The following is a 57,671-nucleotide window of genomic DNA, read 5'->3' on the forward strand; positions in this document are numbered from 1 at the left end:
GCAAAAATTTTACCAATTTCTGCTGTACTCATAGCGCCAGCCATACTTACCATCATTTTTGCACCGTTTGCCAATTGTTGTTCGTATGCTTTTGCAGCATCAACAAGAGAAGCAGAGTTAAAGTGTAAATAATGTTTTTCAATAAACTGACTGATTGGTCCTTTCATTTTGTTTTTGTTTTTTTTTTTTTTTTTTTGAATTAAAAGTTTAACCTTTTAGATGGTACTGCAAATTAATAATTTTTATATATATTAACATTTAAAAAGCAGGTTTTTTTTTATATTTTTTTAGTATATCCTAAAATCTTTAAAACATCGTCAGAAGTTTGCTGTTCTGAGAAAACTTCAGTTGCTAAAATGCCGTTTTCGTCACGATCTATTAAAATATGTTTAGGCTGTGGAATCAAACAGTGATGTAAACCGCCATAACCGCCAATAGTTTCCTGATACGCACCAGTATTAAAGAAACCAATATACAACGGTTTTTCTTTGTTGTACTTAGGCAAATAAATAGCATTCATATTTTGTTCTGAATTGTAATAATCATCACTGTCACAAGTCAAACCTCCTAATAAAACCCGCTCATATGTTTCATTCCAGCGGTTAATTGCAAGCATAATAAAACGTTTATTTATAGCCCATGTATCCGGCAATGTCGTAATGAAAGAGGAATCGATCATATTCCATTTTTCTCTGTCATTTTGCTGTTTTTGGTACAAAATCTGATAGATTGCGCCACCACTTTCACCAACAGTAAATGATCCAAATTCAGTAAAAATATTTGGGACATCAACTTCGGCTTCGTCACATGCTATTTTGATCTGATTGATAATTTCATCAATCATATATTGATAATCGTATTCAAATGCAAGTGAATTTTTAATAGGGAAACCACCGCCAATGTTCAATCCATCAAGAGTAGGGCATTCCTTTTTAAGTGCAATATATACTTTGATACATTTTACTAACTCATTCCAGTAATATGCCGTGTCATTAATTCCTGTATTAATGAAAAAATGAAGCATTTTAAGCTCTAATTTGTCATTTTCCTGAATTTGTTTCTTATAAAAAGCAACTATATTTTTATATCCAATACCTAATCTTGACGTATAAAACTCAAATTTAGGCTCTTCCTCGGCTGCGATACGAATTCCAATTTTAAATTTTCCTTTAATATCTGCCTGAAGCAAATCTAATTCTTCATAATTATCAATAATAGGAATAGTGTTTTTATGTCCGTTATTGATTAATCTTGCTATGTTAGATATATATTCGTCTCTTTTAAAACCATTACAAATGACGTATGTACTTTTGTTGATTTTACCATTTTCAAGCAAATTCTCTACAATATTCACATCAAAAGCTGACGATGTTTCTATATGAATGTTATTTTTGAAAGCCTCATTCATAATATATTCAAAATGAGAGCTTTTCGTACAATAACAATAGTAGTATTTAGCTTCGTATTTGTTTTTTTCCATCGATTTTCTAAACCAGGCTTTTGCCTTATTGATATTTTCAGAAATCTGTGGTAAATAAGTGAATTTTAATGGCGTACCGTATTGTTCAACTAATTTCATCAAATCAATATTGTGAAATTGTAAGTTGTCTTTGTTTAATTTAAATTCCTCCTGAGGAAAGTAATAGGTTTGATTAATTAGATCAGAATATTTTGTATTCATTTAGTCGATTTTAAGATTGTAATTTTTAATTTAGAAAACTGTGCCTAAATCTTAAATTCAAACCCTAATATTCGCAAATACAATTTGCAGTTTTTCATGTTCTGCTTTTGAGTATAAAAACACATCACAAGAAAACGGACTTTTACTATTATAAAAACGATCCAACATCCTTAATAAGGAACTATTGAGTCGGTTTCTATAAGAACTGAATTGTCTTTGTTTTTTGTTTGTTTTCATTGTGGCAAATGTAAAAAATAATATATACCTAAAGCAAAGCTTTTTATTAAAAAAAGTTTAAGATTTATAATCTTGAAACGCATCTAGAATCAATTTATTTTCAACGGATTGGTTAATTTTTATTTTTCCGATTCCTTCAATTAACGCAAATTGGATCAAACCATACTCATTTTTTTTGTCATGAATAAGCAATTCTAAGATTGGATCGATGTCATTTTCTTCCACTTTTACATCATCATAAATGCTCTTTATTGCTGTTTTAATTTCAGCATATTCTTCTGCTGTAATTAAGTTTTTATGCAACGAGATATAGCTTTCTAGAATCATACCTATAGCAATGGCTTCACCATGTAATAATGTTTTTTTAGTTTCGCTTTCTAAAAAGTAGCTCTCGATAGCATGTCCTAAAGTATGTCCAAAATTCAATGCTTTACGAATATTCTTTTCAGTTGGGTCCTGAATAACAATTTCGTTCTTAATTTCAACCGAACGATAAATTAATTCATCAAAGTCGGCAAAATCAATAGCATTTAAATCTAAAAATTGTCTCCAATAAGCTGCATCATATATTAGACCATGTTTTAGCATTTCGGCAAGACCGGAACGCATTTCGCTTTGAGGTAAAGTTTCAAGATAATCGGTATCAATTAATACCATTTGAGGAACGTTGATGACACCAATCTGGTTTTTAAGATTTCCTAAGTCAACACCGGTTTTTCCTCCTACAGATGCATCAACCATAGATAATAGTGTGGTTGGAATATTGATAAAGTCCACTCCACGCTTAAAAGTTGAAGCTACAAAACCGCCTAAATCAGTTACAACACCACCACCTAAATTAATTACAAGTGATTTTCTGTCGGCCCCAAGTTCAGTTAATACTTTCCAGATTTCAATACAAGTTTCAATATTTTTATTGATTTCGCCTGATTCAAATTCGATAATTTCTATTGTTAAATCAGTTTCAAGTAAAGGCAAAAACTTTGGTAAGCAATACTCATTTGTTTCATTATCAACTATAATAAACAAATTAGAGTATTTATTTTCTTTCAAATGATTATTTAAGGCTTCGTATGCATTTTGATTAAAATGTACGTGATAATTATTGGCTTGAATAGATTGCATATTTCTGTAGTTAATTGAAACCGCAAAATAAGGCATTTTTAACTAAATAATATTGGAATTTTACTCATAATTTGTTCAAAAAAATAAAAACTAATAGAGATAAGTTACAAAAAAATATTTCACTATTTATTTACAATTGAGGATTATTTGCTGTTCTGCGTCAGCAAATTTTTTAGTTTTTGAAATATTGAAATACTTACAGGCATTTTTACTCTCATTAATTTTCAGGTAACTTATGGCTAAGTAATACTCTGTTTTTCCGTTTTCCAGTCCTGATTGTTTTAATGCCTCTAAAAAGTTTTTTATTGCTTCAGGATAATTACCTAAGTTATAATAGTAAAAACCCAGGTTTTGCAAGGTATAAACATTACTTGGTTCTAAATTTAAAGCTTTTTGATACGATTTTAATGCTTTTCCCATATCAAGTGATGATTCGAAATTTTGTCCTTCAATAATATAATTAATGATTAAATGCTCGTTTTTGCGTTTTAATAAAGTGCTGTCATTTGGCAATGATTTTAATCCCAGATTTATAAAATCTAATAAATTATTACGGTTATAACCTGCATTTTGCAATTGATCAGCTGCAATAACCCAAGCTTCAGGAATTTTTCGAAAGGTTGAAAATAATTTATGCTCTTTAAGTATTTCAATTGTATCTTGTTTCATGGCCGCAATACTTGTTGAGGATTTATAAAAAGCGGTATTTCTTGGACGTAAATAAAATGCTTCTTTTATGTAAACAGAAGAACTGTCAAGGTTTCCTTTTTCTTTGGAAATTAAATACTTGTAAAAATTTATTCTGCCTAAGTAAGGGTTAATTTTGTTTGCTTTTGAAAAGCAATTCATCGCTTTTTCATATTTTTTTTCACGTACATAGTAAATACCGGCATACTCGTAAAATGCTTCTGAAGTACTAAGTACATTAGGATATTTTGGTATTCTTCGAACAACTTCATCACCTGTTAAAAAGCCTTTTTCATTAGAATTAATGTCATCAGTATTAATTAAATATTCTAAATTTGAAGCTTTGGTAATTAATAAAGCAGAATAGCTGATTAGGAGCGAAACGATAATAAAAATCAGGAATACTATTTTGTTTTTTGATGTAAGTAATTGATTTTCATAGTTCTCTTTTTCTAAATTGTTTGTTATAGTTAATACAATTATTAAACTAAAAAATAGTTGCATTGTAGGTCTGTACATTGGAAAATTAAACAGCGAATCCATTCCGTAAATAACAACCAATAATATCGTTAATATCGCAATTGTTCTTGTCTGTTCTTCTGTCGATTTTAGAACTTTCTTCATATTAGTAATAAATACAAATACAAAAAGAGAAAGATAAATTAGACTATTTGCTATTCCTGTTTCTACTAGAATTTCCAAAAAGTCATTATGGGCATGAAGAGATAAATTAGTATCATTTGCGGTAGTCTTTTCATAAGGAATTGATTCAATCTGATAATTACCTAAACCAATTCCTAAAATTGGTTTTGTTTTACTTATTTTTAAAATATTGTTCCAGTATCCTAATCTGGCTTTCGCCGAAGAATCATCAGTATTTATTTCTTTAACCCTGTTTTCTAAAGAAACATACCGTGATTTATCATTCGATTTTTTAAATATTTGGCTTGAAAATAAGATTGCAAATATAACGGGTACAAGTAGTAAAGCACTTTTTTGCAAACTAGCTTTATTAAAACGTTTATTGAACAATAAATAAGTAATATATATAGAAAAAATCAGGAATAAATTTATTAATGATGTTCTTGCTCCTGTTAAAAATATCACCGTTGTCACAGAAAATAGAGCCACTAACAAAAACAACTTTTTATAATTGGCAAAATGCGATATTCCAAGTAATAAAAACGAAACTTTAATGCTTAAACTAGCTGCCAGAATATTTATATTTCCGGTATTTCCATTCATATTCCTCAAAAGGTCAAGAACAGAAATGCCTTTTGGTATAACTAAAAAATTAATAAGCTCTTTAAAAGATTGAAAAAAGGCACTAACACAAACTATAAAAATAATTTTGTAGAGTAAATGGAGTTTATTTTGAAGTAAAATACAAAGATTAATACATAAACAAAAAATTATAATTAGCTCTGTAAATTTAGTAAGAACAAGAGAAGTGTTTTTGGCTATAACAATTGATAACCCACATAAAAATAAAAATAGTATGTAGTTTTTTAAAATATAACTTCTTTTTAAAACTGAAATTATTTTTGGTGAAATGCGATCAGTATTAAAATATAAATAAATAAATATTAAAAGATTTATAATTGAAATATATAAGAATTGGATATTAATAATTTCCATTGTTTTATAATACGGCAGGAAATCAATTATTAGAAGTAATACAATTATTAAAAGGACCAGAAAGTCTGGTATTTTTTTTTCTGTTTTGTATAGAGTTGTCATATTGATTTTAATAAGATGCATATTTAATATTTTGCAAAAGTAGTGATTAAAATAGGTTAAATCTTACTTTTAGATAATTTAGATTAAATCTTTTCGTTATCAGAACCTAAAAATAGGCGGAGTTTTAGTAAATAATATTCAAAACTCTATCTATATTTGCACAAAAAACTGACCTTAATGGAAAAAATATTCGATAACACCCAAGTTGCATTTTCGTTAAAAAGCGACACAGAACTTGATAGAGCTTATTTTCTTTTTAAAATGATTGACAGCCAACCTTTAGTAAGGATAGGAACTGCTGTTACTAATTTTGCTATAAAAGCTAAACTTCCGGTAGAAGGATTAATTCGTGCAACTGTTTTTGACCATTTTTGTGGTGGTGTAAACGAAAATGACTGTATTACGGTAGTTGACAAAATGTTTACCAAAGGCGTTTCATCTGTGTTAGATTATTCGGTTGAAGGAAAAGAAGAGGAAGAGCAGTTTGATGCGGCCTTAGAAATGACCTTAAAAACTGTAGAATTTGCAAAAGAAAGATTAGCGATTCCGTTTGCTGTATTTAAACCAACAGGTTTTGGTCGTTTAGATTTATATACTAAAGTAGGCGAAAAACAAGCGTTAACTCCAGAAGAGCAGACAGAATGGGATAGGGTAGTAGCTCGTTTTGATCATGTTTGCAGTATAGCTCATCAAAAAGATGTTGCTTTATTAATTGATGGTGAAGAAAGCTGGATGCAAGACGCTGCTGATGATTTAGTTACCGAAATGATGCGCAAATACAATAAAGAGAAAGCGATCGTTTTTAATACTTTGCAAATGTACCGTTGGGATCGTTTGGATTATTTGAAAAATCTTCATGAAATTGCTAAAAATGAAGGCTTTTTTATAGGAATGAAATTGGTTCGTGGCGCTTACATGGAAAAAGAAAACAAAAGAGCCGAAGAGAAAGGTTACGTTTCGCCAATTTGTGTTTCTAAAGAAGCTACCGATATTAATTATGATGCTGCCGTACATTATATGTTAGAGCATTTAGAAATTATGTCCATTTTTGCAGGAACTCACAACGAATTGAGTTCTTATAAATTGATGGAAATGATGCAGGAAAGCGGAATTGCGAAAAACAATAACAAAATTTGGTTTGGACAATTATACGGAATGAGTGATAATATTAGCTACAATTTGGCCGAAAACGGTTATAATGTTGCTAAATATTTGCCATTTGGTCCCGTAAAAGATGTTATGCCGTACTTGATTCGTCGCGCTGAAGAAAATACATCTGTAGCCGGACAAACAAGCCGCGAATTATCTATGATAAAAGCAGAACGTAAGAGAAGAAAAGGGAAATAAATTTGTAGAGGCGCACAGCTGTGCATCTTATTTTTAAATTTATAAAAAGCTTCGATTTTTATTGGAGCTTTTTTATGCAGTATTTAAACCCGACAGGTTTTTGAAGCCTGTCGGGTTTAGTATGTTTAATAGAATTCTCGCAAAGTTTGTCCATTTCGACGAAGGAGAAATCATACTCGTAATTCGACAAAGATTGACGCCTTTAGGTACGGATTTTCGTGTGCGATTTCTCCTTGCGTCGAAATGACAAAAAAGGCTGAATGATTAAAATCTTTCAGCCTTTTTTATTGGAATTTAAAATTTATAAAATTGGAATTTTCTTCTTTAAGAATTACTGAACTGAAGATTACTAAGGTTTTTATAAATTCCGTTTTCAAGATTTATTAGTTCCTGATGTGTTCCTTCTTCGGTGATTTTTCCGTTATCGAGAACTAAAATTTTATCAGCATTTCTAATCGTCGAAAGTCGGTGAGCAATGATAATACTTGTTCTTCCTTCCATCAATACTTCTAGCGCTTCCTGAACCAGTTTTTCACTTTCGCTGTCTAATGATGATGTTGCTTCATCTAAAATCAAAATACTTGGATTTTTAAGCAATGCTCTTGCAATTGCAATACGCTGACGCTGACCACCTGATAATTTTACGCCACGTTCACCAACCAGAGTTTCGAATTTTTCAGGGAAACCTTCAACAAAATTCAATGCATTGGCTTGTTTTGCTGCCAGCATAATCTCTTCGTCGGTTGCGTCTGGTTTTCCGTATGCTATGTTTTCTTTGATGGTTCCTCCAAATAAAATTACGTCTTGTGGCACAATACTCATGTTTCCACGAAGATTCTCAAGGTCATAATCGTAGATATTTTTTCCGTCAACCAGGATTTCTCCTGAAGTGATATCATAGAAGCGTAATAGTAAAGAAGAAATAGTTGATTTTCCGGCTCCACTTGGTCCAACGATTGCAATTTTTTGACCAAATTCAGCAGTAAAATTTACATCTTTTAAAACTTCAACTTCCTTACGGGAAGGATAACTAAAAGCTACATTATTGAAACTAACATTTCCTTTTATTTTTTCTAAAATTGGTGCTTTCGGACCAGCTTTGATATCTTCCGGAACTTCTTCTAATAATTCGAAAACACGTTCTGTAGCTCCAACAGCTTTCTGGATTTGTGCATACATTTCGGCAATTCCGCCAAACGAAGCACCAATAAAAGTGGTATAAAGTACAAATGAAATTAAATCTCCAACTCCTTGAACTTCACCTTTAATAGTTAAAGTTATTCCGTACCAAACAACGGCAACCACACAACCAAAAAGGCATAAAATAATAAAGGAGGCAAAATATCCTCGATATTGACCGCCTTTAATAGCGATTTTTACAATTTCTTTAATCTTATTTTTATAACGCTGAATTTCGTACCATTCGTTAGCAAAAGCTTTTACATTGCTTATTCCTTGTAAAGTTTCTTCGACAATTACCTGACTTTCGGCTACTTTATCCTGAGTTTTTTTCCCGTATTTACGAATAAACCTTCCAAATACTACGGCTGCAACGGCTACGATGGGTACAATTGCCAGCATCATCAAGGTTAGTTTTGGACTAATATTTCCTAAAATAACAAACCCTCCAATGATTAAAATAAACTGACGTAAAAACTCTGCTATTGTTGTTGTAAAAGTATCCTGCAATTGCGAGATATCAGCGCTTATCCGGCTATTTAATTCTCCAACGCGCTTTTGTGAATAAAAAGACATTGGCAGTTTAACAAGGTTTTCGTATAATGCAAAACGAATATTTGATAATGAGTTTTCAGTAAAATTTACAAAAAGCGAAATTCTGAAAAAAGAGAAAACTGCCTGTAGCACAAGTATTGCTAAAAGTCCAAGAGCAATTTCGTTAGCTCTTGCGAGATTTTTATTGGTAACACAATCCACCAGCATTCCCATTAATTTAGGAAAGGCAAGGGCAGTAGCGCTTGTTAACAATAAAAAAACAAGTCCGAGGAAAAATTTCCATTTGTGATTTTTTCCATATTTAAAAATTCTGAGTGCTTTTTGAAGTGAATTAGAGTCTAATTTAGCTTTAGGTAAATCATTTTCTTGAAATCGTGCCATTTGAATATACAATTAAGGTATACAAATGTATGATTATAGTAAATGAATACAAAGTAATATTCAAAATTAGCTATTTGATGCTGCTTTATAAATTGATTCAGAAAAAAACTAAATATTATCTTTATATTAAATAACTGTAAAAGAGTTTATTAAAATAATTGATGAAAATTTATTTCATTTTATTTCTAAAAACGCTTGCAAATACAAAATCTAGCTGTATATTTGCTCTCGCAATCACACAATGATAGCAACCTAGTAAAATAGGGCGATTAGCTCAGCTGGTTCAGAGCACCTCGTTTACACCGAGGGGGTCGGGGGTTCGAACCCCTCATCGCCCACAGAATTTAAAAACTCCAAAGTCATTTGATTTTGGAGTTTTTTTTGTAAACTCATTTCAAACCTTTTGTTAGAAGATTTCAAGATTTGGAATCAATGCAAAACGTGTGGAGCTATAAATAGGAATGAATTTTAGCGCAAAGGCCGCTAAGATTAAATTTTACTTTACGCATAGAAAACACAAAGTTCGCAAAGCTGAATCGATACAAAGTTTTGCGAACTTTGCCTTTTATTAAAAGTTAAGAGAAAAAAACTTAGCGTTCTGCGGTAATTTTTTTACTCTCTCCACAGTTTTTTGTATTGACCTAGATCCTAAGTGCAATTTAATTACAATTTTATCACTTAAAGGATATATTAAATAATTTTCTTAACTCCTGGAATCAATAAAACTAGTAAACCAAGTAAAAAACTGCCAAACACTATTAAAGGAGTCATAACCAAAAGTTTTATTACGGGTTCAATATCCCAATTTCTCACGCTTAATGTGAAACTTACTATAACCAACGGATGAAAAATGTATACGGCAAAACTACTGCGAGATGCTTTAGTGAGTAATTCTGAGGTATAATTCCAATTTTTTTTACCTTTAATTAAAAGCGTTGTTAGAATAGAAATACCAATCCATTGTTCCCAAAAGGCGTATAATAATGCTTGCCAGTGAAAACCGCCGGAAAACCAAGAAGAAGGTGTTTTGAGTTTAAATTTTACAATAAAAAATACCGGAAAAAACAATAGACATAACCAAACAGATCTTTTGAGCTGTCTACCTGTTTTTTCTGAAAGTTGATCAAACCAATTGTTTTTTGAAGCCAATAATCCAATAATGAATAGTGCAATATATTGTGGAAAATGCCCAAGCTGAAATCCAACTGGTTCAAGAATCCATCCAACCGGAAATATTATTCTAACCACGAAGCTAATAATTCCTAATCCTGCTGCAAATAATAGTATGGCACGCGAGTTAGGTACTGCCACAGGTTTGTCGAAATTAATTTTGAATATTTTTTTTACCGCTGCATAAAGTAATGTAAAAAGCAATAGTGCAGCTACAAACCAAGTCACTCCTAAGTCAATCCAATTGTCATATCCGTTTAGATATTCGAAGTAAGTGATATGATGTTCTTTTGCAAAATAATAAACTAAATAGGAAATAAATGGGGTAAGAATGAAACAATAGAATAATAGAGGAATTCCCAATCGAATTATTCGGTCTTTAATAAACTTGGAAGCTCCTTTTTTAGAATAGGAAGAATCAGTAAAGTAAGCTGCCAACAAGAAGAAATATCCCATGAAGAAAGATTGATTAATACTGATGAACATCGTCAAGAGAATCCGTGCCGATATAAGGCTGGTTTGTTCATTGTAATACCAGCCTTCAGAAGAACTGTAAGCAATAAAAGTGTGATGGAGTACAACCAAAATTGTCAATAGAACTTTTATATTATCTATGTATAATAATTTGTTTGAGGAATCGGAATTCTGATTTACGCTAAGATCTGTAGATGGCATAATAAATTGTTTTAGAATCATTTATGACAAACGTACAACAACAAAAAGCAGTTGGAGCAAGGCTTGTTACTAACAACTAACTTTTGTGATAAGCAACAAGCTTATGCAATGTGTTTATTGCGAAGCTCTTGATAACAGCTATTAAAATTATCAATTTGTTTTCTGGAAACAGGAATTTTTATGTTTGTTTCCTTAAATGATAATTCATAACCTTGGGAGTTTCCAGACACTTGTTCGATCTTAAACATATTTACTAAATAGGTTCTATGACACCTAAATAAGTGCGGATAATCTGTTATCTGAGTTTCAAATTGAGTTAAAGAAATTCTTTTTACTTCTGTAGTCATTTGAAGGTCGTTCGATTTTGTTAACTCGATGTAATTGCCATCTGCTTTTGCAAAGAGTAATTGATCCATATCCAGAAAAAAATCATCTTGTTTTACCTGTGTGCTAATAAAAAGATTAGATATTAAGACTTTTTTTTCCGATTTAACCGCCAGAGGAATAAATTGAAGAACAAATGAAGAGCCTTTTTTGGATTCAAAATAGAAACTGGATAATTGTAGAAAAAAATAAAAGAAGATGCCAGCCACAAAACAATTTCTAATTTCTTCAAAAAGATAATGCCATGACCAGTTATTCGAATTGGTATAAAGCAAATCACGCATTAAAAAGCTTGTTGCACCAATAAAAACCAGTAGAACTCCAATATGAATATACTCTTTAAGCAAAGTCCATTGAGTATGATTTTTCACTTTTCTAAAATAATTCAGTGTTGTAAAATAAATAAATAGAATCAGCGCCGGAGCAAAGGCATGTAAAAAACAAATAAAGAAATAATGCATTTTGAGTTCCGGATCATAAACACCAAATGGTTTGAATACTAAAAGGAATGTTACAAGAACAAGAAAAACAAGACTTGAACTTTTTATTAGATTTTGAGATTTATATCGTCCGGGATATTCAATTTCATTCCTCAAATGTTCTGTATTGATATAGAATCGCATATTAAGAATTTATTTTGGGAATAAAAATACAAAAAAATGCAGGCTTATGGTTTTCGAATTATTTGGATTTGATAATTTCAATTTAGTTTATTTTGAATTCTTTAAAAATTTTACGCTTGCCGCCAACTTAATAATTCCAATCATTAAATGGCATCACTGCAACCTTTAAGGAGTTTAATATAAGTTCGCAGCAATTGCAGAACGACACTCGACAAAGGCAAATTTATACCCCAACTATCTTTTTTCGGTGTGCAATACCCCAATCTGTAAGATTGCTGATTATGGTTTGTAACGTATCACCGTGTTCCGTAAGTTCATATTGAACCGTTATAGGTTGTGTATCTAAAACGGTTCGTTTTATCAACTGGTTTATTTCTAATTCCTTTAATTCTTTGCTCAACATTCTGTTAGAAATTCCTTCAATATCTTTCAAAATATCAGAAAATCGCCTTTTACCATAACAGCAAATAGACGATATAATAGAAATCTTCCATTTCCCATTCAGCACGTCCATTGAATCCTGAACGGCTCTCATTCTTTTCTTTTGTTCCTGTTGAAACTCTTCTATTTTACATCCCATAGTTACTTAGTTATCTCTGTGTTACTGTTATTTTTAGGTACAAAGTTACTAAAAGTAACTTGGGTGATCTAACTTTGTCGCTCAATCATTAAAAAAAAGTAATAATGAGTAAATTAAAAAGCAAAGTAGCCGTGATTACAGGCGGTAATAGCGGTATTGGATTTGGTATTGCTGAAGCATTTAAAAACGAAGGCGCGGTAGGAGCTATTGTGGGTCGAAATCAGGAAACATTAGATAGTGCTGTGGCGCAACTTGGAGGTAATTTTATAGCCATAAATGCCGATGTAACGAACCTTGCTGACCTGGAAAGAGTGTTTAGAGAAACATCTGAAAAATTTGGCAAAATAGACGTGATTGTAGCCAATGCAGGTGGTGCAGTCACAGGAGCGTCATTTGGAACTGTGGCAGATATTGGCGAAGCCGACTTTGATAAGACTATAGATTTAAACCTGAAAAGTGTTTACTTTACTGTTCACAAAGGGCTGCCTTATATGAATGATGGTGGCTCGATTGTTCTTATCGGATCAAATGCAGCGCATCGCGCCTATACATCATTTTCACTTTATGGAGCTACGAAGGCGGCTGTTATTCATTTTGCAAAAGGATTTTCAAACGATCTTTTAGACAGAAGGATCAGAGTAAATGTAATTACGCCAGGTACAACAGATACACCTGTATTTAGCAAGTTTGTTCCTGCTGAACAACTTGAAGCTGTAAAAAATTACTGGGCGGGTATAATGCCGATTGGCAGAATTGGGCAGCCATCTGACATTGGTAAAACAGCAGTATTTCTGGCTTCTGATGATTCATCGTTTATGCTTGGTGCTGAACTCCTTGTTGATGGCGGTTTAACCTATTTGTCGCCAACTAAATAACTTAGGATTAAAAGCCACACAAATTTTAAAACTCCAAAGTCATATGATTTTGGAGTTTTTTTGTTCGAAAAACAATCTGTTTTTCTTGTAAATTTGTGAAGCCTTATATAAGTTCGCTTAAGCATTTATACTTTTTCAAGGCTAAAAAAAATTAAAAACTTTATTAACAAATGGAAATATTAATAATAACTGGTCCTCCATATTCAGGAAAAGGTACGCAATGCGATGTTTTAAAAGAAGAACTTAAATTTCAGCATATTTCAACTGGAGACAAATGTCGTTTAGAAAAAAAGAATGAAACGGAAATTGGAAAAATAATGTCTGAATATGAAGAAAAAGGAGATTTAGTGCCCGACTCAATAATGAAAGACCTTTTCAGTAAAATTTTGGATGAAAATAGATCAAGTAATGGAATAATTTTAGATGGATATCCAAGAACTAAAACACAAGTAAATGATTTGATGGAACTTATTGAATCAAAAAAAATGGAAATAGGAAAGGTCATTAATATTGATGTTCCAAAGACAGAACTTTTAAAAAGAGCGAAAAAAAGAGCCGAAACTTCTAATCGAAAAGATGATAAAGATGCTAAAATCCATCTTAAAAGGATTGAAGTCTTTGAAAACTCAACCAGACCGGCAATTGAATACATGAAGACTAAAATTAAAGTTTTGACTTTTGACGGATTAGGAACAATTGATGATATTGCAAAAAGAATTAAAGATAGTTTATACAGTTCTAATTGAAACAAATAGCAGTAAATCAGCAACTTAAGTATTTTTACATTAAATACTAAATATTAAACTTCAAAACTTGCCAAGAAATTCTCTATTATGAGAACCACAGATTTTAAAACTTCTTAAGAAATTAAGGAGTTTTTTTTATGCCTTTTTTTCTCAACACTTTCGTATAATATTAAAATGAATAAGATTTAAAAGTATAAGCTTTCTCTAAATACTCAATCCTAATTTTACCGCCAAAAAGAAAAACTTAAATTTATTTGTATATTGTTGTCATGTATACTATATTTACGACAACAATTTAAAATTTATAAAAATGAGAGAATTAACATTTGCATCACTACAAGTAAAAAATCTGGAAGCATCAAAAGATTTCTATGAAAAACAATTAGGATTTGAGATTGGGAACGAAAATCCGCAAGCCTGTATTTTTAAATATAATAAAGGACAAGCAAGTTTTGCTATTCGAACACCTCTTGAACCACTTGAAGGTAAAGAATTAGGTACTGGCGTGGCTCTTTGGTTTGCCGTTGACGAAAATGTAGATGAATTGAAAGAGAAATTCATATCAAATGGAATAACCACAGCTGGACCAATTATTGAAACACCTTTTGGAAGAGCATTTCATGTGAAAGACCTTGACGGTTATAAACTTACATTTTTAGAATCAAAATAAAAGTAAATTATTTACTAATTTAGAAACAGATTCCTAGAGAAAAACAATTTCGTTATTCAAACACTAAAGATTCCTATGGCTATCTTTGAAATTAATAAACCCAATTTTGATTTAATATTGACAAAAATGCTTCAACATCATTATGCCTAAAGAAATTAATTTTCATTTTAAAAGTCCAAAAGATAGTCCGGGTTATTTACTTGGACAACTTACAATGCTCTGGCAACGCAGACTTAAAAAGGTTTTAGATCCGTTAGATTTAACACAGACGCAATTTGTATTGTTAGCAGCTTTAGGCTGGCTTTCAAAAAAAAGCAATTCGGTAACGCAAGTTGATATTGCCAACCAAAGTAATGCCGACAGAATGATGGTATCAAAAGTATTGCGAACGCTGGAAGATAAAGGTTTCATAACCCGACAAGAACATGAAACTGATACAAGGGCAAAAACTATTCGGCTAACGCATACAGGAGAAGCCGTTTTGCAAAAAGCAATCATGGAAGTTGAAAATGCCGACCTTGATTTCTTTTCTACTTTAGACGAAAATCTTTCGTCGTTCAATTCTAATATGGCAAAACTAATTGATATAAATAAGGCTAAATAAAAGAACTTTATTACGAAGATATTCTGCAATTTTAAATGTTTTATTTGAAAACTATTTAAAAAGAAAAGTAATCTTTAAGAAAGTAAAAACTCCATTTTTAATGGAGTTTTTACTTTCTTTTCGTTTGTACAATCCCATATATAAATGACAGAATTTACAATTTAATGAACAATATAACTTCACAAACTCTATAATAAATTTTTACTATATTTGACGTACATATTAGTTTATTTATTGAATTTAAAACATTTAAAATCAACTTATTAGATAATATATAAAAAATATTTTTACTATAAATAGTTACTTTAAAAGAGTAATTTCATATTATTTAGAAATAAAATATCAAACCCAAATTTAAAAAATGAAAAAAAATATAATAACTCTTTTATTTGTATTTACTGTTATAAATATCTTTGGGCAAACTGCAATCGATTCAAAACCAAATGATTTGGTTGTTCATAAAGTCCTGAATCCACTTAAAAAAGTTCCTTTAGATGTAGCATCGATCCTGATGTATGATTATGATGGTTCGCTTATATCATTTGATTTAGAAGCTGAACATATTAATTGGACTGTAAAAGCAACAGATGCTTATACTGAAATGTGTGCAAATCAAATAACGCTGCAAGATGGAGTTATATATATTCCGTTTATTAACGGGGAAATTTTTGCAGTGGATAACCAAACAGGGGAAATTTTTTGGAAATCAAGATTAGGGAATGTTACAGATCAAATAGTATTAAAAAATCAAATTCCGGTAATAAATAACGGGAAATTGTATATAACTACTCAAAGTCCTGTTAACAATATTTATGCTCTTAATATAAAAGATGGTAGTTTAGCATGGAAATATCAGCTGGAATCCTCAAATAATGATAATCCGGTTTTGTTTTTTGACAACAAAATTTTCACGCAAAGCGCATCCAGTTTCTATAGTCTTGACGCAAATACAGGAAAACTTATTTACCAAAAAACCTTTGAAGAATCTATTACCGGAAAACCTGTAACTGATGGTGAAAATGTATTTGTATCAAATGACAAAAATGTGCTTTTTGCTTTAAGTCCTAATAAACCAGATATTTTATGGGAATTTAAACTAGAGGAAAATCAACATTCTATCAAGCAAAATATCGTTTGCAAAGACAAAAAATTATATTTTGCAGGACAAGGTGAAGAAGTTTCTTCAATATACGCTGTAGATTCTAAAACAGGAACTCAGTTATGGAAAAGGGATTTTAAAGATGATAATGTTCAATATATCCTTGAGGAAAGTGATAATATTTGGGGATATACTCGTAAAGCAAAACTTTTTCAGATAGACGTAACAAATGGCGAAATAGCTTTCGAGGTAAAATTAACAACGAAGCCAATCTCAAATATTGAATTTTCGAATGACGATGAATCCTTATTTTATTATTCTGATGCTGCTTTAATTCAATTTGAATTTAAATCAAAAGACGAAAACGAAGTTTATCTTCGAACTTCTATTAAAGACGACGTTTATAGTGCATTTGTAAAAATGATTAGATAACAAAACCTAATCCTTTTCAATAATGAAACGGCTTTTTTTAGACAATTTTACTTTTATTGTAGTCTTAACTTAAAAGGCATTATTGTAAGTAAAATACTGAATATTTCTGTTTTTTACGGAAATAGAAAAGTGTAAGAAATTTTAAATATCTTTGAATTATGAGCACAGCAACAAAACCATATCATATAGGGCGAAAAATTAGCCGTATTCGTGAATTAAAAGACATGAAGCAAGAAGCTTTAGCACAGGCTTTGGGAACAAATCAACAAGCTGTTTCCGCTATGGAAAACAGCGAAACGATGGAGGATGAAAAACTTATTGAAGTAGCAAATGCTTTGGGAGTTAGTGTAGAAGCAATAAAGAATTTTTCAGAAGAAGGCGTAATTAATTATTTTAATAGTTTTACTGATAATAAAGGACCAATTTATGCTGGACCATATTGTACATTCAATCCATTAGATAAATTAGTTGAAGCTTACGATGAAAACAAAAAACTTTATGAGCGTTTAGTTCAGACAGAAAAAGAAAAAAATGAATATTTAGAAAAGTTATTAAAAGAAAAATAATCTTTTGAAATCATAAAAAAAACTCCATTATTTCCAATGGAGTTTTTTATGATTTAATTCTTTTTATTTATGAATATCTTATTTTAAAATTAAAAGATAAGCCTTTTTCAGTGAACGAAAATAAGATTAAGAATGATAATTTCATTGAAGTTGAATTTAGTTAATTTCTCTTTATACAAACGTCTTTAAAACTTTTAAAGTAATTTTATAGGAATGTAAATATCAATAATATGTAAGTTTTCAGGATGCGTTTCTGGATCATTTAAATGACTTAAAAAGAAATTTCGATTATCCGGCTGATAACCATTTTCTTCAAACCAAACTTCATAAATATAATTCCAGGTTTTAAAACATTCAGACATAGGCGCTTCTTTATGAAAAATGGCATACAATCCGCCGCTTATTTTTGTATTGCCAATTACGCCTTCGCCAATTATATTTTCAGAAACAGATAAACAAACATCTGCCTGAACCATTCCTGATAAATTTGCATTACTTCGATAAACGGTTAAAGCTTTGGTTTCAGGAAAATTGACAAGATTCCTGGGAATTGCCCAACTAAAAAGCTGTTCAAACATTTTACCAATGTTTCGCTGTCATGACTTTCAATATTGAGATTTCGGATATAAACTACATTAAATTCCTCAAGGTTTTCAATTGTAAAATCGACTTTGTTAGTTTCACTCATTTTATTAAAATTTAAATTATTTAATTTGAGTGCAAGATAATTTTCGATTCTGATTTCTATTTGTCCAATATTGCTATCCGTTATACCAATATTGCTATTTTTATTTGCCTTACGCCATTCGCTGGGAGATACATTTTGAATTTCACGAAAACTTCTTGAAAACGAAGAAATACTTAAAAAACCACAATCAATAGCAATTTCATTTATAGTTTTTGAAGAATTATGTATTAGGAAAAAAAGCGATCTTTCTATCCTTGCATTCTTAATAAATTCATTTAACGTTGTTCCCGTAACGGATTTGAAAATTCTATGAAAGTGAAATTTCGAAAAATTAGATAACGACGCTAATTTCTCTAAGGATAATTCTTCATGAAGATTTTCTTTAATATAATCAATGCTTTTATTGATTCTAAAGTAATATTCCTTTATAGATTCTTCCTTTGTCATGCTTTAGGATTTCATGTATTTTATGCGAAGATAATTGATATTATTTTAGCACAAACGACTAATATTAAAAAGAAAAAACATAAAAATACTCCATTATTTCTAATGAAGTATTAGTTACTTATTTATTAAATGCTCTTTATTTGAGCTAAAACTTATTTCTCAACCCGTTGCAAATTTAAATCCTGAAAGTCAAAACTAAAATCAATATTTGGCGATATTCCTTTCATTTTAATAGATTGCGCTTTACCATTTTCGTCAAGCGAAAACATAGCAAATGCATCACAATTCATTGCCTGATATTCCCATTTAATGGCAAAAGTATTAGCATTATAAAAAGCCATTGGACCATTTAATTTAGGCGAACGATAGGATTTGAACCATAATTGTTTGTCTTTTTCAAACACTTCGATTTTACCAAACCAATTGTCTAAATAAACACCTATAAAGTCTTCATTTTTAACCTTTACACTTTTAGACGATTTTACTTTTTCCCAAACCTTTTTGGTCACATCATCGCCGGTATTTCTACCTTGTTTCATTGATTCGGCTATTTTATTTGTCCAGCTAAAATCGTCTAAACCTAAATAACTGTCTGAAATAGTATTTGCAACCGCCGAGAAAAGTCCTGCACCGCCGTTTTCAGTATTCGTTAAAATTACAATACCCAGGTTTAAATCCGGATACATTACTACAATCGAGAGCATTCCGGGCAAACCGCCGGTATGTGAAACTTTTAAATATCCTTTTTCATCAGAAACTCCCCAACCTAAACCATAACCACTAAAATGAGGATTATATCGCAGATCCGGACGGACATTTAAAACAGTATGTATGCGCCACATTTCATTATAGTTTTTCTCAGAAAACAGGGTTTCCTTTAAATCAGTTCCATATTTCCCTTTATTCAATCTTACAATCATCCATTTTGCCATATCGGCAGAGTTTGATATTAGTCCGCCGGCAGCACCATTTACTTGCAATTCAAGAGTAGGAATTGTTTTTATAGTTCCTGATTCAGATGAATGTGGCGTTGCCAGAGTGCTTTTGTCCTTCATTAAACTTATTCCCGCATAAGTATTATTCATTTGTAAAGGTTCAATAATTCGTTTTTGTACAAATGCTTCATAACTCATTCCGCTTACTTTTGCAATTACTTCTCCTGCAACTATATAAAGTAAATTATCATAATCAAATTGAGTTCGAAAAGCAGAAACTGGTTTAAAATGCTGAAAACTCGTTAAAACATCTGTAATAGTAAAATTTGCACCATCAGGAAAAAACATCAAATCTCCAACGCCTAATCCAAGTCCGCTGCGATGCGTTAATAAATCCTGAATATTAAAATTCTCAGTCACATAATCATTATACATTTTAAATTGAGGAAGAATATCTTTCACTTTATCCGTCCACTTTATTTTTCCTTCATCTTCTAAAATAGAAAGTGCCGTTGTTGTAAAAGCTTTACTATTTGAAGCTATTTGAAAATTAGTTTCTTCGTTTACAAGCTTTTTTGTTTCAATATTAGTAAAGCCGTATCCTTTTGAATGAATTACTTTTCCGTCCTTCACAACGGCAATTGAAGCACCTGCAACATTAAATTTATTCAATGCATCCTGCATCAGGGAATCAATTTTTGAAGATGTTAATTGCGCAAATGTCATCGAAGATGAAAAACAAATAAAGAGGAGGGAAGTAAAACGAATTGTTGCTTTTTTCATATTGATTTTATTTTGGTTTTGGTTTTTAATTAGCAGATAATAGTTATAAATTCTTAAATTAAAAGAGATTGTAATTGAAAATCAATTTTATTCGAGCAACATTTTGTTGCAAATTTCTTCTCTTAATTTTTTAAATTCATTTTACAGAAAGAAGATTATTTTTTCTGATTCATTGGGATTTTCAAGTGATTTGAGCATTATTCCTATTCCAACATTATGAGAAATTCCGTTATGATTTATCACAAAGTGCAATTATTAGAATCTTCCAGAAAAAAATCAGAATAATGACTTTTTAATTGTAATTCATCTTGACTAATAAGACGATCTATTAAAATTTTAATTTCTACAGGAGTTTCAAATCTAAGTTCACGTTCAATTTTTGGATTTTCATTTTTTTGCCTGTTATAAAAACAAATTTCACCATGGCATTCATAATAAATATCAATAAAAATATTGAACGATAGTAAACGATCTGTCCAGCCATCCGAAAGCCAACAAGAGAAAATATATTCTTCGTTCAAAGCATAATTTCCTTTATCATCAAATTTTTGAAAATCCAATTGTCTAAATTTCATTATTTCGTTATGATTAATTTAAAAATTTCACCATCAAGGATATATCATCAGGAATATAAAAGCAAATAAATTGACGAGCAATACAACTCCGTAAACAATATTCGATTTTCCTTTGCTTAATGACAACATTACCGTAAATACTGATAATGCCAAAAGAACTATTGATTTAATGTCAAGTCCCAGAATAATAGGCATATCCATCATGATACAAACCGCTGCAACACTAGGAATCGTTAATCCAATACTTGCTAAAGCAGAACCTAAAGCCAAATTAATACTCGTTTGAAGTCGGTTTTTTCTGGCTGCAATAATCGCGGCAATCGCTTCAGGCAATAAAATTATGATCGCAATTACAACCCCAACTAATGTCTTCGGCAAATTATACCCAACAATAATACTTTCGATTGTGGGAGAAAGCGTTTTTGCCAACAATACAACAATTCCTAAGCTTACAATCAGGAAAACCAAACTTGTATAAAAGGTTTTATTATCAATTGCTAATGGTTCAACTACTTCTTCGTTTTCATCGTCGCCAACAGTCAAAAAATATTGCCTGTATCTGCTGGTTTGCGCGAATAAAAACGAGGAATAAATTACAATACAGGCAATTGAGGCAAAAACCAATTGTGGTACTGAATAATAAGATCCCGCAACACTTTCAGTAAAAGTAGGGAAGACTAATGTAAACACGATAATCGAAACCAGTGAAACTAAAGCAATAGTTACTGATGAAGCAGAAAAATTTTGCTCATAATGTTTTAAACCTCCAATTAAAAGACATAATCCTATAATACCGTTAAGAATTAACATTGTTGCCGCATAAACGGTATCTCTCGCTAATGACGCCGCCGCAGAACCTTCAGACAACATCAGGGAGACAATAATTGATACTTCGATAACAGTTATGGAGATCGCCAAAATTATGGTTCCGTAGGGTTCACCAACTCTTTCTGCAATTATTTCAGAATGATGAACCGCTGACATAACGCTGAGAATAAGCAATATACTTGCAATAATTTGAAAGATGCTGCTATTGTCAACAAGTCCGCTAAAAAAGAGAATCCAGGATAAGGCTGGAATTATAATGGTCCACTGAAGTAATTGTTTCATTTTATACTATTTTAATGCTTATAATTAAGTATTGCCAATCGTTGTTAACGAAATCAGCATTTTTATTTTCCCCAATATAAGGCTTTTATTTTAGTTCGAATAGTTAAAAGACTACATTTCGGGCATTTTGAAGCCAAAAAAAGCATGTTTAGAAATAATTAAATTTAAAATAAAACACTATGAAACAGAATACTAAGACATAAAAAAAGCTTCATTAGAAATAATGAAGCTTACTTTATATTATTTTAAGGGAAATCATTTTAGATCTTCTTTTTAATCAAAAAATCATAATCTTACTTTCCATATTTATTCAATTAAATAGGTTCCCAAAGTTCAATTTTATTGCCTTCAGCGTCTAAAATATGAACAAATTTTCCGTAATCATACGTTTCTATATTATCAAGAATCGTCACTTTATTTTTCTGAAGTTGCTCAACAAGTCCTTCAATATTTTGAACGCGATAATTGATCATAAAATCTTTTTTAGAAGGGGAGAAGTATTCATCTCCTTTTTTGAAAGGACTCCACTGAAGCGAATTGATTTCATCAGGATTATTGAGATTTCTGGATTCAAAAGTTGAACCCCAATCATTTACGTCAAATCCTAAATTCGTTGCATACCAATCTCTGGTTTCCTTCGGGTTTTCTGTAAAAAAGAAAATACCGCCAATTCCTGTTACTTTTGGTGTAGAATTGTCCGGTTGTTTTTTTTGATCTTCCATAATAGTTGTTTATTTTAGTTGTCGTATAACAAATTTAAAATTTTGTAATAATATTGATTACTAATTATTTAACGATCAAATACTAAAGTAATCAATTAATTCTCCTTGGTCAATCGATCCATTTCCCTTAGCAAAGTTGGCATTCTATATTCGCCCGCCATACTTTCAATTTTCTGGAATGCATCATCGAGTTCAATTCCTATAGAAGTAATATAAAGTGGCTTTTTACTTTCGCCTCTAAATAAAGCACGTTTGTATTTTTCGATCGATGCAAAGTTTGTTTTTGCAACGCCAATAATGGGAATCTTATTATTTAGTTTTTCATATAAATGACCACCCAAACCATATTTTTTTTCATCATCAAGATAAACAAAACCATCAACAATAATAACTTCAATGTTTTTTAAATCAATATTATTTAATACGCTCAAAATACAAGGCAATTCTCTTTTATAAAATTCTCCCGGAATATATTCTTCAACATTATCAATGATTTCAGTGTGAATTTTAAAGTTTTCGCTTTGATTCCATTCTGTAAATTCAAGGCAGATTGTTTTTGCTTTTCCGTCGTAGTAATAAGTATCAAAGGCTAAAATCATAAAATATTGTTTTTGCTAATATAGAAAATTTGTAAGTCCATATAATAGATTAGATTTTTATTTGTTACCAAATTTTATATTCTAACTAAATATAAAAACCTTTAACCAAAAGGCTGAAGGTCTAAGAATTAGTTTTTTATTTATATGAATTATACTCTCAACGATCCGCGAAAACCTCTTGCAGCATAATACGAATCAGCGCCATTGTGATAAACAAATACTGTATTATAACGAAAATCAGAGAATATGGCACCGCCTAATTTCCGGATATCGGCCGGTGTTTTGATCCAGCTTGATGTTTTAGCATCAAATTTACCCAATTGCTGAAGCTCTTTATATTGTTCCTCATTCAAAAGTTCAATTCCCATTTCCTCAGCCATATTAATTGCGCTGTTTGCGGGTTTATTTTCTTTTCTTTTTTCTAATACTTCATGATCGTAACATATACTTCTTCGACCTTTAGGGCTTTCGGCAGAACAATCATAGAAAATATATTCGTTTGTATTTTTATCAAAACCTACAACATCAGGTTCTCCTTCAGTTCTTTCCATTTCGTCCAGCGACCATAATTTATCAGGATTTGCTTCGAGTTTAGCTTTTACTTTTGCCCATTCAATATCTTTATGTCTATTTGTGTTTTTTTCGAAATGGGTTTCTAAAACATTCAGTAATTCTTCTATTTGCTCAGATGATAATTTATTTTTCATGCTTTTTATTTTAAAGTTTAACCGGAATAACTTTTCTTTCTACAAGTCTCAAATACCAGGAAACAACCGTTAGAACGAGCAATAAGGTTGGTCCAAAAAACGCTAAAGCTTCATCTCCGGAAGCAAAATGAGAAAAAATGGCACCGGACATAGCAAAAAAGAAACCTGCATAAGCCCATTCTTTCAGTAAAGGAAATTTAGGAATCAAAATTGCAATGACACCTAATATTTTCCAAATTCCCAATAGTGTCAAAAAGTAGATTGGATATCCTAAATGGTTCATCATAACCACTTCTTCTTTCATTTTGATTAATTGCACAACTCCAGTTGATGTCATTCCTAATGCAAGCCAAAGAGTAGCAATCCAGTACATAATTTTATTTCTTTTTTTCATGATATTATTGTTTTAGTTTGTTTACAATTTCCTGTAATCTATTGTGTGCCATATTTATACCTTGTGCAAATGGCAATTTCAACATTTGATCTCTCAAATCTGCTGATTTATAAATAATGTGCATTGTAAGTTTGCTTGTATCATCATTAACCGACTCAAAGTCCAGAAATTCAAGCTGAACTGCAAATGGTGAATTTTCCATTTCAAATGTGCGCGTGATTCGTTGATTCTCGTTATATTCATGGATTACACCATTGGCTTTAAATACAACATTCCCTTTAGGATCTGAGGTTTCAAATTGATAACCGCCATGTTTTTTATTTTCAAGTTTAATAACTTTTGTTCCCATCCATTGCGCAACTATTTCAGGTTCAGCATATGCTTTAAAAAGTAATTCTACCGGAAGATCAAATTCTCTTGTAATTACAAGATCCTGTTGTCCATCTTTGGCACTAATTTTTGTTTTTAGTTCCATAATAATCTATTTATTAGGTTTATATTTTTTCATTATTGCTTCTAATTTATTAAAGCGATCGTCCCACATCTGGCGGAAAGGTTCAATAAAATCAGCTACTTCTTTCATTTTTTTAGCATTTGTGAGATAATAAATTTCCCTTCCGTTTTGCTGCTGACTTAATAATTCACATTCGGTAAGAATCTGAATGTGTTTTGAAATCGTCTGTCGGGACGAATCAAAATTTTCGGCAATAATACCGGGCGTCATTGCCTGAATGGCTGTTAAACTTAATATCGCCCTGCGAGTTGGGTCGGCGATGGCCTGAAATACATCTCTACGAATTTCCATTGTGCAGTTATTTGACTGCAAATATAATGCAGTTATGTGACTGCACAAAATATTTATTAATTTATTTGCTAAAAATCAGTTATTTATAAAATAAAAAACCACGCTAATTTTCACATTAGCGTGGTTTCATTATTTGATTAAAGGTTATTCTATATTTTTTTAAGTGTAATTTTCATTTCTTTGGTGTCTAATATCAGTTGATCATCTGTTATTGTACTTTCACAAGGATATGGGGTTCCTGTTTCATCTTTTATTACTAAATTTTTTCCACCTTGTGTTAACGCAAATGTCCCATCTGTAATTTCCCTCTGTAAATAGCCGGTTACATGTCCGTCTTCTGTAAATGTAAGCTGACCCTGAGATATAATTGCATTTTTTAAAGAATCAGAAATAGGCATTTTAGGTTCTACAGCAGTAATTTTCCAGGAATTCACCAGCTTATTGCGACCTTTATGACATGAAACCATTAATACTGCTAATAATGCAATTGCGAAGATAAATAATTTAGATTTTCTCATGATTTTGTGATTAAAGTTAGACAAGAGAAAATTACAAAATTTATTTTAATTAAAAATCTAAAAATCAAATATTTATACAAAAATCAGAAAAATAAACTTACAATTTAAAATTACACTTAGATTGTTAGAATATATAAGAAAATTATATAAAACATCACGCAAAAAGACGCACTGCTGTGCGCCTCTACGAGAACTTTGCGCAAAAACTCAGAACTTTTGAATCTTAAAAACAACTTTTAATTTCTTTCCAAAAAGGTTTTGATCGTAATTTTTTAATATCCCATTCTTTTTTATTTTTAAAATGTTCATGTAAAGCAATCACCGTTTTGGGTTCACCTAATATATAAGCAATTCCTTCGCCATCAAAATGAGGTTCCAGAGCATTTATTTTCTGTTTTACAACTTCTGGAATTAATGGAGAAATTACATAATAATCAAAAGGAAAACTACCGTCGATATCCGGAAATATATCTCTCTGATTGTGTGCATAAATAAAACTAAACACTTTTTTATCTATAGAAAGATTCCGATTAATTTCATAAAGATGAGAAAGTGATGTGATGTCACCGATAAGATAATAATAATCCGCAGAATTATCGATAATAAGCTTTCCTCGTGGTGGATTAAAGTATAGCGTATTACCGCTTTTAAGTGTCTTTACCCAATTTGCACCTTTTCCTTTTGAAAAAGTACAAATAGCAACATCAATAATTTGATGAATGGGTTCATAATTCCAAATAGAATATTTCCGACTTTCTAAATCAGTGGTATTTTCGCAATTACCAAGATAGATATTTAAGGTGAATCCTGGAACATATTCCATTTCGGTAAAATCATCACTTTGTATTTTAAGATGAAATACATGTTTGTTAATTTGTTTTATTTCAATTAGTTGTCCCTTTTTTATTTCAATATCTGTTTGCATAATTTTAATTTTAATGCAAATATCAGTAACAAAATAGTGTTATTATTGACTTATATCAAAATCAGATTCTTGATTTTAACCTGCTTAAAGTTTCCTGAGAAATATTTAAATACGAAGCCACCATTTTGTTTGGTAATCGCTGAACAAAATTTGGATTTTGGCTTAGCAACAATTTATAACGTTCTCTGGCATCCATTGTTACAAACGACATCAGGCGTTTTGTATTGGTAACATAAGCCATTTCAAGATAATGGCGATAAAACTTTTCCCAAGCCGGAATTATTTCTGTCAAATGATAAAAATCTTTTCTTGTGATGTAAAGTAATTCAGTTTCTTCAAGAGCCTGAATAAATTCAAAAGATGGTTCTTCGGTGATAAAACTGACTAAAGCTGTTGCGAAATTATCTTCAAAAGCCAAATATCGAGTCGAATCTGCTCCATCTTCATTAATAAAAAAAATACGTAAACAACCTGTGCCAACGAAATACGTTCGCTGGCTGGTTTGTCCATGAGTTACTAAAATCTCATTTCTTTTTGGTGTCAATGGTTTAAAAAAAGATAATATGATATCTACTTCATCATCTGAAACGTGTATCTCTTTGCGAATGTACTTTTCGATTTGTTCGTGCATTGATCGTTAATTATTCTTTTAAGTACTTTTAAAGCATTTATTTGGTTGCCAATTTTTCAGAAAGTTTTCTTGCATTCGGAATTATTAAAAAAGCGGCAATATAAGCAACCGGAAGCATTATGCTCCATGCTTTGAGAAACTTAAAGAACCAGTCTTCTCCAAATCCATAGTTACGAATTAAGCCTACAAATGCCATAATAAGCGTCATTGGGATTACAACAAATAAGGTGTTGATGTACTTGAAATATTTCTTTTTCATTTTAAAAAATTTTGAATTTATAATGATGCAAAGATGTTATATCACTATAAATTCAAAATTGACTTAGGTCAAAAAGGAATTATTTTCATTTAAGAAAACTAATATTCTAAAAATAATTCAAATGCGACTCTATATAAAAATCTTAGAACCTCAGAAAATCAGAAACTTAGAACCTTTAAAAAATTAATTAAGAGTTAAAGCTCCCAAAATTTCCTCGTACATAAATGGTCCGCCGGGATATTTAGCAGTGTAATCAAGATTCATCCAGACCTGACCCCGTTCATCGATGTGATAATGGATTTTCTTTTTATAACTTTCTTTTACAAAAAGTACATTCTTGATTAAATAATTGACTTTTTCTAAATCGATTAAAGAACCAATTAAAATTTCGGGATAAATGTGACCTTTTGTATGAATTAAACGTGGGGTTCCGCCAATAGAACGTATTGCAGCAGCCATTAAAATAGAGTGATCGTCACAATCTCCTGAAAAATATTCTAAGGATTCGCTTGCCGTGGCAATATAATCGCCTTCTTTAGGATCGTTTACATAATTCCAGCGGCTATTGATTTCCTTAAAAACAGCAAAACACTGAATAATAGTTCTGTAATCTGAATATCCTTTGATCCCTTTAAAATGCTTTGCTGTTGCCATAATGGCAAAATTCCGAACCTTTGGATTCTGATATTCTATTGCATTTATAATTTTTGATTTATTAGGAAACGGAAGCAATTTTGCCACAATAATATCCTGCGGAAAAGGATTATCTGACATTGTATAAATCATTGAATTATAATCTTCTGAGATTTCACTGAAACCATAATTGCCAATAACACTTCCGTAAACCAGAACCAATAAATAAACTGCAATACACAGAATTATTATGGTTCTTAAATACATTAACAGGAAGAAAATAGCAGCAAAAACGAATATAAAGATAAAAATACGGTCTAAATTGAAAGACCATTCTAAATCAATCAGGTTTTGATGCAGTATGATAAATATAGGTATCGTAATTAAAAGACTCAACAGCATAATAATAATCCTGTCCCAGGGTGATTTCGCCTGTAATCTGGATTTTAATTGCGGAAAGTCAATTTTAGGAAAATTTATCATAAGAATAAAAAGCAGTATTACAGCGCTTTTACAGTTTCAACAAAAGTACTTTTTTTATCAATAATTCCCAGATCAAATAACTGATTTTGGATTTTAATAAATGCTTTTTCACTCAAATTCTTCTGAGACCATTGTGTCAGTTTCAGCCATTCCTGAATATCTTCAATTTTTTGATTGAAAAGTTCTGATAATGTTTTATCAATATTTGGAATCTCAGTAAAATCCTCAGTTGTTTTATTTATGATTTCGAGTATTTTCTCTACAATTTTAGGATTCTTTTTCAGGAATTCATCACGAACTGTAATTACAAATGACGGCCAAGGAGTAGGGCAGTCGCCAACTCGCCTGAAAATTCCCTGATCTACAAGTGGTTTAGTCATAAAACGTTCCCACATAAAATAATCAGCAGTTCCTTTTGTCAAAGCTTCAACAGCTCCGTCAATTGTATTGATAATTGCAAATTGCAAATCATCAGTTTTCCAGCCATTTTCATGTGCATTTACATAGGCCATTAATTGTGAACCTGAACCTAATCTTGAAATCGCTACTTTTTTATCCTTAAGGTCTTTTACAGTTTGGAAATCAGATTTTGCAGCAACGTGAATCCCCCAGATCAAAGGCGACTGAACATAAATTTGCACAATTTTACTTGGATTACCGGCAACAATATCTTTTACAATTCCTTCGGTTAAAATAACGGCTATATCAGCTTCACCATCACGAAGCATCTGACACATTTTACCTGTTCCTTCAGGAATATTTTGCCATTGTAAATCAATGTTTTCAGCTTCAAATTCGCCATTTTCAATGCATAGATGCCATGGCAAATTGAAGTGTTCAGGAACACCTACAATTTTTACAGTTTTCATTTAGTTTAAGTTTAAGTTTGGTAAGCGTATTCTAAGTTTAGTTTTTTATTATGTTGTTATATCAAATGGATATTTTCTAATTTTTCAATAAATCAGTTCTGTGTTTATCAGAAAGGCAAGGTTCAGTAAATTCTATTATCGAATTTGATTCATACTCTGTCAATACGCTTTTTACAATCGAATAATCAATATTTTTGATTACTTCAACAGCAAGAAATGTATCATTTAATGCTTCTGATAAACAATTAATTGCTTTTAATTTTTCTCTTATTATTTCCTTGTCAAATTCTTTTTCTAAAATTAAAACCTGAACAATAGAATTTCCTGAATGTTCGATGGTTTCTTTATGAATAAAGAATTTCTCATTTTCATCATATTCAGCACGAAAAATATCATCAGTCGCAATCAAAGGTCCGAAAAACGGAATATTATCTAATTTGAAATGTCCTTTTTCCAAATCTAAAATTTCTGCCCACATTGTTTCTGAAACAATTTCTTCTAAATAAGTACTGTAATATTTAAATAATATTTTTTTATGTGTTTCTGCCATTCTCTAATTTTGTAATTATTCTATTTCACTTATTACCGCTTTCAAAGGCGAAATAACAATTCGATAACCATCCGGATCCAGAAACATTTTTCCGTTTTCATTCCAGAAGGGGTTAATTGCATTTATACTTGAAATATTATGCTGTAAAAGCTTTTTTGTCAGATCATTATAATCTAAAATTGTTTTTGGATAAAGTACAATTACATCGTCTTCATCAAATGTATGTTTTGCTTTTGTCTCTGATTGCGTAAATTCAAAATGCCAGTCTAAACCTGATTTCCCAATAAAAACACCATCATAATTATTATGATTTTCGAAAGCGCCTAATCGTTCAAAACCTAAAATATTGACATAAAAATCTTCAATTATTTCGAGATTATCTGTATGTCGTGCAACTCTTAAAAACATGATATTCAATTTTAAAATCAATTATCTAATTTGTTTTATTAACCTTCAAATTTTTCAATTAAAATTATAAAGCAAATAAAAAGCATAAACCCTGCAAATAAATTTTTCTGGGCTGTGTTAAAGCCATATTTATCAATACTATCATCTTCATTATTCCAATAATATTCTAAACTTTTAGGATATTTTTCTTCAATTGATACATTTAGAAGTTGAAAAAAACTCCATCTAAACAAACCTCCCATACCTAAAGTGAATTTCCTCAATGGTTTAAAAATCAAATGGTCAATTAAAAAACCAAACATTAATTCCCCGCCAATTTATTTAACGTATATGCAATCAATTCATCAACAGCTTTATAAGGATCTTCACTAAAAGTTCCTGATGCACGATTGGCAATTATCGCATTCAATGACAATGCGTTATGTCCCAAAAGTGCCGAAAGTCCATAAATTGCTGCTGTTTCCATTTCTAAGTTAGTGATTTTTTCACCATTAAAATTAAAATTATCCATTTTACTGTTTAATTCTTCATCCTGGATATTCAAACGCAAAACACGACCTTGTGGACCATAAAATCCTCCGGCAGTTGCAGTAATTCCCTTAAACATTTTATCTGATTCAATTATTTTTTCTAAAACTTCAGAACAAGCAATTGCGTACGGCCTTCCTTTTCTGATATCCCAGTTCGTATGCATAACAAAAGCATCTTCAATAGCGGCATTCGAAACTTTATCAATCAAATAGGAGCGAAGCATATTGTCTAATCCTAATCCAAATTTAGACATTACAAAACTATCCACAGGAATATCAGCATGCAAAGATCCCGAAGTTCCAATTCTGATAATATTCAATGAAGTAAGGTTTTCTTTTGGCTGACGCGTTTCTAAATCAATGTTTACTAAAGCGTCTAATTCATTGATAACAATATCAATATTGTCAGGACCAATTCCCGTTGACATAACCGTTATTCTTTTTCCTTTGTAAATTCCGGTTTGGGTTTTAAATTCTCGTTTTTGAGTCGAAAATTCAATCGAATCAAAAAACTGAGTAATTTTCTCCACTCTGTTTTGATCTCCAACAAATATTATATCGTGTGCAATATGTTCAGGACGAAGGTTTAAGTGATAAACGCTTCCGTCAGGATTAAGTATTAATTCTGAATTTTGTATCATTTTTTTTTAAGGTGCTAAGGTTTTTTTAAAGGTACAAAGTGGCAAAGGTTCTAAGGTTCTGAGGTTTCTAGTAGAGGCGCACAGCAGTGCGTCTTTTTTAGCCCACAGATTTAACGGATTGAACGATTGTCACAGATTTTTTTGTTCTTTTTTATGCTTTAATGGTATCGTAGAGGCGCAGCAGTGCGTCTCCTTGTATACACAAAAATTCCTTGTTTAAATTTATAGACAAAGCTTTGCGAACTCTGGCTTTCATTAAAACTTACAATCATAATTCTTCGCGTTCTTTGCGGTTAATTTTTTTAATCTAAAATGAGAAATCTAAAATTATTACCCACCAACACGTTTTGTTTTAAATCCTTTTGCTTTAAGGATTTCCATTATTTTATCGCGATAATCGCCTTGAATAATGATTGAGGCATCTTTAAATGTTCCGCCAACGCTTAGTTTGGTTTTAATTTCTTTAGCCAGAATTTTAAAATCTTCGTCAGATCCTTCGTAGCCTTCGATAATCGTGGTAGCTTTTCCTTTTCGTTTTTCGAATTTACAAATAATAGGCTCTTTTTGGATAAAAAGCACATGATCCTGTTCCTGAACTTCTTCTGGTTCATTAGATTCGATATGATCCGGAAATAAATTTTTTAATTGATCTTGTAAGTCCATAAATTTTTTATGCTAAAAAATAAATTTCAATAGTTGTGGTTTTTAAAAATTAAATTCCAAATCCCAATTTGATAGTTGGAATTTGGAATTTAAAAAATTGAGATTTAAAAAGTTTATTTTTTAATCAATCCCAAATCTACTAAACGTTCGTATAAATAATCTCCCGCAGTAATATCTTCGAATTTCTTAGGATTCTCAGCATCTATACAGTTTTCAAGACAATCCAGACGCATATCGCTCACAGGATGCATAAAAAACGGAACTGAATAACGTGAAGTTCCCCATAATTCTCTTGGCGGATTAACCACTTGATGAATCGTTGATTTCAACTTGTTATTAGTATGTCTTGACAACATATCACCAACATTAATTACTAATTCATCATCTTCGGCAATGGCATCAATCCATTCACCATCATGATTTTGAACCTGTAAACCTTTTCCCTGAGCACCCATTAATAGAGTAATCAAATTAATATCTCCGTGAGCAGCGGCACGAATCGCGTTTTCCGGCTCAGAAGTAATTGGAGGATAATGAATTGGTCTTAAAATAGAATTTCCTTCTTTTGCATATTGGTCAAAATAAAACTCATCTAAACCTAAATGCAAAGCCAAAGCTCTTAACACATAAACGCCTGTTTTTTCAAGCATTTGATACGCATCTTTACCTACAGCATTAAAACGGGGTAATTCTTTAACTTCAACATTAGCAGGATATTCTTCAGCATATTTTGAATCTTTGTCAACATACTGGCCAAAATGCCAAAATTCCTTCAAATCACCTTCTTTACGTCCTTTAGCATGCTCTGTTCCAAAAGAAACATAACCTCTTTGTCCGCCAATTCCGGGAATTTCATAATTATGCTTAGTTTCTACTGGCAAAGCGAAAAATTTTCTAATTTCGCTATAAAGCTCGTCTACTAACTGATCATCTAAAAAGTGACCTTTTAGGGCTACGAAGCCAATGTTTTCAAATGCACTGCCGATTTCATTTACAAATTTTTGTTTACGTTTCGGGTCGTCCGAAAGGAAATCACGTAAGTCTACACTAGGAATGTTTTGCATACTTTACATTTTTATTTTAAGAATGAAAGGTGTTTTAAAGGCCTTTCAGTAACAAAGGTAGAGAATATTTTATATTTGAATTTTAAAAGTTATATTAAAATTAAAAAATTATAACAAAAATTAATAAAATTGTTATAATTTTCTATATTTGAAACACTAAAACAACAACAAATGATCTTTTACAGACAAGACCTTACTGATTCTCAATTATTAGATTTATATAAAAAAATTCTTAAGCCTCGATTGATCGAAGAAAAGATGCTGATCCTGATCCGACAAGGAAAGGTTTCCAAATGGTTTTCCGGAATAGGGCAGGAAGCAATTTCAGTAGGGGTTACATCAGTTTTAGATGAATCAGAATATATTTTGCCAATGCATAGGAATCTGGGCGTTTTTACCACCAGAAATATTCCGTTACACAGATTATTTTCGCAATGGCAGGGAAAAGCAAACGGATTTACAAAGGGAAGAGATCGTAGTTTTCATTTTGGAACCCAGGAATATAAAATTATCGGAATGATTTCGCATTTAGGTCCGCAATTAGGGATCGCAGACGGAATTGCATTGGCTGATAAACTTCAGAATAATAAAAAAATAACCGCTGTTTTTACAGGAGAAGGCGCAACAAGTGAAGGTGATTTTCACGAAGCTTTGAATATTGCCGCTGTTTGGAAATTACCCGTAATGTTTATTATCGAAAACAATGGTTACGGACTTTCAACGCCTACAAACGAACAATATTCTTGTGAAAACCTTGCAGATAAAGGCATTGGCTACGGAATTGAAAGTTATATTATTGATGGAAATAATATTGTAGAAGTTTACAATAAATTATCGCAGTTAAAAGAGGACATGCAAAATAATCCGCATCCGGTTTTATTAGAATTTAAAACTTTTAGAATGCGCGGTCACGAAGAGGCGAGTGGTACAAAATATGTTCCGCAGGAATTAATGGACGAATGGGCGGCTAAAGATCCGGTAACGAATTACAGGAAATATTTAACTGAAATTGGTGTTCTTACAACCGAATTTGATGAGCAATTACACGCCGAAATCAAACAAGAAATTGACGAAAATTTAGTGATTGCTAATGCAGAACCTGAAATTGTTCCTACATTAAGCGGAGAATTAGATGATGTTTATAAACCTTATCAATATGAAGAAGTTAACCCATCTGAAGAAATTAAAAATGTTCGTTTTATAGATGCGATCAGAAATAGTTTAGAGCAATCGATGCAACGCCATAGAAACCTTATTATTATGGGTCAGGATATCGCCGAATATGGAGGAGCTTTTAAAATTACAGATGGTTTTGTAGAATTTTTTGGGAAAGATCGTGTTCGTAATACGCCTATTTGCGAAAGTGCCGTGGTTTCTGCCGGAATGGGATTATCGATTAACGGATATAAAGCGATTGTAGAAATGCAATTTGCTGATTTTGTGTCGACTGGTTTTAATCCAATAGTCAATTTATTGGCAAAATCACATTATCGCTGGGGCGAAAAAGCCGATGTTGTGGTTCGTATGCCTTGCGGTGGCGGAACTCAGGCGGGACCTTTTCATTCTCAGACAAATGAAGCCTGGTTTACAAAAACTCCGGGTTTAAAAGTAGTTTATCCGGCGTTTCCTTATGATGCAAAAGGTTTATTAAATAGTTCGATAAACGATCCTAATCCGGTTTTGTTTTTTGAGCACAAACAATTGTATAGAAGTGTTTACCAAGATGTTCCTGTTGATTATTATACTATTCCGTTAGGAAAAGCAGCTTTATTGAAAGAAGGAAATCAGGTTACCATTATATCTTTTGGTGCGCCCGTACATTGGGCATTAGAAACTTTAGCTAAAAATCCCGAAATCGAAGCTGATTTAATTGATTTAAGAACCTTACAGCCTCTTGATACTGAAACTATTTTTGCATCGGTAAAAAAGACAGGAAAAGTAATTATTTATCAGGAAGATACTTTGTTTGGGGGAATTGCAAGCGATATTTCGGCTATGATTATGGAGGAATGTTTTGAATTTCTGGATGCTCCGGTAAAAAGAGTAGCAAGTTTAGACTCTCCAATTCCGTTTACAAAAGCATTAGAAGATCAGTTTTTACCAAAGAATCGTTTCGAAGAAGTTTTATTAGAATTATTGAAATATTAATTACAATTGGCAAATAGTTTTGCATAAAGGACATTTTTTTTATCTTTAAACCATTAAAAAATTAATTTATGAAAAAACTATTTGCTTCATTTCTTGCAATTGCCCTGCTTATTTCTTGCAATAAAAGTACTAAGTCTAATGAGGATAAAGCTTTAGACGGAAAATTTGATAAATATAAAGACGGCTTTGTTACTGCTTTATGGAAAATTAGTCCGGATTGGGCTGCCGGTGTTGGCTATCATAAATTAGACAGCGTATTGGTTGTTCCAAATGGAGCACAACAAAAAATTGAGATTGATTTTATCAACGCGCAACTGGATTCTTTAAAACAATTTGATGTAGAAAGTTTATCCGATAATAACAAAACTGATTTCCGAATGATTAAAAATCAACTGGAAGGCTCGGTCTTTAGCATCAAAGAATTGAAATCATATGAATGGAATCCGTCTGAATATAATGTTTGCGGATCTTTTGCAGAAATTTTAAACGGTAAATACGATTCATTAGAAGTTCGTTTGCGTGCTTTTAATGCAAAAATGAACAATATTCCTGCTTATTATGAAGCTGCTAAAGCCAATATTAAAAATCCAACAATTGAACACACAGAACTTGCAATTGCACAAAACTTAGGTGGTTCATCTGTTTTTGATACGGATTTAAATGCAGCTTTAAAGGATAGTAAATTAAGCGAAACGGAGAAAAAAGAAATGCTTGAAAAAGCAAAAGTGGCTAAAAAAGCAATTTCTGATTACGCTGATTGGTTAAAAACAATGCCAAATAAAACGCCTCGTTCTTTTAGATTAGGAGCTGCTTTATATGCTAAAAAATTTGATTTTAATATTCAATCCAGTTATACGGCTGATGAGATTTTTAAAATTGCCGTTGATCACAAAAAAGATTTACATGATAAAATGTTTGTTTTGGCAGATAAACTTTGGACAAAATACAAAGGAAACGAACCAAAACCAACAAATAAATTAGATTTAATCAAACAAGTAATTGATGAAATTTCATTGCAGCATACTACTCCAGAAAAGTTTCAATCTGAAATTGAAAAGCAAATTCCGGAACTAACGGCTTATGTAAAAGCGAAGGATTTATTATACATCGATCCGTCAAAACCGCTCGTAGTTCGCAAAGAACCTGCTTATATGGCTGGAGTTGCCGGAGCTTCTATTTCTGCGCCGGGACCTTACGATAAAAATGCAAATACATATTATAACGTAGGAAGCATGACAGGATGGACAGCTGAAAACTCAGAAAGTTACCTTCGCGAATACAATGATTATATCCTTCAGATTTTAAATATCCATGAAGCAATTCCCGGACATTACACACAATTAGTTTACAGTAATCAATCACCAAGTATTATTAAATCTATTTTAGGAAATGGCGCAATGGTTGAAGGTTGGGCAGTTTATGCAGAGAAAATGATGTTAGAAAGTGGTTATAAAAATTCTGATGAAATGTGGTTGATGTATTACAAATGGAATTTAAGAACAACTTGCAACACCATTTTAGATATTAGTGTTCATACGAAAAACATGTCTAAAGAAGCTGCAATTGATTTATTGACCAAAGAAGCTTTCCAGCAACAAGCAGAAGCTGATGGAAAATGGAAACGTGTAACTTTATCACAAGTTCAATTGTGTTCTTATTTTACAGGATATACTGAAATTTACAACCTGCGAGAAGAACTGAAAAAACAAGACGGAAACAAATTCAACCTGAAAAAATTCCATGAGAAATTCCTAAGTTTCGGAAGCGCTCCGGTAAAATATATCAAAGAATTGATGTTGTCTAAGGAGTAAATTTTCAATAACATTTTATAGAAAAGGTTTGACAAGAATTTCTTGTCAAACCTTTTTTGTTTTATAGGATTTTGACAAAACAATTTGAAATAAGCGTATATTAATATAAAAAAAATCCGTTTTAATCCGCGTTTTGCTTTTAGCAATCTGTTTTATCCGCGTTCAATCGACAACACTTTTAAATCATATCAACCAATCGTTTACCGTCCGGAACTACAATAATCCAGTTGCTACTAACATTAAATCCCTACGGGATAAATGGTTTTCATAAAAATAACTAATTATTATTTTATCCCGTAGGGATTGTGGCAAACATATTATTATCCCTTGATTTTGCTTCTTGATTATTTCTATTTCCATTCAAAAATTACTTCGAATTCGATTCCAATTCAAATAATTGCACCTGACTTCTCAAACGTTCAATCAATAAATTCATCATTCGTTTGTTTAAACTTGAAGAATTCTGAATATAAATATCGTATTCTTCCATTGTAAAAAGTGCCATAATAATTCCTTTAAGAGAATTCCTGAACTTAATATCCTTTTGAATAGAATTTTCAATAGTTTGGATTTTCTTTTCGGCAGTATAAGAGTAAAAGTCGGCTTTGTTTTTATTTACATAGTTGATAAAAACCGCAATAAATAAATCATTTTGAAGTTTTAAAATTGGTCTAATCGTTTGATTTTGAAACAATTCTTCCGGTGAAGATTGAGCACTTACGGTTCCTAAAGTCTCTCCTCTGAATTCTCTTAAAAAAGCATCTCTATCTTCCATGTTTTTTCTTTAAATTTAGAAAAAATTCTAATGCGAAAATTAATTTTACCTTATAAGTTATATAAGATATTATAAGTTTATCTAAAATAAGGTTACAAAGCAGCTTAAATATTTTGGAGAAATTAAGCTTACAGTTTTAAATGAACTCATATCACTTATATGGTAAAAAAATCCCTCAATCTATGAATATAAAATATTTACCGTTTTTAATTATAATTGGAATTATTTCCTGCAATTCTAAAGATGAAAAAAGCAAATACAAGCAAATTGTTTATCAGGCTGTAAACGCCAAAGACACGGCAATTTTAACGGTTAATATTAACGACAAACGTTTCTTTGGGCGTTATGAAGTTTTGTATCACAAAATAGGAAAAGATTCCGGTGATGTTAGGGGAGATATAAAAGGCGATACTTTACGAGGTGATTTTCATTTTATTTCAAACGGAGGAAGTTGGAAAAGGATTCCTCTTGCTTTATTAAAAAAAGAGAATAAACTATTTTTAGGAAGCGGGATTATAACGACTTATTTTAATTTGCCATGTTTTATGCCCGGAATTCCTATAGAATACGATAATTCAAAGTTTGTTTTTGAAGAGGTGAAGAAATAGTTTCAAGGTTTTTTTGTTTCAGGTTTCAAGTTGGCAGCTTCCTCAATCGCAATGGTCGCAAAGATTTACGATTTGAATGCAAAGTTATTGGCTTGCGAACTTTGCGAAAAAGCTTTGCGCTCTTGCGATAAAATTATACTCAAAGCATAGTAACCTTAAACTTGAAACAAAGAAAACCTGAAACTAACTTAAAGGTCCAATCGTTGATGGCAATTCGAATATTTCGAGATCAAAATAAATTACCGAAGCCATAACGTGGTCAAAAATATCCGCCATAATATATTCGTAATTCGCCCATCGTTTGTCACTTGAAAAAGCATAAATTTCTAACGGAACTCCATGCGCGGTTGATTGTAACTGACGACACATAATATGCATATCCTTGTTCAAACCGGGATGCGTAACTAAATATTGTATAATATATTTTCTGAACAAACCTAAATTTGTCATATTTCGACCATTCAGCGAAAGCGATTTATCGACACCTTGCAAATTATTGTATTTCTCAATTTCGGCTTGTCTGCTTTCAATATAAGTACTGATTAACTGCACACGTTTCATATGATTCAAATCATCATTATTCAAAAACCGAATACTGCTGCTTTTTATCAGAATATGTCTTTTGATACGTCTTCCGTCAGATTTTTGCATTCCGCGCCAGTTTTGGAACGAATCTGAACTCAAAGCATAAGTTGGAATCGTGGTAATTGTATTGTCAAAATTCCGAACCTTTACAGTTGTCAGGTTAATCTCGATTACGTCGCCATCGGCACCAAATTTATCCATTGTAATCCAGTCACCAATCCTGACCATGTCGTTAATCGCGACCTGAACACTCGAAACGAATCCTAAAATAGTATCTCTGAAAATCAAGATAATAATCGCCGAAAGTGTTCCCAAAATCGTCAATAATTCACCTTTTTTAATTCCGAATAACGTTGAAATAATCATTGCAACACCAAAAATCCAAAGGACAATCATAATAACCTGAACAAAACTATCGATGGGTTTGTCGCTATATTCAGGCTTTTGTTTTAGATAATCACGTAAAGCATTAAAAATCGTTCTGATAATCCATAAACTGATCAAAACGATATAAATCCCAACTATTTTTCCAAACAGTGATTCCCAATAATCATATTTATCCAAAATAATTGGAACAGCTTTATAAATAAAGAAAAACGGAATTAAATAAGCGGTATATTTTGTGGTTTTGTTGTGAATTAAATAATCATCAAATTTTGTTTTTGTTTTTTGGGCAAAAATGGCCGTTAAGGTTACTAAAACAAATTTTGCGACATAATAAATGGCAAAAGCCAAAGCAACCATGATCCCTATATTGAAGAAAAGGCTGATATAAGACGCAAAATTGCGGCTCATTCCCCAATCTCGAAAAAGCGGGTATAAAAAATTAAATATTTTATCCAAAGGCTTATTTTGCATTATTTTCTAAGTATTTTTTCTCAATATAAAAAGTTCCAAAAGGAATAAGAGAAGCAATCAGGATAATTCCGAAAGTTTTTAAATCCCATTTTTGAGATTTTCTAAGCAAAACCGCTAATATAATGTATCCAATAAACAAAACTCCGTGCGTCATTCCTAACGGACGTAAAATGGTATGATATAGTTCAGGATTATTGCTTTTTATAACCAGCATATTGGCAAATAACACTAAATAAGAGATTCCTTCTAAAATTGCAGTAACTTTGAAAATCTTGAGCATGTATATATTTTTTAAGTTTATACAAGCAAAATTAGGTATTATGGTTGGTTTTTGAGGTATGAATCAATAAAGTAATTTACTTTTGTAATCTTAAACTTTGATAATGAGTAAACGCGATTTAAAAAAATATTTAGCCGAATTAAATAAGGAGCAGCTCGAAGAACAAATTATTGAGTTGTATGAAAAATTTGCTCCTGTAAAAGTATATTATGACTTTGTTTTTAGTCCTAAAGAAGATAAACTTTTGCAGGAAAGCAAGATTAAAATCTCACACGAATATTTCCCAATTAAAAAGCCATCATCAAGATGGAAACCAAAAGCCAAATTGAGGCGTTCTGTAGCTCAGAAATACATTAAACATTTCATTTTATTGGGTGTTGATCCTTTTGTAATTGCAGATATTATGCTGTATAACATTGAAATAGCGCAAACTTACTCGTTGAATAATTTTATTAAACAGGAATTATTTTACAAAAGCATGCTAAATTCTTTTGAACAAGCTGTTAATTTCATCATTTCTAATGGAATTTTGTCCGAATTTAAGGAAAGGATTTTTGCTGTTCAGCAAGAAACTATTCGGCAAAAATGGAAAAATAAATACGAATTTGAGGCAATTTCAGACAAAATAGACTTATAGAGGCTTTTCTCATAAAAAATCTTATTTAAAAAAATGATTTATTTTACGTTAAAATAAGATGAATAACTGTTTTTTCGGTGTATTTTTGCAAAAATCCAAAAATAAACAATGTCTCAAAACACTTTAGAAATAGAAAGAGAAGAGAAAAAAGAACTTTATGCATACCAGAAAGGCGATATCGATGCCATTTTTGAACGTTTAGACAATGCTCCTTCGAAACATCATTTATTATATCAATTGCCTACAGGTGGTGGAAAAACAGTAATTTTTTCTGAAATCGTGCGTCGTTATTTAGCAAATAATGATAAAAAGGTAGTGGTTTTAACGCACCGTATCGAACTTTGTAAACAAACCTCAAAAATGCTAAAAGGGTTTGGAGTTTCTAATAAAATTATCAATAGTAAAGTAAAGGAATTACCGGATCAAAACGAATTTTCGTGTTTTGTGGCGATGGTTGAGACCTTAAAAAACCGTATCAATGATGAAAAATTGCATCTTGATAACATTGGTTTGGTTATTATCGATGAGGCGCATTACAATTCATTCAGAAAATTATTAAACTCATTCAAAAACGCTTTTATTCTTGGAGTAACAGCAACGCCTTTGAGTTCAAATATAAAATTACCAATGCACCAGAGTTATGATGAACTTATTGTGGGAGACACCATTAGTTCATTGATTGACAAAGGTTTCCTTGCAAAAGCAACAACCTATAGTTATGATGTGGGATTAACATCATTAAAAGTAGGTATTAACGGAGATTACACCGTAAAATCTTCAGACGATTTATATACAAATACTATCATGCAGGAAAAGCTTTTGCATGCGTACACAGAACGTTCATTAGGTAAAAAAACCCTGATTTTCAACAACGGTATTCATACTTCATTATATGTATACGAAACGTTTAGAGAAGCCGGTTACGACATCAGACACCTTGATAATACAAGCAGTGCCGAAGAACGTAAAGATATTTTGGCTTGGTTCAAAAAAACTCCGGATGCTATTTTAACATCTGTAGGAATCTTAACCACAGGTTTTGATGAGCCAACAGTTGAAACGATTATTTTAAACAGAGCAACAAAATCACTTACTTTATATTACCAAATGATTGGTCGCGGATCTCGTAAATTACCTGGTAAAGACGAGTTTACAGTGATCGATTTAGGAAATAATGCGGCACGTTTCGGATTATGGAGCGAGCCCGTAAACTGGCAGCATATCTTTAAATCACCTGAATTTTATTTAGAAAATCTTCGTGATGATACTGAAATCGAATTGTATTTCAAATACAGTATGCCACCGGAATTACGCGCAAAATTTAGTAAAACTGCAGATGTTACTTTTGATGTTGATGAAGAACACAAGCTAATCATCAAACAAAATTTACGTTCTAAAGTAGTATTAGACAAATCATTAGAGCAACACGCCGCAATGTGCGTAGACAATACCGAAACATTACAAGAAGCAAAATCATTAGGAAAAGAACTTGACGACGACATTGATTGCCGTATCAAACGTTATTCAAAATGTTTAAGCCAATGTAGTAAAAACTACCGCGAATGGCTGGTTGACGATTATAAACTAAAACTAGTACTATTAATAGGTAAAAAGTATCGTGAAAAAATCATGAACGAACCGGATGAATAGAAAAAATTTATTTTAAGTTTTTATTCTGAAGGTTTTTTAGTTTCAGGTTTTCAGTTTAGCTTTCAGTTTGTCAGGCTGAGCGGAGTCGAAGCGCACTCCATTTGGAATTTGGAATTTAAAAATTGGAATTTTCCGAAGCTATTTCCTGCTGTCCGCTATATCTTTTCCCGGCTAAAGAAGCCAGAAAAAGGATGCCGCTTCCATCAGGGCTAGGGCTTTATGTTTCATAAAAATATTTCGATACTATTTGTCAGACTGAGCGGAGTCGAAGTTGTCAAGATTGCGGCGATCCCTCGACAAAAATGAGAGCAAAAAATAAAGAACCAAAGGTTCTAAAAAAAATCATCCTGATAGTTATCAGCACAAAATTAAAAAGGTTTCAAGTTTAAGTTAGTTCCAATCTTAAGAACAACCTGAAACTTGAAACAAAAAAAACAAAAATTAAACATGTCTAAACAATTTTCAGCATTAGGAGTTTCAGCACCAATTTTAAAAGCGTTAAGCGAATTAAACATTGTTGAACCAACAGAAATTCAACAAAAAACAATTCCAATGCTTTTATCTGAAAGCCATGATGTTGTAGGTTTAGCAAAAACAGGAACCGGTAAAACAGCCGCTTTCGGATTACCATTATTACAATTAATCGATACCGAATCTGCAATTGTTCAGGCTATAATTTTGGTACCAACCAGAGAACTTGGACAACAGATATTTAGAAATTTAGAAGATTTTGGAAAACATATTCCAAATATCTCAATAGCTTCAACTTGTGGTGGAATCCCAATCAAACCACAAATCGAGCGATTATCACAGCCAACACATATTGTTGTAGCAACTCCGGGACGTTTAATCGATTTGATTCAGCGTAAAGCAATCGACTTAAAACAAGCAAAATATTTAGTTTTAGACGAAGCCGATGAAATGGTTTCAATCTTAAAAGAAAGCTTAGATGAAATCGTTGCCGAACTTCCTAAAAAACACAGAACTTTATTATTCTCAGCTACTTTGCCGGGAACAATCAAACAATTGATTCAGAATTACTTAGATAAAAATGTAGTTCAGGTTAGTGCGAATATGGAAACTGTTGGTAACCAAGGAATTGATCACGAATATATTGTTGTTGACCCAATTGAAAAACTCGATGTTTTAATGCATTTTTTAAATTCCAAAGACGGCGAACGCGGAATTATCTTCTGTAAAACTAAAGCAGCGGTCAATAAACTGGCTAAAAACTTAGCAATTAATCGTTTTTCGTCAGGCGCGCTTCACGGTAGTTTATCTCAGGGAATTCGTGACAGAATCATGGAACAATTTCGTGAAGGACATATCAATATTCTGGTTGCTACAGATTTAGCAGCAAGAGGAATCGATGTAAAAGAAATATCTTATGTTGTCAATTATCATTTGCCTGATACATACGAAAACTATGTTCATCGTAGCGGAAGAACAGCAAGAGCAGGAGCAAAGGGACTTTCATTAACCGTTTTACAACAGGAAGAAGTAGCAGAAATTCCGGAATTTGAAAAAGAATTAGGAATTAAATTTACTCAATTCCAGAAACCTTCTGTAGTAAGTTTAGAAGAAAATAATACGCTTTTATGGGCAAAACAAATCTTCAAAACCAAACCAAATCACGATATTTCAGATGATTTAAAAACGAAGGTAAAAACTGTTTTTCATCATCTTACTAAAGATGAATTAATTGAAAAATTAATGGCGAATTACGTTCTTCAAAACAAAGTTGAAGTAACTGAAAAACCTGTTAAAAAATTCAAAAAGTAACATTTGTAATTTTTGATTTCCTTATATATATTGTAATTTTATAGTGCATACGCAACGCATTATACAAGCATATTATGGCAGATATTCAAATACAAAAGATTACGCTAAACGAGATTGAGCAATTACAAAAAATTGGCCGACAGACTTTTCAGGAAACATTTTCAGAATCCAATTCTGAAGAAAATATGAAAGATTATCTCGACAAAGGTTTTGCCACAGAAAAACTAACCGAAGAATTGACCAATAAAGATTCTGAGTTTTATTTTGCAACTTTAGATAACGAAGTAATTGGTTATTTAAAAGTCAACTTTGGCGCATCTCAAACCGAATTAAAAGATGATAAAGCACTTGAAATTGAACGAATCTATGTTTTAAAAGAATTTCACGGCAAAAAAGTCGGACAATTACTTTACGATAAAGCTATAGAAGTTGCCCGACAAAAAAACAATGATTATGTCTGGTTAGGTGTTTGGGAGGAAAATCTGCGAGCGATTGGCTTTTATACAAAAAATGGGTTTATAGAATTTGACAAACACATTTTTAAGTTAGGAGATGAAGAGCAAACAGATATTATGATGAAACTAAAATTGACAAATTAATTCCATAAGAATTTAAAAGAAAACTCAAAATAGGGTTTTGTATTTGGAATTATAATGTTAAATTTATACAACTGCTAAAGCAGAATAGTTTTACTCATAGAATCTACTTAATAAATAACACATGAATATAGTCATCATAGGAGGTGGTTTTGCAGGACTAAATCTGGCAAAAGAACTTGTAAACCAACCTGATATACAAGTAACTCTTGTAGATAAAAACAATTATAATTTTTTCCCCCCACTTATATATCAGGTTGCTACGGCATTTTTAGAGCCATCAAGTATTAGTTATCCTTTTAGAAAATTCTTTGCAGGGAAAAAGAATCTTCAATTTCGTTTAGGCGAATTACTATCTGTAGTTCCTGCCGAAAATAAAATAATTCTGAACAACGGCGAATTAAAATACGATCATTTGGTTTTTGCTACAGGAGCTGAAACCAGTTATTTTGGTATGGAAAACGTGATGAAAAACGCTATTCCGATGAAAACCTTAAATGATGCCATCGAAATGCGTAATACACTACTTAAAAACCTGGAAAAAGCCGCTATTTGCAAAGATATACGCAAACGTCGTAAATTATTAACGATTGTTGTTGCCGGAGGAGGACCAACAGGAGTAGAGGTTTCAGGAATGTTTGCTGAAATGCGTAAAAATATCCTGCTAAAAGAATATCCTGAATTAGATACATCGGCAAGTAATGTTTATTTAGTCGATGGGGGAGACGCACTTCTGGCGCCAATGAGCAAGGCTTCGCAAGAAGATACGCTGGATGCATTGACGAAATTGGGAGTTGTAGTTAAACTGCATACAAGAGTTACAGATTATATTGATGATACTGTATATTTTGAAAATGGAGATACCATTAAAACCAAAAATTTAATTTGGGCAGCAGGAGTTTCTGCTAAAATTTTTGAAGGAATACCAAAAGAAAGTTACGGCCGTGGAAGACGTATGGCGACAGATCAATATAGTAAAGTAAATGGTCTTACAAATGTGTACGCCATTGGTGACACAGCTATTACGGCGGGAGATAAAAATTTCCCGGACGGACATCCGCAAGTTGCTCAGGTTGCAATTCAGCAAGGATTAAATTTGGCCAAAAACTTTAAAGCGCAAATCAAAAACAAACCTTTAAAGCCATTTGCTTATAATGACAAAGGTTCTATGGCAATCATAGGAAAAAATAAAGCAGTAGTGGATTTACCAAGTCCAAAATGGCATTTCAAAGGCTTTTTTGCCTGGATTATCTGGCTGTTTATCCACTTGATATCCCTAATTACTTATAGAAACAGATTAAATACATTCTGGAATTGGATGGTGGCATATTTTGCCAGCGATCAATCGCTGAGAATGATTATCAGACCTGATAAGAGATCTTAGATTTTAAATTCCAAATTTTGAAATTCCAAATTCCAATATATTGAGAATATTAATTGAACATAAAAAAAAGCCAGAATTTAATAAATTCTGGCTTTTTTATGCTCAATTTTTGTCATTTCGACGCAAGGAGAAATCACACGCATTAATCGTCAAAGTTTTGGAGATATTCTATGCGGAATTTCTCGTGTGATTCTTCCTCAGAATGACAAGATTGTGCAGAAAACATCAAATATCATAAAAAACAAAAGATTATATAAAATTCGAATTTGGAATTTGATAAAAACTAGTGTCCAACCAAAACATCATCATTTTCAGATACTTCAACTTTATTTTTAATAAAACGTTTACCAATATTCAGTACAACAAAAGCAATAATTGTTGTTGCTGTCATAATAAAAACCATTGGCGCCACAGAATTTTTGACAAAAACTCCAACAGCAAATGATGCTAAAGCTCCTAAACCTAACTGAATAGCGCCCATTAACGCCGAAGCACTTCCTGCATTTTTAGCAAACGGAGCCATTGTAAGTCCTGCAGTATTGGGATTTGAAATTCCTAAACAGCCTAAAAACAAGAATAACATTGCGATCGTTTCATACAATCCTAATAGATTATTTACAGAAAGAATCAGGAAAATGATTGCAATAACAGATTGTAATATCAATGCGCCAAAAATCATTTGCTCGCTTGTAAATTTCTTCAATAAAACTGAATTCAACTGACTCGAACCAATAAAACTAACCGACATAAAGGCGAAAATCCATCCGTAAGTTTTAGCATCTACATGGTAAATATCCATAAAAATAATAGGAGAAGCGGCAACATAGGTAAATAACCCTGAAAAAGCAATAGATCCAGTAAATGCATAAGTGAAAAACTGGGGTTCTTTAAGCACTTTCAAAAAATTAGAAATAATTGGCTTTGGTTTTAATGAAATCGAAGTGTCAGGTTTGTAACTGTTTGGCAAACCAAGTTGAGCGGCAATTAAAATCGCAATTCCCATACACATTAAAATAAAAAATACGGTATGCCAGCCGTAATCTTCTGTAACATAACCGCCTATAGTTGGCGCCAACATCGGCGAAAGCCCAAGAACAAGCATTAATAATGAAAAAACTTTCGGGATATCTTTTACGGGAAATAAATCTCTCACCATTGCAACTGAAGCAACTGTTGCAGCACAACTACCCACAGCCTGAACAAAACGTAATATTATAAATGAATCAATGTCAGCAACATAAACACATCCTAAAGAAGCTAAAATGTAAACCAACAAACCAATAAATAAAGGTTTTTTTCGTCCAAAACGGTCTAATAAAGGTCCGTAAAGTAATTGTCCGGCAGAAATTCCGATAAAATAACTTGATAAACTCATAGAAACTTTTGCAACCGTAGTATGTAAATCTTTTGCAATTCCTGAGAAACCAGGCAAATACATATCAATTGAAAAAGGACCAAGTGCTGTTAAAGAACCTAAAATAAGTATGAGTTTTATGTATTTTTTCGTTGTCATTGTCTTAAATAATTGCTTTTAATTTCGGGCAAAGGTAAATATTTACTACCTTGTTATATAATAAACGCCTTATTATATAAAAAAAGGCTGATTATTTTTTAAGGATTGATTTCAAAATGATATCAATTTTAATCTAAATTTAAAACATATGAAAAATTACATTTTACTATTAGCTCTTATTTTTACAACACTTTCATTTGCTCAAACAATTGTATCAAAAAAAGAAGACGCAAGCCCGGAGCAATACGCGCTTCTTCAAAAAGTAAACGAATATTATCCGGATATTACGCTTAATAAAGCGGTTACAAATTTTTATGCTGACGGAAAAATCATTGATACTCAGCAAGAGTTCAACTTAGACACTTCTAAATTTTCAAGTTATAGAATTGGAATTGAGCCAGATAACAAAAAATTATTGTTTGAATATGTTTCTACAGAAACTGGAAAAGTTTACGGAGATGTTACAATTTTTAAAGGAAATGCCTTAAGAACAACATTCTCAGAAAAAAACAATGAAATAAATGTTGCATTAAACGGAAAATCTGTTTATTTGAAAAAACTGAAATAATAGCATTTTATATTCAAAAGAAAAGCATCCGATACGTTGGATGCTTTTTTTTGGTTTATATTTGGAAACTATTGTATTTAATAAAAATTTGAGTCAAAATGAGAAAATCTATTCTACTGTTATTATTAGTTTCTTTTTCAGGATATTCACAAACAAATCGGTTTACCGGAACCTGGAGTACTGAAAATTGTAAAGATTGCAGCAAGGAATATGTTTTGACATTAAACATAGCACAATCAAACAGCAAAATTTTTGGAACTGCAGAAATTACAAGCAGCAATGAAAAATTTGTAACCAGCATTATGGAAGTTACCGGATATGTTCATGGATTTGGTGAAAAGGCTCAAATCAATATAAAAGCTAAAAACGGTACTGCAAGCGCGGTTCTTTTTGCAAATGATCAATCTCTACAATTCAATAAACGAGGCGGCGACGATTTAGTTCCCAAAGAAACGATTCTCACGAAGTTGTATTAGAAAAAGATCTTATGACATTTGAGCAAGCTTTAATAGCAAAAGAAGTTATAGGCAAAACAATAACAATTAATAGTCGTGAACATAATGTGTATATTGGTCCATATGATCAAGATGATCTTGTTTTATGGAAATATGCTTACAGTACAAACATTTCTAGTTTTAATCAAACATCAATGCATGATGATTTAGCGAAAGAATATTCTAAAAATTCACAATTTAAGGTTTATGGAATATTTCAAAATTCTGTCCTACAATTGTACAAACTTAATAACGAACTGTTCACAAAAAATACTATAAATATAAAAGCAGAGAAAGAAAATGAGCAATAGTAACTGGAAAGCAATAAATCCTTTGTAGAGCAAAAAGCTTGGAAACAGATATCTTAACCCTCTTTCAGTATATATCTTTTGAACTATAATTTATATTATGTAAAATACAATATTTCGAAAAACCTTCTCCAATAAAAACTGATCAAACAAACCATAATTAGTAGTTCAGAATCAATCCCCATCTTGATTTCTAATCCTTGTAGAGAATTCAAAAAACTTTAAAGATTTTTAAACGCTTAAAAATGATTTTTAAAGTGTGTAATCATCAAATTTTTTCACTATCTTAAAATAATAATATTCTCTTGAAGATGCTTTCATTGTAAGAGTTTATTTTATTATTTTTACATTCGATACTTTAAAAAAATTATCAAAAATATATGAATACAATTGCTGAGCATATTGCAGATTTTTTGAAAGAATACCCGCCATTTAATAATTTAACTTTTCAGGAATTATCTGATATTGCTACAAATATTCGTGTTATCAATTTAGAAAAACACGCTGTTTTATTTCAAATCAATGATACACTTCATGATAGTTTTTATGTTGTGGCTTCTGGCGTCATAAATTTAACGACAATTGCAGATGCCGAGGAAACTCTTATAAACAAATGTCACGAAGGCGATATTTTTGGCTTACGTCCGTTTTTTGCCAAGAATAACTATATGATGACAGCAAAAGCACGTGAAGAAAGTATAATTTATGCAATTCCTATCGCTGTTTTTAGACCATTTGTGGCTAATAATTCAGATGTTTTAAACTTTTTATTAGAAAATTTTGCCATCAATTCGCGTCATGCAAAAGACAATGTAAATTCTCAGGGAAAACTAATTTCTGATACTGCATTTTACGTTGATCAGCAAACCGAAATGCAATATATTCAATCGCTGGTGTATAATAATTCGCCATTAACAACTGAATCTAACAAAATTGTTAGAGATGTTGCTATATTGATGACCGAATCAATGGTCGATAATATCGTGATTTGCGAAAAAAACAACCCGATTGGTATTGTTACAAATGCCGATTTATCATCAAAAATTGCAACAGGCCGCTATCCTATTACTGAAACAATTGATAAGATTATGTCTTCGCCGGTTGTTACAGTAATTGAAAATGTTTCTTTGGCGGAAGCTCAATTATTAATGCTAAAACATAATGTTACGCATTTATGTGTTACCAAAGATGGTACGAGTAAATCTGCTGTAAAAGGAATTATTTCTGAACATGATTTGATTGTCGCTCAGGCCAGTAATCCTGGTGTTTTGATTAAGGAAATCAAACGTTCTCAGCTTCCTAAAGATTTGAAACAAATACGTGATCGTTTGTCTGATTTGATTCAGAATTCGATTCAGAAGAATATTCCAATTTCTCATGTTAGTAATATTGCAAGTGAAATTAATCTCGCAATTATAAAACGCGCTGTCGAATTGTCTATTTTAGATTTAGGCTCACCTCCTGCCCGTTTTGCATGGTTAAGTATTGGAAGTCAAGGACGTAAAGAACAATTATTACTTACGGATCAGGATAGCATTTTAATTTTTGAAGATGTAGCTCCGGAGAAATACAGAGAAGTAAAAGATTATTTTTTAAGATTAGCCAAAAGAACTACTTCTATATTAGAAAAAGTTGGTTATGAATATTGCCCAAACGGACATATGGGAAGCAATATGTTATGGTGTAAGTCATTGACTGACTGGACAAAACAATACAACAGCTGGATGAATACTCCAGGTGAAAACAGCAACGATTTAAGTAGTATTTTCTTTGATTATGAAATTGTTTTTGGAGAACCAAAAATAGAAGAAGTAATTGAAAATGTTATTTTCAAGAATGCCGTCAACAATACTTTATTCTTTGACTTTTTAGGAAATGATGCTTTAAAGAAAAATTCGGCTTTGAGCTTTTTCAAAAAATTCATCGTTGAAGAAGAAGGTCCGCATAAAACAAAATTTGATATTAAAACCCGCGCATTAATGCCATTAATTGATGCAGCTCGTTTATTGATTTTAAATTCAAATATAAAAGGAATCAAAAACACCTATTTGAGATTCAAACAATTAGCAATCACAGATTCTAAAAATGCCGAAATATACTTAAGTTGTGCTGAAGCATTTTTGATTTTGTCAAAATTTAGAACTGTTGAAGGATTAAAAAATGACGATTCCGGACAATATATCAATTTGCGAGAAATGTCTAAAACGGACAAAGAGAAGTTAAAAAATGCCTTAACCCCAATGAAAGACCTTGAGGAATTAATTAAGAGTAAATTTCAACTTACACAATTCTCATAAATATGTTAGACTGGATTAAAAATATTAGCAAAGAGTATCCGGATTTCTGGAAAGACTATCTGACTAAATTTGAAACGAAACCTAATAGGTTTGTAGTTGTATCGACTGAAACTTCCGGATTAAATCCGAATAAAGATGTGATTTTGTCTTTAGGTGCTTTTTCAGTTATTGATGACAGTATTATCATAAAAGATAATTTTGAAGCTGTTTTATTGCAATACAAATTCTTGCAGGATAATGGACTTTCAAATGAATTCATTATCGAAAGTAAAATGCTCAAAATGCCTGAACCGGATGCGATTGAAGCATTTGTGAATTTTGTAGGCAACGCTGTTTTAGTTGGTCATCATATTAATTTTGATATCGAAATGCTAAATGCAGCACTAGAACGTCTGGATTGCGGAAGATTAAAAAATGAAGCTTTGGATATCGATATGATGTATCGCAAATTAACAGATATCAACGACAAACAATTTTCGTTAGACGATTTAAGCGAAATATATAAAATCCCAAAAAGTGACAGAAACTCATCATCTGAAGATGCGTACAAAATTGCGCTTTTGTTTTTGAAGTTAAAATCTAGATTGGGAATTAAATAAGAAAAGCTTTTTAAATTATTATAAGTGATTAAAGTTCTATTTGTCAGACTGAGCGAAGTCGAAGTCCTTGTCAGACTGAGTGAAGTCGAAGTTCCGCAAAGTGATTCTGCGTATTTTTTGTCATTCCGAGGAACGAGGAATCTCCGTAAGTGACTCGACATTTAGGAAGTACTTTATGTTAGTTTCTTGCGAAGGTTCCTCGCTCCTCGGAATGACAAGATTGTGGCTACTTTGACAAAAATGTTCAGCATAAAACAACAAAAATGCCTCTTAAAATTTAAGAGGCATTTTTTATTCTATTTATCTGAATTAAGAAATTCTTTCTTTCTGAATTTCTTCTACAACTTCAGGATTTAATAATGTTGATGTATCTCCAAAATTAGAAAAATCTCCTTCGGCTATTTTACGTAAAATTCTACGCATAATTTTTCCTGAGCGAGTTTTTGGTAAGCCTGAAACAAACTGAATTTTATCCAGTTTTGCAATTGGTCCAATGTGATCAGAAATATATTGATTAATCTCTTTAGACAGGTTTTCTTTATTTCTAACTTCTCCTGATTCTTTCAAAATTACATAACCATACAAAGCATTTCCTTTAATATCATGCGGGAATCCAACAATTGCAGATTCTGCAACTGCAGGATGTTCGTTGATCGCATCTTCAATAGGAGCTGTTCCTAAATTATGACCAGAAACAATGACAACATCATCTACTCTACCTGTGATTCTGTAATATCCAACTTCGTCTCTTAATGCTCCGTCTCCTGTAAAATATTTTCCAGGGAAAGCTGAGAAATAGGTGTCTTTATAACGTTGGTGATCTCCCCAGATAGTTCTGGCGATTCCAGGCCACGGAAATTTAATACACAAACTACCTACAACTTGGTTTCCTTCAATTTCGTTACGTTTTTCATCCATTAAAACAGGTTGGATTCCCGGTAATGGTAAAGTTGCATAAGTTGGTTTTGTTGGTGTAACAAAAGCAATTGGCGAAATCATGATTCCACCAGTTTCTGTTTGCCACCATGTATCAACCACAGGACATCTTTTATCTCCTACGTGGTCATTAAACCAGTGCCATGCTTCTTCATTGATTGGTTCTCCAACAGATCCAATAACTTTAAGAGATTTAAGAGGATATTTTTGAATATAATCTAAACTCTCTTTTGCTAATGAACGAATTGCTGTTGGCGCCGTATAGAATTGTGTGATTTTATGTTTTTCGATAATATCCCAAAAACGGCTAAAATCCGGGTAAGATGGAACTCCTTCAAAAATTACGGTTGTTCCACCATTCAATAATGGTCCGTATAATATGTAAGAGTGACCAGTAATCCAACCAATATCAGCAGTACACCAGAAAATATCGTTTTCTTCGTGACTAAAAACATTTTTGAATGTATATGCAGTGTAAACCATATATCCGGCAGTGGTATGAACCATTCCTTTTGGTTTTCCTGTTGATCCTGAAGTATATAAAATAAACAAAGGATCTTCGGCATCCATGATTTCAGCAACGCTGTTATCTAAAGCTTCGTCTAATAAAGGCTGTAACCATTGGTCACGACCTTCTTTCATTTTGATTTCGGTATTGGTTCTTTTTACAACCAAAACTTTAGAAACTGTTGGACAAGTATCTAATGCTTCATCAACAATTCCTTTTAAATCTATAGTTTTATTTCCTCTGTAACCTCCGTCAGAAGTAATGACCATATTACATTCGCAATCATTGATTCTTGCAGAAACTGCCGAAGCTGAAAATCCTGCAAAAATAACGGAGTGAATGGCTCCAATTCTGGCGCAAGCTAATACAGCTACTGCCAATTCAGGAATCATTGGTAAATAAATACAAACTCTGTCGCCTTTACGAACTCCTTGCTCACGCAAAACATTCGCCATTTTCGAAACTCTTTCGTAAAGTTCGTTATATGTTATATGTAAAGCACTTTCGGATGGATCGTTCGGTTCAAAAATAATCGCCGTTTTTTCTCCTCTTTTGCTTAAGTGTCTATCGATGCAATTTTTAGTAATATTAACTTTTGCTTCAGTAAACCATTTTACTTCGGCATCAGCCATATTAAAATCAACAACTTTTTCCCATTGTTGGTACCACGTGAAATTTTCTTCTGCTATTTTCCCCCAAAATTTCCTAGGTTCCCTTATTGACTTATTGTAATGTTTAAAATATTGTTCTAAATTTTCAATTTTATAATAACTCATATGTTTTTGGAATTTTTCTATAAATGTATTAAATATCAGCGTATTCTTAAAATTATTTAATTCATAAATTTTATCATATAAAAACACATATTAAAAAAAATATCGTCTTTTTATGTATATTCTATAAATTTTTACTTTTTTGATTAAAAAGCATATTACAAAAAAGGCACGATAAATAAATACCATGCCTTTTTATTTTTAACAATTTCAATAACAATTAATTTTCGTAATTCTGCATTACAATGCCTTATTCTATTTTGAAAATAGCAGCAGCTTTATTAATTAAAATGAAACTTCAACAAGTATACTTATTACTAAATATACCCCTTCATTCGGGATTAGCTTCACTTAACTTACTTAATTACAGAAGTTAAGTGAATGCAATATGCCTCTATATCCATTTTTCTTAATAAGTGCTTACTAATTCAAAATATTACTTAGAACAGAGATACAGTGCAAATCCCACATTCGAATGTGTGGTAATTCCCAATTTATTATCCAATTTTTTTCATTGCAGTCATTGATTCTCTCAACCACGCTCCTACTTCTTCGATAGGATGTTGACGAATTTCTTTGTTTACTGCAATCAAAACAGCATTATCTACTCCGTTTGAAGTTGAAAATGGTTTTCCTATTACGTTTGTTTCTACTTTTTTCATGAACTCAGTCAATAAAGGTTTACAAGCATGATCAAATAAATAACAACCATATTCTGCTGTATCCGAAATAACGCGGTTCATTTCAAATAATTTTTTTCTTGCAATTGTATTTGCGATTAATGGTAACTCGTGTAATGATTCATAATAAGCTGATTCTTCGATAATTCCAGCTTCTGTCATAGTTTCAAAAGCTAATTCAACACCAGCTTTTACCATTGCAATCATTAAAACTCCATTATCAAAATATTCTTGTTCAGAAATTGCAGCATCTGTTGGAGCCGTTTTTTCGAAGTTAGTTTCTCCTGTAGCTGCTCTCCATTTTAATAAATTAACATCGTCATTAGCCCAGTCAATCATCATTGTTCTTGAAAATTCTCCTGAAATAATATCGTCCTGATGTTTTTGAAATAACGGACGCATGATGTCTTTTAATTCATCTGCAAGCTCATAAGCTTCAATTTTTGCAGGATTTGAAAGACGGTCCATCATATTTGTGATTCCACCATGTTTCAAAGCTTCTGTGATAGTTTCCCACCCGTATTGTATTAATTTTGAAGCATATGCAGGATCGATTCCTTTTTCAACCATTTTATCAAAACATAAAATAGATCCGGTTTGCAATAATCCGCAAAGGATTGTTTGCTCGCCCATTAGATCTGATTTTACTTCGGCAACAAATGATGATTTCAAAACTCCGGCTTTATGTCCGCCAGTTCCTACAGCGTAAGCTTTTGCCTGATCTAGACCAAAACCGTTTGGATCATTTTCAGGGTGAACTGCAATTAAAGTTGGTACGCCAAAACCTCTTTTATATTCTTCACGAACCTCAGAACCAGGACATTTAGGCGCACACATAATTACGGTAATATCTTTACGAATCTGCATTCCTTCTTCAACAATATTAAAACCGTGAGAATATGCTAATGTAGAACCTTGTTTCATTAATGGCATAATGGCGGTAACTACAGCGGTATGTTGTTTATCTGGCGTTAAGTTACAAACTAAGTCAGCAGTTGGAATTAATTCTTCATAAGTACCTACAGTAAAACCGTTTTCAGTAGCATTTTTGTAAGAAGCTCTTTTTTCAGCAATCGCATCTGCACGTAATGCATATGAAATGTCTAAACCGGAATCTCTCATGTTTAAACCTTGATTCAAACCTTGTGCACCACATCCTACAATCACAACTTTTTTTCCTGCTAATGCTGAAATTCCGTCTGCAAACTCTGATTGCTCCATAAATTCGCAAACTCCTAATTGTTCTAATTGTAATCTAAGTGGTAATGTATTGAAATAATTTGCCATTTTTCTTTTTAATATTTAATGAATTGTAATTATAATAATTGAGTTGTTAATAGTTGTTATTTGAATGTTTCTAATAAGCTTGAAATTTCCATTTTTTCTTTAGAAACTGATATTCTGCCCGAACGTACAAATTGCATAATGCCGTAAGGTTTGAATTTTGCGTATAATTCTTCGATTTCAGAACGTCGCCCGGATTTTGAAATCACGAAAAAATCACGAGAAACTGTCACGATTGTTGCTTGGCTTTCCTTGATGATATTCTGAATTTGTTTTTCATCAAATAACAAACTTGAGGCGATTTTAAATAAGGCGTTTTCTAAATAAATCGTCTCTTCATCTGTATGATAAAAAGCTTTTATGACTTCGATTTGTTTTTCAATTTGTCCCACAATATTCTTAACCCATCTTTCTGTTGTATCAACGACAATGATGAATCTTGAAACATTCTCAATTTCTGATTCTGAAACGTTTAGACTTAATATATTAATGTGACGCTTTAAGAATATTCCTGATATTCTATTTAATAAACCCACGTTATTTTCTGAATATACCGATATGGTAAATGTTTTATCTTCCATTTTGTTTTTAGTTTTTTTTTGTTTCAGGTTTCACGTTTCAAGCTCTTCAACTTGAAACAAAATAAACCTGAAACTTGAAACTTTTTTTTAGCTTAATCTAATTTCAGAAACACATGCTCCTGTTGGAATCATTGGGAAAACGTTGTTTTCTTTTTCTACCATAACTTCTAAAAAATAAGAATCTTTTGACGCCATCATTTCTGCGACAGCGGCATCTAAATCTTCTCTTTGTGTTACTTTTTTAGATTTGATATAATATCCTTCGGCAATTGCAACAAAATTTGGATTAATCATATTTGTTGAAGCATATCTGTTATCAAAAAACAATTCCTGCCATTGACGTACCATTCCTAAGAATTCATTGTTTAAGATGACAATTTTTACAGGTACTTTTGTCTGGAAAATCGTTCCTAATTCCTGAATCGTCATCTGGAAACCTCCGTCTCCAATAATAGCAACAACCTCACGATCCGGTCTTCCCATTTTAGCTCCAATTGCAGCTGGCAAAGCGAATCCCATTGTTCCTAATCCTCCCGAAGTAATATTACTTTTGGTTGTATTAAATTTAGCATAACGACAAGCAAACATTTGATGCTGACCAACATCTGAAACGATAATTGCATCACCTTTTGAGTGTTTGTTAATCATTTCCATGGTTTCACCCATCGAAATACCTTTATTATTTGTTGGATTTAATTCTTCGTTTATAACCGTTTCAACT

Annotated in this window: 59 protein-coding genes, 1 tRNA gene and 1 pseudogene (1 of these 61 running past the window's edge); 21 read left to right on the plus strand and 40 right to left on the minus strand. The window is 31.7% G+C overall.

Going from position 1 to position 57,671, the window contains the following annotated elements; genetic code table 11:
* The 5 genes and pseudogenes from ACHZDT_RS09440 to ACHZDT_RS09460 all read right to left on the minus strand — a co-directional run.
* Positions 1–167: pseudogene (locus ACHZDT_RS09440) on the minus strand (deoxyhypusine synthase); the annotation flags it as partial.
* Positions 168–277: 110 nt separating this feature from the next.
* Positions 278–1,681 carry an arginine decarboxylase gene (locus ACHZDT_RS09445; protein ID WP_394774375.1) on the minus strand — a complete coding sequence of 468 codons (1,404 nt, stop codon included), beginning with the start codon at positions 1,679–1,681 and terminating at the stop codon, positions 278–280.
* A 57-nt stretch (positions 1,682–1,738) separates the two neighbouring features.
* Positions 1,739–1,918: a hypothetical protein gene (locus ACHZDT_RS09450; protein WP_394774376.1), complete on the minus strand. Its 180-nt coding sequence runs from the start codon at positions 1,916–1,918 to the stop codon at positions 1,739–1,741.
* A 57-nt stretch (positions 1,919–1,975) separates the two neighbouring features.
* Positions 1,976–3,043, minus strand: a complete 1,068-nt coding sequence (gene aroB / locus ACHZDT_RS09455) for a 3-dehydroquinate synthase (protein WP_394774377.1) — start codon at positions 3,041–3,043, stop codon at positions 1,976–1,978.
* Between the two features lie 126 nt (positions 3,044–3,169).
* Positions 3,170–4,975: an O-antigen ligase family protein gene (locus tag ACHZDT_RS09460; protein WP_394774378.1), complete on the minus strand. Its 1,806-nt coding sequence runs from the start codon at positions 4,973–4,975 to the stop codon at positions 3,170–3,172.
* Between the two features lie 672 nt (positions 4,976–5,647).
* On the opposite strand from ACHZDT_RS09460, the gene ACHZDT_RS09465 reads away from it, so the two are divergent.
* Positions 5,648–6,817, plus strand: coding sequence for a proline dehydrogenase family protein (locus ACHZDT_RS09465; RefSeq protein WP_394774380.1), 1,170 nt, complete (start codon positions 5,648–5,650; stop codon positions 6,815–6,817).
* Positions 6,818–7,141: 324 nt separating this feature from the next.
* Here ACHZDT_RS09465 and ACHZDT_RS09470 read toward each other — a convergent pair whose 3' ends face one another.
* A complete protein-coding gene (locus tag ACHZDT_RS09470; protein ID WP_394774381.1) occupies positions 7,142–8,932 on the minus strand; it encodes an ABC transporter ATP-binding protein in 1,791 nt (596 codons plus the stop codon).
* Between the two features lie 263 nt (positions 8,933–9,195).
* Between ACHZDT_RS09470 and ACHZDT_RS09475 the strand changes: the two genes are divergently transcribed.
* A tRNA-Val gene (locus ACHZDT_RS09475) sits at positions 9,196–9,270 on the plus strand.
* A 352-nt stretch (positions 9,271–9,622) separates the two neighbouring features.
* Here ACHZDT_RS09475 and ACHZDT_RS09480 read toward each other — a convergent pair.
* From ACHZDT_RS09480 to ACHZDT_RS09490, 3 genes are all read right to left on the minus strand, one after another.
* Positions 9,623–10,777 (minus strand): acyltransferase, encoded by a 1,155-nt coding sequence (locus tag ACHZDT_RS09480; protein WP_394774383.1) that lies wholly within the window; start codon positions 10,775–10,777, stop codon positions 9,623–9,625.
* 101 nt (positions 10,778–10,878) lie between these two features.
* A complete protein-coding gene (locus tag ACHZDT_RS09485) occupies positions 10,879–11,784 on the minus strand; it encodes a LytTR family transcriptional regulator DNA-binding domain-containing protein (protein WP_394774384.1) in 906 nt (301 codons plus the stop codon).
* A gap of 223 nt (positions 11,785–12,007) precedes the next feature.
* Positions 12,008–12,364, minus strand: coding sequence for a winged helix-turn-helix transcriptional regulator (locus tag ACHZDT_RS09490; RefSeq protein WP_394774385.1), 357 nt, complete (start codon positions 12,362–12,364; stop codon positions 12,008–12,010).
* A 104-nt stretch (positions 12,365–12,468) separates the two neighbouring features.
* On the opposite strand from ACHZDT_RS09490, the gene ACHZDT_RS09495 reads away from it, so the two are divergent.
* The 6 genes from ACHZDT_RS09495 to ACHZDT_RS09520 all read left to right on the plus strand — a co-directional run bounded on the left by ACHZDT_RS09495 (position 12,469) and on the right by ACHZDT_RS09520 (position 17,356).
* Entirely contained in the window at positions 12,469–13,239 is a 771-nt protein-coding gene (locus tag ACHZDT_RS09495; protein WP_394774386.1) for an SDR family NAD(P)-dependent oxidoreductase, read from the plus strand.
* Positions 13,240–13,409: 170 nt separating this feature from the next.
* Positions 13,410–13,985: an adenylate kinase family protein gene (locus tag ACHZDT_RS09500; RefSeq protein ID WP_394774387.1), complete on the plus strand. Its 576-nt coding sequence runs from the start codon at positions 13,410–13,412 to the stop codon at positions 13,983–13,985.
* 310 nt (positions 13,986–14,295) lie between these two features.
* Positions 14,296–14,655: a VOC family protein gene (locus ACHZDT_RS09505; RefSeq protein WP_394774388.1), complete on the plus strand. Its 360-nt coding sequence runs from the start codon at positions 14,296–14,298 to the stop codon at positions 14,653–14,655.
* 142 nt (positions 14,656–14,797) lie between these two features.
* On the plus strand, positions 14,798–15,259 hold the full coding sequence (locus tag ACHZDT_RS09510; protein WP_394774389.1) for a MarR family winged helix-turn-helix transcriptional regulator: 462 nt from the start codon (positions 14,798–14,800) through the stop codon (positions 15,257–15,259).
* Positions 15,260–15,620: 361 nt separating this feature from the next.
* Entirely contained in the window at positions 15,621–16,790 is a 1,170-nt protein-coding gene (locus tag ACHZDT_RS09515; RefSeq protein ID WP_394774390.1) for a PQQ-binding-like beta-propeller repeat protein, read from the plus strand.
* Between the two features lie 158 nt (positions 16,791–16,948).
* Complete coding sequence (locus ACHZDT_RS09520; protein WP_394774391.1) at positions 16,949–17,356, plus strand: helix-turn-helix domain-containing protein; 408 nt, start codon at positions 16,949–16,951, stop codon at positions 17,354–17,356.
* 194 nt (positions 17,357–17,550) lie between these two features.
* Here the strand turns inward: ACHZDT_RS09520 and ACHZDT_RS09525 are convergent, their stop codons facing one another.
* The 23 genes from ACHZDT_RS09525 to ACHZDT_RS09635 form a co-directional block, all read right to left on the minus strand.
* Positions 17,551–17,934 (minus strand): GyrI-like domain-containing protein, encoded by a 384-nt coding sequence (locus ACHZDT_RS09525; protein WP_394774392.1) that lies wholly within the window; start codon positions 17,932–17,934, stop codon positions 17,551–17,553.
* A complete protein-coding gene (locus tag ACHZDT_RS09530; protein WP_394774393.1) occupies positions 17,865–18,491 on the minus strand; it encodes a helix-turn-helix domain-containing protein in 627 nt (208 codons plus the stop codon). The genes ACHZDT_RS09525 and ACHZDT_RS09530 overlap by 70 nt, the downstream gene beginning before the upstream one ends.
* A 152-nt stretch (positions 18,492–18,643) precedes the next feature.
* Positions 18,644–20,209, minus strand: coding sequence for a serine hydrolase (locus ACHZDT_RS09535; protein WP_394774394.1), 1,566 nt, complete (start codon positions 20,207–20,209; stop codon positions 18,644–18,646).
* Between the two features lie 239 nt (positions 20,210–20,448).
* Complete coding sequence (locus tag ACHZDT_RS09540; protein ID WP_394774395.1) at positions 20,449–20,784, minus strand: hypothetical protein; 336 nt, start codon at positions 20,782–20,784, stop codon at positions 20,449–20,451.
* Positions 20,785–20,817: 33 nt separating this feature from the next.
* On the minus strand, positions 20,818–21,894 hold the full coding sequence (locus ACHZDT_RS09545; protein ID WP_394774396.1) for a calcium:proton antiporter: 1,077 nt from the start codon (positions 21,892–21,894) through the stop codon (positions 20,818–20,820).
* A gap of 314 nt (positions 21,895–22,208) precedes the next feature.
* The gene (locus ACHZDT_RS09550; protein WP_394774397.1) at positions 22,209–22,616 is read right to left on the minus strand and encodes a VOC family protein; all 408 of its coding nucleotides are present in this window, start codon (positions 22,614–22,616) and stop codon (positions 22,209–22,211) included.
* 95 nt (positions 22,617–22,711) lie between these two features.
* Positions 22,712–23,215 (minus strand): endonuclease V, encoded by a 504-nt coding sequence (locus ACHZDT_RS09555; RefSeq protein WP_394774398.1) that lies wholly within the window; start codon positions 23,213–23,215, stop codon positions 22,712–22,714.
* Positions 23,216–23,364: 149 nt separating this feature from the next.
* Positions 23,365–23,922, minus strand: coding sequence for a DUF4256 domain-containing protein (locus ACHZDT_RS09560; RefSeq protein ID WP_394774399.1), 558 nt, complete (start codon positions 23,920–23,922; stop codon positions 23,365–23,367).
* Positions 23,923–23,932: 10 nt separating this feature from the next.
* Positions 23,933–24,316 (minus strand): DoxX family protein, encoded by a 384-nt coding sequence (locus ACHZDT_RS09565; protein ID WP_394774400.1) that lies wholly within the window; start codon positions 24,314–24,316, stop codon positions 23,933–23,935.
* 4 nt (positions 24,317–24,320) lie between these two features.
* Positions 24,321–24,791 (minus strand): SRPBCC domain-containing protein, encoded by a 471-nt coding sequence (locus ACHZDT_RS09570; RefSeq protein ID WP_394774401.1) that lies wholly within the window; start codon positions 24,789–24,791, stop codon positions 24,321–24,323.
* A gap of 6 nt (positions 24,792–24,797) precedes the next feature.
* Positions 24,798–25,121 (minus strand): ArsR/SmtB family transcription factor, encoded by a 324-nt coding sequence (locus ACHZDT_RS09575; protein ID WP_394774402.1) that lies wholly within the window; start codon positions 25,119–25,121, stop codon positions 24,798–24,800.
* A 149-nt stretch (positions 25,122–25,270) separates the two neighbouring features.
* Positions 25,271–25,639 (minus strand): hypothetical protein, encoded by a 369-nt coding sequence (locus ACHZDT_RS09580; RefSeq protein ID WP_394774403.1) that lies wholly within the window; start codon positions 25,637–25,639, stop codon positions 25,271–25,273.
* A gap of 223 nt (positions 25,640–25,862) precedes the next feature.
* Positions 25,863–26,564, minus strand: a complete 702-nt coding sequence (locus tag ACHZDT_RS09585; RefSeq protein WP_394774404.1) for an FAD-binding oxidoreductase — start codon at positions 26,562–26,564, stop codon at positions 25,863–25,865.
* Between the two features lie 61 nt (positions 26,565–26,625).
* A complete protein-coding gene (locus ACHZDT_RS09590) occupies positions 26,626–27,195 on the minus strand; it encodes a Crp/Fnr family transcriptional regulator (RefSeq protein WP_394774405.1) in 570 nt (189 codons plus the stop codon).
* A 37-nt stretch (positions 27,196–27,232) separates the two neighbouring features.
* The gene (locus tag ACHZDT_RS09595) at positions 27,233–27,454 is read right to left on the minus strand and encodes a DUF2798 domain-containing protein (RefSeq protein ID WP_394774406.1); all 222 of its coding nucleotides are present in this window, start codon (positions 27,452–27,454) and stop codon (positions 27,233–27,235) included.
* A gap of 183 nt (positions 27,455–27,637) precedes the next feature.
* Positions 27,638–28,570 (minus strand): transglutaminase, encoded by a 933-nt coding sequence (locus ACHZDT_RS09600; protein WP_394774407.1) that lies wholly within the window; start codon positions 28,568–28,570, stop codon positions 27,638–27,640.
* 17 nt (positions 28,571–28,587) lie between these two features.
* Positions 28,588–29,439, minus strand: a complete 852-nt coding sequence (locus ACHZDT_RS09605) for a substrate-binding domain-containing protein (protein ID WP_394774408.1) — start codon at positions 29,437–29,439, stop codon at positions 28,588–28,590.
* A gap of 76 nt (positions 29,440–29,515) precedes the next feature.
* On the minus strand, positions 29,516–29,989 hold the full coding sequence (locus ACHZDT_RS09610; RefSeq protein ID WP_394774409.1) for a DUF4265 domain-containing protein: 474 nt from the start codon (positions 29,987–29,989) through the stop codon (positions 29,516–29,518).
* A 15-nt stretch (positions 29,990–30,004) separates the two neighbouring features.
* Positions 30,005–30,397 (minus strand): VOC family protein, encoded by a 393-nt coding sequence (locus ACHZDT_RS09615; protein ID WP_394774410.1) that lies wholly within the window; start codon positions 30,395–30,397, stop codon positions 30,005–30,007.
* A 38-nt stretch (positions 30,398–30,435) separates the two neighbouring features.
* A complete protein-coding gene (locus ACHZDT_RS09620; RefSeq protein WP_394774411.1) occupies positions 30,436–30,699 on the minus strand; it encodes a hypothetical protein in 264 nt (87 codons plus the stop codon).
* Entirely contained in the window at positions 30,699–31,568 is an 870-nt protein-coding gene (locus ACHZDT_RS09625) for a nucleoside phosphorylase (protein WP_394774412.1), read from the minus strand. The genes ACHZDT_RS09620 and ACHZDT_RS09625 overlap by 1 nt, the downstream gene beginning before the upstream one ends.
* A gap of 330 nt (positions 31,569–31,898) precedes the next feature.
* The gene (locus ACHZDT_RS09630) at positions 31,899–32,231 is read right to left on the minus strand and encodes a translation initiation factor (protein ID WP_394774413.1); all 333 of its coding nucleotides are present in this window, start codon (positions 32,229–32,231) and stop codon (positions 31,899–31,901) included.
* 113 nt (positions 32,232–32,344) lie between these two features.
* Positions 32,345–33,295, minus strand: a complete 951-nt coding sequence (locus ACHZDT_RS09635) for an isopenicillin N synthase family dioxygenase (protein ID WP_394774414.1) — start codon at positions 33,293–33,295, stop codon at positions 32,345–32,347.
* 171 nt (positions 33,296–33,466) lie between these two features.
* On the opposite strand from ACHZDT_RS09635, the gene ACHZDT_RS09640 reads away from it, so the two are divergent.
* Both ACHZDT_RS09640 and ACHZDT_RS09645 read left to right on the plus strand, forming a co-directional pair.
* Positions 33,467–35,443, plus strand: a complete 1,977-nt coding sequence (locus tag ACHZDT_RS09640) for a thiamine pyrophosphate-dependent enzyme (RefSeq protein ID WP_394774415.1) — start codon at positions 33,467–33,469, stop codon at positions 35,441–35,443.
* Between the two features lie 68 nt (positions 35,444–35,511).
* A complete protein-coding gene (locus ACHZDT_RS09645) occupies positions 35,512–37,254 on the plus strand; it encodes a DUF885 domain-containing protein (protein WP_394774416.1) in 1,743 nt (580 codons plus the stop codon).
* A 367-nt stretch (positions 37,255–37,621) separates the two neighbouring features.
* Here ACHZDT_RS09645 and ACHZDT_RS09650 read toward each other — a convergent pair whose 3' ends face one another.
* On the minus strand, positions 37,622–38,029 hold the full coding sequence (locus ACHZDT_RS09650) for a glyoxalase (protein WP_394774417.1): 408 nt from the start codon (positions 38,027–38,029) through the stop codon (positions 37,622–37,624).
* 182 nt (positions 38,030–38,211) lie between these two features.
* Here ACHZDT_RS09650 and ACHZDT_RS09655 point away from each other — a divergent pair, with 182 nt between their 5' ends.
* Positions 38,212–38,637, plus strand: a complete 426-nt coding sequence (locus ACHZDT_RS09655; RefSeq protein ID WP_394774418.1) for a hypothetical protein — start codon at positions 38,212–38,214, stop codon at positions 38,635–38,637.
* Between the two features lie 183 nt (positions 38,638–38,820).
* Here ACHZDT_RS09655 and ACHZDT_RS09660 read toward each other — a convergent pair whose 3' ends face one another.
* Positions 38,821–40,017 carry a mechanosensitive ion channel family protein gene (locus tag ACHZDT_RS09660; protein ID WP_394774419.1) on the minus strand — a complete coding sequence of 399 codons (1,197 nt, stop codon included), beginning with the start codon at positions 40,015–40,017 and terminating at the stop codon, positions 38,821–38,823.
* A 52-nt stretch (positions 40,018–40,069) separates the two neighbouring features.
* A complete protein-coding gene (locus ACHZDT_RS09665; RefSeq protein ID WP_394774420.1) occupies positions 40,070–40,360 on the minus strand; it encodes a DUF3817 domain-containing protein in 291 nt (96 codons plus the stop codon).
* A gap of 103 nt (positions 40,361–40,463) precedes the next feature.
* Between ACHZDT_RS09665 and ACHZDT_RS09670 the strand changes: the two genes are divergently transcribed.
* The 5 genes from ACHZDT_RS09670 to ACHZDT_RS09690 all read left to right on the plus strand — a co-directional run bounded on the left by ACHZDT_RS09670 (position 40,464) and on the right by ACHZDT_RS09690 (position 46,409).
* Positions 40,464–40,997 carry a DUF6155 family protein gene (locus ACHZDT_RS09670; RefSeq protein WP_394774421.1) on the plus strand — a complete coding sequence of 178 codons (534 nt, stop codon included), beginning with the start codon at positions 40,464–40,466 and terminating at the stop codon, positions 40,995–40,997.
* A 108-nt stretch (positions 40,998–41,105) separates the two neighbouring features.
* Positions 41,106–42,647, plus strand: a complete 1,542-nt coding sequence (locus ACHZDT_RS09675) for a DEAD/DEAH box helicase (protein WP_394774422.1) — start codon at positions 41,106–41,108, stop codon at positions 42,645–42,647.
* Between the two features lie 447 nt (positions 42,648–43,094).
* Positions 43,095–44,429: a DEAD/DEAH box helicase gene (locus ACHZDT_RS09680; RefSeq protein ID WP_394774423.1), complete on the plus strand. Its 1,335-nt coding sequence runs from the start codon at positions 43,095–43,097 to the stop codon at positions 44,427–44,429.
* Positions 44,430–44,503: 74 nt separating this feature from the next.
* Positions 44,504–45,028, plus strand: a complete 525-nt coding sequence (locus ACHZDT_RS09685; protein WP_394774424.1) for a GNAT family N-acetyltransferase — start codon at positions 44,504–44,506, stop codon at positions 45,026–45,028.
* Positions 45,029–45,149: 121 nt separating this feature from the next.
* Positions 45,150–46,409 (plus strand): NAD(P)/FAD-dependent oxidoreductase, encoded by a 1,260-nt coding sequence (locus tag ACHZDT_RS09690; protein ID WP_394774425.1) that lies wholly within the window; start codon positions 45,150–45,152, stop codon positions 46,407–46,409.
* Positions 46,410–46,692: 283 nt separating this feature from the next.
* Here ACHZDT_RS09690 and ACHZDT_RS09695 read toward each other — a convergent pair whose 3' ends face one another.
* Complete coding sequence (locus ACHZDT_RS09695) at positions 46,693–47,922, minus strand: multidrug effflux MFS transporter (protein ID WP_394774426.1); 1,230 nt, start codon at positions 47,920–47,922, stop codon at positions 46,693–46,695.
* Between the two features lie 148 nt (positions 47,923–48,070).
* Here ACHZDT_RS09695 and ACHZDT_RS09700 point away from each other — a divergent pair, with 148 nt between their 5' ends.
* The 5 genes from ACHZDT_RS09700 (at position 48,071) to ACHZDT_RS09720 (ending at position 52,188) form a co-directional block, all read left to right on the plus strand.
* Entirely contained in the window at positions 48,071–48,490 is a 420-nt protein-coding gene (locus tag ACHZDT_RS09700; protein WP_394774427.1) for a hypothetical protein, read from the plus strand.
* Positions 48,491–48,588: 98 nt separating this feature from the next.
* Positions 48,589–48,966 carry a hypothetical protein gene (locus tag ACHZDT_RS09705; RefSeq protein WP_394774428.1) on the plus strand — a complete coding sequence of 126 codons (378 nt, stop codon included), beginning with the start codon at positions 48,589–48,591 and terminating at the stop codon, positions 48,964–48,966.
* Between the two features lie 11 nt (positions 48,967–48,977).
* Positions 48,978–49,295 carry a hypothetical protein gene (locus ACHZDT_RS09710; RefSeq protein ID WP_394774429.1) on the plus strand — a complete coding sequence of 106 codons (318 nt, stop codon included), beginning with the start codon at positions 48,978–48,980 and terminating at the stop codon, positions 49,293–49,295.
* Positions 49,296–49,672: 377 nt separating this feature from the next.
* Positions 49,673–51,589: a DUF294 nucleotidyltransferase-like domain-containing protein gene (locus ACHZDT_RS09715; RefSeq protein ID WP_394774430.1), complete on the plus strand. Its 1,917-nt coding sequence runs from the start codon at positions 49,673–49,675 to the stop codon at positions 51,587–51,589.
* A gap of 2 nt (positions 51,590–51,591) precedes the next feature.
* Positions 51,592–52,188 (plus strand): PolC-type DNA polymerase III, encoded by a 597-nt coding sequence (locus ACHZDT_RS09720; protein WP_394774431.1) that lies wholly within the window; start codon positions 51,592–51,594, stop codon positions 52,186–52,188.
* Between the two features lie 309 nt (positions 52,189–52,497).
* Here the strand turns inward: ACHZDT_RS09720 and acs are convergent, their stop codons facing one another.
* From acs to ilvB, 4 genes are all read right to left on the minus strand, one after another.
* A complete protein-coding gene (gene acs / locus ACHZDT_RS09725; protein ID WP_394774432.1) occupies positions 52,498–54,408 on the minus strand; it encodes an acetate--CoA ligase in 1,911 nt (636 codons plus the stop codon).
* Positions 54,409–54,902: 494 nt separating this feature from the next.
* Positions 54,903–56,372, minus strand: a complete 1,470-nt coding sequence (ilvC, locus tag ACHZDT_RS09730) for a ketol-acid reductoisomerase (protein WP_394774433.1) — start codon at positions 56,370–56,372, stop codon at positions 54,903–54,905.
* A 56-nt stretch (positions 56,373–56,428) separates the two neighbouring features.
* Positions 56,429–56,950: an acetolactate synthase small subunit gene (gene ilvN / locus ACHZDT_RS09735; protein WP_394774435.1), complete on the minus strand. Its 522-nt coding sequence runs from the start codon at positions 56,948–56,950 to the stop codon at positions 56,429–56,431.
* Between the two features lie 87 nt (positions 56,951–57,037).
* Positions 57,038–57,671 carry the 3' portion of a biosynthetic-type acetolactate synthase large subunit gene (gene ilvB / locus ACHZDT_RS09740; RefSeq protein ID WP_394774436.1) on the minus strand. It continues 1,055 nt past the right edge of the window, so 634 of the gene's 1,689 nt are visible here — the last part of the coding sequence; its start codon lies off the right edge, out of view; it ends in the stop codon at positions 57,038–57,040.

Source organism: Flavobacterium sp. (assembly GCF_043722275.1).
GTDB lineage: Bacteria > Bacteroidota > Bacteroidia > Flavobacteriales > Flavobacteriaceae > Flavobacterium.

Bases quoted from the DNA above. Each gene is read 5' to 3' on its own strand.
- ACHZDT_RS09445 (WP_394774375.1), bottom strand. From the start codon at position 1,681: ATGAATACAAAATATTCTGATCTAATTAATCAAACCTATTACTTTCCT.
- ACHZDT_RS09450 (WP_394774376.1), bottom strand. From the start codon at position 1,918: ATGAAAACAAACAAAAAACAAAGACAATTCAGTTCTTATAGAAACCGA.
- aroB (WP_394774377.1), bottom strand. From the start codon at position 3,043: ATGCAATCTATTCAAGCCAATAATTATCACGTACATTTTAATCAAAAT.
- ACHZDT_RS09460 (WP_394774378.1), bottom strand. From the start codon at position 4,975: ATGAATGGAAATACCGGAAATATAAATATTCTGGCAGCTAGTTTAAGC.
- ACHZDT_RS09465 (WP_394774380.1), top strand. From the start codon at position 5,648: ATGGAAAAAATATTCGATAACACCCAAGTTGCATTTTCGTTAAAAAGC.
- ACHZDT_RS09470 (WP_394774381.1), bottom strand. From the start codon at position 8,932: ATGGCACGATTTCAAGAAAATGATTTACCTAAAGCTAAATTAGACTCT.
- ACHZDT_RS09480 (WP_394774383.1), bottom strand. From the start codon at position 10,777: ATGCCATCTACAGATCTTAGCGTAAATCAGAATTCCGATTCCTCAAAC.
- ACHZDT_RS09485 (WP_394774384.1), bottom strand. From the start codon at position 11,784: ATGCGATTCTATATCAATACAGAACATTTGAGGAATGAAATTGAATAT.
- ACHZDT_RS09490 (WP_394774385.1), bottom strand. From the start codon at position 12,364: ATGGGATGTAAAATAGAAGAGTTTCAACAGGAACAAAAGAAAAGAATG.
- ACHZDT_RS09495 (WP_394774386.1), top strand. From the start codon at position 12,469: ATGAGTAAATTAAAAAGCAAAGTAGCCGTGATTACAGGCGGTAATAGC.
- ACHZDT_RS09500 (WP_394774387.1), top strand. From the start codon at position 13,410: ATGGAAATATTAATAATAACTGGTCCTCCATATTCAGGAAAAGGTACG.
- ACHZDT_RS09505 (WP_394774388.1), top strand. From the start codon at position 14,296: ATGAGAGAATTAACATTTGCATCACTACAAGTAAAAAATCTGGAAGCA.
- ACHZDT_RS09510 (WP_394774389.1), top strand. From the start codon at position 14,798: ATGCCTAAAGAAATTAATTTTCATTTTAAAAGTCCAAAAGATAGTCCG.
- ACHZDT_RS09515 (WP_394774390.1), top strand. From the start codon at position 15,621: ATGAAAAAAAATATAATAACTCTTTTATTTGTATTTACTGTTATAAAT.
- ACHZDT_RS09520 (WP_394774391.1), top strand. From the start codon at position 16,949: ATGAGCACAGCAACAAAACCATATCATATAGGGCGAAAAATTAGCCGT.
- ACHZDT_RS09525 (WP_394774392.1), bottom strand. From the start codon at position 17,934: ATGTTTGAACAGCTTTTTAGTTGGGCAATTCCCAGGAATCTTGTCAAT.
- ACHZDT_RS09530 (WP_394774393.1), bottom strand. From the start codon at position 18,491: ATGACAAAGGAAGAATCTATAAAGGAATATTACTTTAGAATCAATAAA.
- ACHZDT_RS09535 (WP_394774394.1), bottom strand. From the start codon at position 20,209: ATGAAAAAAGCAACAATTCGTTTTACTTCCCTCCTCTTTATTTGTTTT.
- ACHZDT_RS09540 (WP_394774395.1), bottom strand. From the start codon at position 20,784: ATGAAATTTAGACAATTGGATTTTCAAAAATTTGATGATAAAGGAAAT.
- ACHZDT_RS09545 (WP_394774396.1), bottom strand. From the start codon at position 21,894: ATGAAACAATTACTTCAGTGGACCATTATAATTCCAGCCTTATCCTGG.
- ACHZDT_RS09550 (WP_394774397.1), bottom strand. From the start codon at position 22,616: ATGGAAGATCAAAAAAAACAACCGGACAATTCTACACCAAAAGTAACA.
- ACHZDT_RS09555 (WP_394774398.1), bottom strand. From the start codon at position 23,215: ATGATTTTAGCCTTTGATACTTATTACTACGACGGAAAAGCAAAAACA.
- ACHZDT_RS09560 (WP_394774399.1), bottom strand. From the start codon at position 23,922: ATGAAAAATAAATTATCATCTGAGCAAATAGAAGAATTACTGAATGTT.
- ACHZDT_RS09565 (WP_394774400.1), bottom strand. From the start codon at position 24,316: ATGAAAAAAAGAAATAAAATTATGTACTGGATTGCTACTCTTTGGCTT.
- ACHZDT_RS09570 (WP_394774401.1), bottom strand. From the start codon at position 24,791: ATGGAACTAAAAACAAAAATTAGTGCCAAAGATGGACAACAGGATCTT.
- ACHZDT_RS09575 (WP_394774402.1), bottom strand. From the start codon at position 25,121: ATGGAAATTCGTAGAGATGTATTTCAGGCCATCGCCGACCCAACTCGC.
- ACHZDT_RS09580 (WP_394774403.1), bottom strand. From the start codon at position 25,639: ATGAGAAAATCTAAATTATTTATCTTCGCAATTGCATTATTAGCAGTA.
- ACHZDT_RS09585 (WP_394774404.1), bottom strand. From the start codon at position 26,564: ATGCAAACAGATATTGAAATAAAAAAGGGACAACTAATTGAAATAAAA.
- ACHZDT_RS09590 (WP_394774405.1), bottom strand. From the start codon at position 27,195: ATGCACGAACAAATCGAAAAGTACATTCGCAAAGAGATACACGTTTCA.
- ACHZDT_RS09595 (WP_394774406.1), bottom strand. From the start codon at position 27,454: ATGAAAAAGAAATATTTCAAGTACATCAACACCTTATTTGTTGTAATC.
- ACHZDT_RS09600 (WP_394774407.1), bottom strand. From the start codon at position 28,570: ATGATAAATTTTCCTAAAATTGACTTTCCGCAATTAAAATCCAGATTA.
- ACHZDT_RS09605 (WP_394774408.1), bottom strand. From the start codon at position 29,439: ATGAAAACTGTAAAAATTGTAGGTGTTCCTGAACACTTCAATTTGCCA.
- ACHZDT_RS09610 (WP_394774409.1), bottom strand. From the start codon at position 29,989: ATGGCAGAAACACATAAAAAAATATTATTTAAATATTACAGTACTTAT.
- ACHZDT_RS09615 (WP_394774410.1), bottom strand. From the start codon at position 30,397: ATGTTTTTAAGAGTTGCACGACATACAGATAATCTCGAAATAATTGAA.
- ACHZDT_RS09620 (WP_394774411.1), bottom strand. From the start codon at position 30,699: ATGTTTGGTTTTTTAATTGACCATTTGATTTTTAAACCATTGAGGAAA.
- ACHZDT_RS09625 (WP_394774412.1), bottom strand. From the start codon at position 31,568: ATGATACAAAATTCAGAATTAATACTTAATCCTGACGGAAGCGTTTAT.
- ACHZDT_RS09630 (WP_394774413.1), bottom strand. From the start codon at position 32,231: ATGGACTTACAAGATCAATTAAAAAATTTATTTCCGGATCATATCGAA.
- ACHZDT_RS09635 (WP_394774414.1), bottom strand. From the start codon at position 33,295: ATGCAAAACATTCCTAGTGTAGACTTACGTGATTTCCTTTCGGACGAC.
- ACHZDT_RS09640 (WP_394774415.1), top strand. From the start codon at position 33,467: ATGATCTTTTACAGACAAGACCTTACTGATTCTCAATTATTAGATTTA.
- ACHZDT_RS09645 (WP_394774416.1), top strand. From the start codon at position 35,512: ATGAAAAAACTATTTGCTTCATTTCTTGCAATTGCCCTGCTTATTTCT.
- ACHZDT_RS09650 (WP_394774417.1), bottom strand. From the start codon at position 38,029: ATGGAAGATAGAGATGCTTTTTTAAGAGAATTCAGAGGAGAGACTTTA.
- ACHZDT_RS09655 (WP_394774418.1), top strand. From the start codon at position 38,212: ATGAATATAAAATATTTACCGTTTTTAATTATAATTGGAATTATTTCC.
- ACHZDT_RS09660 (WP_394774419.1), bottom strand. From the start codon at position 40,017: ATGAGCCGCAATTTTGCGTCTTATATCAGCCTTTTCTTCAATATAGGG.
- ACHZDT_RS09665 (WP_394774420.1), bottom strand. From the start codon at position 40,360: ATGCTCAAGATTTTCAAAGTTACTGCAATTTTAGAAGGAATCTCTTAT.
- ACHZDT_RS09670 (WP_394774421.1), top strand. From the start codon at position 40,464: ATGAGTAAACGCGATTTAAAAAAATATTTAGCCGAATTAAATAAGGAG.
- ACHZDT_RS09675 (WP_394774422.1), top strand. From the start codon at position 41,106: ATGTCTCAAAACACTTTAGAAATAGAAAGAGAAGAGAAAAAAGAACTT.
- ACHZDT_RS09680 (WP_394774423.1), top strand. From the start codon at position 43,095: ATGTCTAAACAATTTTCAGCATTAGGAGTTTCAGCACCAATTTTAAAA.
- ACHZDT_RS09685 (WP_394774424.1), top strand. From the start codon at position 44,504: ATGGCAGATATTCAAATACAAAAGATTACGCTAAACGAGATTGAGCAA.
- ACHZDT_RS09690 (WP_394774425.1), top strand. From the start codon at position 45,150: ATGAATATAGTCATCATAGGAGGTGGTTTTGCAGGACTAAATCTGGCA.
- ACHZDT_RS09695 (WP_394774426.1), bottom strand. From the start codon at position 47,922: ATGACAACGAAAAAATACATAAAACTCATACTTATTTTAGGTTCTTTA.
- ACHZDT_RS09700 (WP_394774427.1), top strand. From the start codon at position 48,071: ATGAAAAATTACATTTTACTATTAGCTCTTATTTTTACAACACTTTCA.
- ACHZDT_RS09705 (WP_394774428.1), top strand. From the start codon at position 48,589: ATGAGAAAATCTATTCTACTGTTATTATTAGTTTCTTTTTCAGGATAT.
- ACHZDT_RS09710 (WP_394774429.1), top strand. From the start codon at position 48,978: ATGACATTTGAGCAAGCTTTAATAGCAAAAGAAGTTATAGGCAAAACA.
- ACHZDT_RS09715 (WP_394774430.1), top strand. From the start codon at position 49,673: ATGAATACAATTGCTGAGCATATTGCAGATTTTTTGAAAGAATACCCG.
- ACHZDT_RS09720 (WP_394774431.1), top strand. From the start codon at position 51,592: ATGTTAGACTGGATTAAAAATATTAGCAAAGAGTATCCGGATTTCTGG.
- acs (WP_394774432.1), bottom strand. From the start codon at position 54,408: ATGAGTTATTATAAAATTGAAAATTTAGAACAATATTTTAAACATTAC.
- ilvC (WP_394774433.1), bottom strand. From the start codon at position 56,372: ATGGCAAATTATTTCAATACATTACCACTTAGATTACAATTAGAACAA.
- ilvN (WP_394774435.1), bottom strand. From the start codon at position 56,950: ATGGAAGATAAAACATTTACCATATCGGTATATTCAGAAAATAACGTG.